Source organism: Helcobacillus massiliensis (genome assembly GCF_033106145.1).
In the GTDB taxonomy this organism is placed as follows: Bacteria; Actinomycetota; Actinomycetes; order Actinomycetales; family Dermabacteraceae; genus Helcobacillus; species Helcobacillus massiliensis.
The window spans coordinates 2,066,328-2,122,345 of the sequence record NZ_CP136959.1; the positions used below are offsets into that span (position 1 = coordinate 2,066,328).

Below are 56,018 nucleotides of genomic sequence, written 5' to 3' on the forward strand. Positions count from 1 at the left end.
CGCATGCACGACCTCGCTCTGGTCTCGCGGTTCTTGTTGAGGTCAGAGGCGATCGCGTCGTCCTTCATCGAAGGCATCGCCCCGAACCCGAAGAACATCGCCCTGGCTGAACTGTCCGAGTCCGACGAGCCCGTCCTGGGCCTGTCGGAAGCCGCGCAGCAGGTGGCCCGGAACATGACGATCGTGCGAACCGCGACCCAGGCGCTCGCTTCGGTCGACCAACTGACACCAGGCGACCTCGAGGAGCTGCAGATCGCGCTTGTCCAGGAGCGGCCCGACCTCCAGGGCGTGCGCATTCAGCAGAACTGGGTGGGTGGTTCGAGCTACCACCCGCTGGAGGCCGCACATGTCCCCCCACCCGCTGCGCTTCTCGACGACCTGATGCGGGACCTCACCGACTATCTTTCGGGGGCGGCACACTCCCCGATCATCCAGGCCGCACTGGCGCACGCCCAGTTCGAGACCATCCATCCCTTCCCTGATGGGAATGGGCGCGTAGGGCGAGCCCTGATCCACACGGTGCTGACCCGGCGTGGACTCACCCCGGATGCGGTTCTGCCCGTCAGTCTGATCCTCGCCACCCGGCGGGACGAGTACGTGGCGGGACTGACGGCGTTCCGCTTCGAGGGCGAGCCCGATTCACCGGAAGGTGTTGCGGGGATCAATCGGTTGGTCACTGTGTTCGCTGATGCTGTCGGCCACGCAGCTGAGCAGGCGCTGGTGCTGGAGCGCGAACTCACCCAGTTGCGCAACGAGTGGCAGAGCATGCTCGAAGAGGGGCGACGCCGCGCGGGCCGGGTCCGGGCACCGAGGCGCACATCAGCGGTGCTGATGGTGCTCGAGGGCCTCCCCGGGACCCCAATCCTGACGCCCGCGACTGTGGTCCGCATGCACGGCACGTCCCTGTCGGGCGCCGCGAGCGCCCTGAGCGAGCTCGCTGAGTACGGCATCCTGTCCACCGTCTCCATTGGGCGGGGGAACCGGGCCTACATGTCGCCTGATGTCCTGAACCTGATCACCGTGCGCGAGCGCGCCCTTGCCAGCCCCGCGTTCGATACCGCGGTCTCGCCCCCGAGCTGGAAGGTGCCTGCCCTGCCGCCCGAGGGGCGGTGAGCGCCGCCGCCTGTTGCGCATTCAGCTAGGCGCTTCGACGCGCCGCCCAAGGGGAGTTGACGGGGATCGCCGGCACCCGGATCTCCAGACGATCATTCATACCAAAAATATACGAGGCCTTTCGAGGATGTAGACGCGATCCTACGTTTCCGCAGGTAGAGGCACTGAAGAAGGGCCGCACCAGAGGCCGACATTGGTAGAGGGCCGCAGGCGGAGGTGTACGAACACCGCGCTGGCGCCTACTGCGCCATGTCCTTGAACCGCGAATAGTGCCCCTCGAACGCCACCGGGATCGTCGCGGTGGCGCCGTTGCGGTGCTTCGCCACGATCAGGTCCGCCTCGCCGGCGCGCGGCGACTCCTTCTCGTAGTAGTCCTCGCGGTGGATCAGCACGATCAGGTCCGCGTCCTGCTCGATCGACCCGGACTCGCGCAGGTCGCTCATCATCGGGGTCTTGTCCGTGCGCTGTTCGCTGCCGCGGTTCAGCTGCGAGATCGCGATCACCGGCACCTCGATCTCCTTCGCGAGGAGCTTGAGGGCACGGGAGAACTCCGACACCTCCTGCTGACGGGACTCCACCCGCTTGCCGGAGCTCATCAGCTGCAGGTAGTCGATCACCACGAGCTGCAGATCGTGCTTCTGCTTCAGTCGGCGGCACTTCGCGCGGATCTCCATCAGCGTCATGTTCGCCGAATCGTCCATGAACAGGGGCGCGTCCGAGATGCGGCCCATGGCGCGGGCGAGGTTCTGCCAGTCCCGGTCATCCATCGTGCCGTCGCGCATGCGGCTCATCGGCACCTGCGCCTCCGCACTCAGCAGACGCATCGTGATCTCCGTGCGGTCCATCTCCAGGGAGAAGATGACGGAGGTCTTCCCGTTGTGGATGGACGCGGAGCGCAGCACATCCATGCCGAGCGTGGTCTTACCCATCGCGGGTCGGCCGGCGAAGATGATCATCTGGCCGCCGTGCAGCCCCTGGGTGAGCTCATCGAACTGCTGAAACCCCGTGGGGATGCCGGACACTTCGCCGCCGCGGCCCTGCACCGCCTCGATCGTGTCCACCGTTTCCTCAATGGTCTCCGCCAGCGGTACGAAGTCCTCGGAGGCGCCGCGCTCGGTCACGGCGTAGATCTGCGCCTGCGCTTCGTTGACGACCGCGTCGACCTCGCCGCCTTCGGTGGCGTAGCCGAGCTGCACGATGCGGGTCCCGGCCTCCACGAGCTTCCGCAGGGTGGAGCGCTCCGCGACGATGTCGGCGTAGTAGCCGGCGTTGGCGGCGGTGGGCACCATGTCGATGAGGTCCGCAAGGTACGCGGAGCCGCCGATGCGCTGCAGTTCGCCGCGCTTGGAGAGCTCATCGGACACGGTGAGGAGGTCCGCCGGTTCGCCGCGGCCGTACAGGTCGATGATCGCTTCGTAGATGAGCTCGTGCGCGGGGCGGTAGAAGTCGCCCGAGCGCACCCGCTCCACCACGTCCGCGATCGCGTCCTTGGACAGCATCATGCCGCCGAGGACACCGCGCTCCGCTTCGAGGTCCTGCGGCGGCAGGCGGTCCATGCCCGGGTCGCTGCCGGGCTCGTACACCTGGTTCGTGCTCATTGATGCATCCTCCCCCGCCGGTGCGCCGTCGCGGCGCGTCAGTCCATTGTCGTGTTCAGCAGCTCAAGAACGCGCCCCGGGTCCGTATCCGGATTGGTGAACACGAGCCGAAGGAGTGTCTCACCTTCGTGCTTCGTGGGCACACACAGCATCAGCCCGTCGTGAGCAAGTCGCTCCGACCAGGCGGTGTACTGCTCCGGGCCCCAGCCGACGCGGCGGAACACCACCACGGACAGCTGCGGCTCCACCACCACCTCGAGGTGGTCGGCGGCGCGGATCCCGTCGGTCACCTCGCGGCAGATCTCCAGCGTCCGCTCGATCGCGGCCGTGTACTTCGCGGTGCCGTGCGTGGCGAGGGAATACCAGAGCGGCAGCCCGCGGGTGCGGCGCGACAGATGCGCCGCGAGGTCCGACGGGTTGACGTCCGTCCGCACGATCTGGTCGAGGTACTCGGCGTGCTGGGCGTGTGCCTGGTACGCGAACGTGGGGTCGCGGTACAGCAGCGCGCAGCAGTCGTAGGGCGCGAACAGCCACTTGTGGGGGTCCACGATGAAGGAGTCGACCTCCTCGATCCCCTCGAAGCGGTGACGCACCGACGGGGCCGCGAGCGCCGCTGCGCCGTACGCCCCGTCCATGTGCACCCAGAGGCCGCGCTCGTGCGCGACCCTCACGATGGATGCGAGGTCATCGACGATGCCGGCGTTGGTGGTGCCGCCGGAGGCGACGACGGCGAACACGTTCGGGTGCTCATCGAGCACAGGGGCGAGTTTGTCGCCGGACAGCCGGCCCTGCTCGTTGAGCTCCACGGTGACGACTTCGCAGTCGAGCAGGGACGCGTTGGAGCGGATGGAGGAGTGGGCGCTGGTGGCGCAGGCGATGGCGAAGCCCTCCGGCGGCCGGCCGTTCGGGTAGCGCCCGTCGGCCTCCCACCTGGTCTTCGCACGCTGCCGGGCGGTGGCGAGCGCGGACAGGTTGCCGGCGGTGCCGCCCGCGACGAAGCAGCCGGCGCCGCCGTCGGGCCAGCCGGCGAGGTCCATCAGCCAGTCGAGGACCTGGTTCTCGGCGAAGATAGCGCCGGCGCCGCCTTCCCAGATGCCGCCGAAGACGTTCGCGGCGGAGACCACGAAGTCGAACGCGACGGAGGCGCGGGTGGGAGCGCCGGGGATGTAGGCGAGGTTCATCGGGTCGTCGGCGGAGCGGGTGGCGGGGTGGAGCACTTCGTCGAAGATGCGCATCGCTTCGGCGTGGCCGATGCCGTCCTCGGTGATGGTGGCGCCGACGTCGGCGGCGAGGGATTCGGCCTGCCTGGCGGTGGACTTCGGGTCGTTCGCCAGCGCGGTGTGGCGGCGCGCCCAGTTCTGGGCGGCGTCGACAGCGGCGGTCTCATCGCCCCACACGGAGGACACCGGGCGCGGGTACTTGTCAGTGTTCGAGTTGCTCACGGTTGCCGATTGTCTCACGGACCGGAACAGTGCGGCACGGTTTTCAGCGGGTGTGGATCAGTGCCGGGGCGGCGGTCAGTCGGTGGAGGCGGCGCGGAAGGCGCGCAGGCGCAGACTGTTCGTCACCACGAGCACGCTCGACAGTGCCATCGCCGCGCCAGCCAGCATCGGGTTCAGCAGCCCCAGCGCGGCCACCGGGATCGCGAGCACGTTGTAGAAGAACGCCCAGAAGAGGTTCGTCCTGATCGTGCCGAGGGTGCGGCGGGACAGGCGGATCGCGTCGGCCGCGGCGCGCAGGTCCCCGCGCACCAGCGTGATGTCCGAGGCTTCGATCGCGACATCGGTGCCGGTGCCCATGGCCAGGCCCAGATCGGCCTGCGCGAGTGCGGGGGCGTCGTTGACGCCGTCGCCGACCATCGCCACGACCCGTCCCTCGCCCTGCAGGCGGGAGACCACATCGACCTTGTCCTGCGGGAGGACCTCGGCGATGACCTCGTCGATGCCGACCTCGGCAGCGACCTGCTCGGCGACGCTGCGGTTGTCACCGGTGAGCAGCACGGGCTGCAGGCCGAGACTGCGGAACTGGGCGATCGCGTCGGCGCTGGTGTCCTTGACCTCGTCGGACACCACGAGGACGCCGCGGGCGGAGCCGTCCCAGCCGACCACGACGGCGGTGCGGCCCTCCGCTTCCGCCGCCTGCTTCGCGTCGGCGACCTCGGCGGGGATCCGCATGCCCTCGTCGGTCAGGAAGGCATCCCGGCCGACGGCGACGGCGCGCCCGTCGATCACTCCGCGCACACCCCTGCCCTCCACGTTCTCGAAGTCGCTCGGGGTGGGGAGGGTGCCGAGCTGGTCGGCGGCCCCGTCGGCGATGGCGCGGGCGATGGGGTGCTCACTGTAGGCCTCGAGGCCGCCGGCGGCGGCGAGGACCTCGTCGCGGGAGGTTCCGTCGGCCGCGGCGACCTGGTGGAGGGTCATGGTGCCGGTGGTGACGGTGCCGGTCTTGTCGAGCACGACCGTGTCGACCTGCCGGGTGGATTCGAGGATTTCGGGGCCCTTGATGAGGATGCCGAGCTGGGCGCCGCGGCCGGTGCCGACCAGCAGCGCCGTGGGGGTGGCGAGGCCGAGGGCGCACGGGCAGGCGATGATGAGAACGGCGACTGCGGCGGTGAATCCGGCGGCGAGGGGGAAGCCCGCGCCGATCCAGAAGCCGAGGACGCCGACGGCGATCGCGATCACCACGGGCACGAACACGCCGGAGACGCGGTCGGCGAGGCGCTGGATCTCGGCCTTGCCGGACTGGGCTTCCTCCACCATGCGCGCCATCTGGGCGAGCTGCGTGTCGGAGCCGACGCGGGTCGCGCGCACCACGAGTCGGCCGCCCGCGTTCACCGTGGCACCGGTGACGGTGTCGCCCTCGCCGACCCCCACGGGCACGGATTCGCCGGTGAGCATGGAGGCGTCGATCGCGGAGGTGCCGGAGGTGACGACGCCGTCGGTTGCGACCTTCTCACCGGGGCGAACGATGAACTCCTCCCCCACGGTGAGCTGCTCGATCGGGATGGTGTGCTCGCGGCCGTCGCGCAGAACGGTGACGTCCTTCGCGCCGAGTTCCATGAGGGCGCGCATCGCGTCACCGGCGCGGCGCTTGGACCGCTTCTCGAAGTAGCGGCCGAGCTGCAGGAAGAAGACGACGCCGGCGGCGACCTCCAGGTAGATGGAGTCCAGGCCGCTGCCGTGCGACAGGGTGATCGCGAATTCGTGGCGGGTGCCGCGGTCACCGGCGGTGCCGAAGAACAGCGCCACGATCGACCAGAGGAGGGCGGCGCTGGTGCCCACGGAGATGAGGGTGTCCATGGTGGCGGCGCCCTGTTTGAGGTTCGCCCAGGTGGCGCGGTGGAACGGCCAGCCGGCCCACACCACGACAGGTGCGGCGAGGGCGAGGGACGCGAACCCCCAGAAGTCGAACTGGAGCGCCGGGATCATCGCCATGAGGATCACGGGAATGCCGAGGATCGCGGAGCCGATCAGGCGCTGCTTGAGGGAGGCGAGCTCTGCTTCCTCCCGCGCCTCGACGGGGTCGGAGGCGGCGGCGCCGACGGATGCCTGGGGGCCGTCGGCCCCCTCCCCCGCGCTGGCGGGGGCGGCCTTCGGCTGCGGGAGGGTCGCGGAGTAGCCAGTCTTCTCGACCACGGCGATGAGGTCCTGCGGGTCCATGTCCTCCGGGACTTCGATCCGCGCCTTCTCGGTGGCGTAGTTGACGGTGGCGCTGGCGCCCTCGACCTTGTTGAGCTTCTTCTCGATGCGGTTGGCGCAGGACGCGCAGGTCATGCCGCCGACTGCGAGCTCAACGAACTTCGTGCCGCTGCTGAGGGGAGTGTCAACGGACATGGTGGGCTCCTTCCGCTGCGCTGGGGGTGGTGAGGCCGACGGGTGCTGCGGCGACTGGGGCGGAGGCAGCGGCGCTGTGCGTCCAGTCGTCCACCACGGAGTCGGGGATGAGCCAGGAGCCGAGGAGGGCGGAGAGTGCGAACACGGCGGCGAGGATCAGCGCGTAGATCCCGAGTCGCGCTGGGGTGCTCATGGGCTTCTCCTTCCGGCGCGCTTGGGCGCCACGAGTCGGTGACACCATCGACACTATACCCCTCAGGGGTATCAAACAAGGGCGAAGGTCACATTCCATGGCGTCGTGCACACGCGTGTTCCGCTGAGATGCCGAGGAGTCCGGCCGGGTGCTACGGTGCTTCTACTCGGGGCTATAGCTCAGCTGGTAGAGCGCGTCGTTCGCATCGACGAGGTCAGGGGTTCGACTCCCCTTAGCTCCACAGAGGATTCAGCAGCGCCCGTTCCGCATCTGCGGGGCGGGCGCTGCTGTGTTCCGCGCACCGCGCGGCTCAGGCCGGCTCGCGCGGGTACTCACCGCGGTAGCCGAGGAAGTCCACCCGCAGGCCGTTCTCGCCGCGGCGCACCCGCACCATGCGGGTGATCGAGTAGATCGCGCCGACCACTCCGAGGTATTCGAGCATCTCCTCGATCTGGATGGCCAGCATGAGATGCCAGGTGACCTGGCCGAAGTGCTGCTCGATGTGGCCGCCCACGGTCTCTATCACCACGGCACCCAGCAGGAACACCGCACCGGAGAGCACGAGGCCCACCACCACGGAGCGGGGCAGGCGCCACAGCAGCGGCAGCATCACGAGCGCCACGAACAGCACCACGATGATCCCGGCCGCCACCCAGCTGTAGGACAGCAGCCCCTCCGGCATGTGCAGCTTGAGCTTCCCACCGACCCGGTACAGCTCCTCGTGCAGCATGCTGGCCTCATCCGCGGACGCATACAGCGCGATCGCCGCCAGGATGTACCAGAGGAAGGATCGGCGGTCAGCGGCGAGCCCTACCACGACCGCGGTGACGGCGAACAGCATCCAGAGCGACGCCGCCCACCAGGCCGCAACGTTCGCCTCGCCGGCCACATCGAACCGCTGGAACAGCCACAGCCACACCGTGTCCGCCCACTGCGTCTGCACCATCCGCACATACAGCAGCCCTGACGCGGTCACCACGAGCGCGGAGATGACCGCGAGGACAGCGGCCAGGCGGGTGCTGCCGAGGCGGCGCGGCCGGGCGGGGCGGCGCGCTTCGCCGGCGACCCCCGCGGCCTGGGGACCGACGGGGCCTGAGGTGGGAGGCGCCGCCACCGAAGATGAACGCGACATGACCATCAGCCTTGCAAGAAGTGAAGAACAGCCTGAGGTTAGCCAAGTGGTCGGCAGATTGCCCACAAAGGCGGTCGGAGCCACACGCACCTCACGCACCAGGCACTCCCCCGGGAGGAGAAGGACGGCTCGGCCGCGTCACTCACCGATCGTCAGCTGCTCCGAGGCGGGCAGGCCGACGGGGTCATCCCCGAACGGTGCAACCTCCAGATACGACGGCACACCGCCATCGATGAACAGCAGGACGAGAGCGGAACCGTCCGCGAGATCGGCGGACAGCACGATCCTCTCGCCGCCGCTCGGGTGATCGGGCGCCGGCTCCGGTTCCAGCTCGATCGACGGGCACAGCCCGCAGCCGCACTCCCCCGACACCACGAACGCATCCAGCATCCCCAGCCACCGGTCACGGTCGGCACCCGTCGGCACCGCTTCACCACCGCCCGGAACAGCACGGAGGATCATCGCCTCCAGCAGGGCGCGCTCGGGGCCAGTGAGCTGACGGGGCGCACTCTCCCGTGACTGCGCGCGCGAGTCGGCCGACTGCGACGCGCTCATCACCGGCCGGTGTCCGAGATCAGGCGGGGCCGAACCGACGCATCGGTCTGCAGCCAGTCCGCGATCACCCGCGGGCGCACATCGAACTCGTGCAGGCGCTCGATCGGCAGCCACGCCGCCCCCGTCTGGCGCTCCGAGTCCGGCAGCTCCCCGAGGCCGGGCTTCTCCCCCTGCTCCAGGCCGCACCAGAGCATCAGGTTGATCTGGTGGAAGCGCGACCCCGTCGGCTTCCCATCCTGGCGGCCGAGCTGCTCCGAAATGACCTCACAGACCACAGCGAGATCATGGACCCGCACCTGTACGCCGATCTCCTCGAGGCACTCGCGCCTCACGCCGTCCTGCACGGTCTCCCCGTGCTCGAGACCGCCGCCGGGGACGGCGAAGAAGCGCCCGCCCGTCACCGGGTCGGAGAACTCCTCCAACAGGATGTGCCCATCGGCCTGGATGAGCGCGCGCACGCCCGTGCGAACATTCGAATACCCCGGATCCAGCTCCATGCCGGTCACGCTACCACCGCCCCGCCGGCCCCACAGGACAGTGTCCGAACAGTCAGGGAAGGGAGGCTCCCATGGCCGCAGAGCAGGGCGAACAGACTTCGCAGCCTGCCCCGCACCGCCCCGACGCCCCACCCGTCTGGGCGCTCGCCACCGCGTTCGCCGGAGGCGTCGTCGGCGCCGCCCAGTCCCGCATCAACGCCGAACTCGGGACCGCACTGGCCGACGGGTTCGCGGCCGGACTCACCTCCTTCGGCGTCGGCCTGATCGTCGTCACCGCCGTCATCGCCGCGCGCCCCGCACTGCGCCGCCGCACCGCCGATCTCCTCACCGACCTCGCCCGCGGCCGCGTCCCCTGGCTGTACGCCTTCGGCGCGATCGGCGGCGTCGCCTACGTCCTCGGCCAGTCCCTCGTGGTGGCACTGACGGGTGTAGCGCTGTTCCTGGTGTGCGTCGTGGCGGGGCAGACGATCAGCGGAATGGTGCTGGACCGGGTCGGCTTCGGGCCGTCCGGGCCGCGCACCGTCAGTCTCAACCGTCTCGGCGGCGCCGCCCTCATGCTGGTCGCCGCCGCGATCTCCGTCTCCGGCGGCTTCACCGGAGGCATCCACGTGCTGCCGCTTCTCGCCCCCATCGCCGCGGGCCTGCTCATGGGCTACCAGGCCGCTGCGAACGGCCAGGTCACCGCCCACGCCGGTCATTTCCTCGTCGCCACCCACTGGAACTTCCTGCTCGGCACCGTTCTGCTCGCCGCCGCCGCCATCGTCAACATCGTGGTCAACGGGCCGCCGACGGTGCCGCCCGCCGATCCGCTCCTGTTCACCGGCGGAGTCCTCGGCATCGCCGTGGTCGGCGTCAGTGCCGCCCTGGTGCAGCACCTCGGCGTCCTCACCTTCTCCATGACGCTCGTGGCCGGCCAGATCATCGGGTCGCTGCTGCTGGATGCTGCGCTGCACCCGTCGGCCCTCACCCTCCCGACCGTGCTGGGTGCCGCCCTCACCCTCGTGGCCGCTGTGCTGACCGCCGGGATGCGGCCGCGGCGGCGGCCCTCGCCCCGTTCCGTGCGTTTCAGCGCGCTTGATCGGGATTGAGCGCGCTGAAACGCATGCAACCGTCGGCCGCGGCGACGGAGTAGGCTGAAGTCCCGCCGACCCCGGCCAGCAACCACGGCCATTCCCGGCCAGCGACCGACCCGAAGGAGCCGACGTGCCCGCACCGCGCGACACCGCCCTGCTGGTCCGCGCCGCGCGCCTCTACTACGAAGAGGACTTCTCGCAGGCCGACGTCGCCCGCACCCTCGGCATCTCCCGCTCCAACGTGTCCCGCATCCTCGCGCGCGCCCGCGACCAGGGCATCGTCACGATCCGCATCTCCGACCCGGAGGCCGCCCCCGCACGCGTCGGCGACCTGGAGCGCATCCTCATCGAACGCTTCCACCTCGACGACGCCATCGTCGCCTCCGACTCCGGCGAACCCGCGATCGACGCCGTCGGCCGCTCCTGCGCCGAACTCGTGGAGCACCTCGACGCCCAGTCCTTCGGCCTGTCCTGGGGGCACACCCTGCAGACCCTCGTGTCCCACATGGAGCCGCGCGGCACCCGGCAGAACATCGACGTGCTCCCCCTCGTCGGCGGGGTGTCCGGCCTCGACACCCTCGACTCCGGCGACACCCTGCTGCGCGTGTTCGCCTCCCGCCTCGGCGCGAAGCCAACGCCGCTGTACGCGCCGGCGCTTCTGGAGTCCGCGACGGCGTACTCCGCGTTCATGGGCGAGTCGTCGATCGCGTCCGTGCTGGAGCGCGCCGGCGGGGTCGACGTGGCGCTCATCGGAATCGGCTCCAAGGGCAAGCACTCCTCCACCCAGATCCTGCGCGCCATGAAGCTCACCGACGACGAAATCGCCGCGTTCGAAGCGCAGCAGCCCGTCGGCGACCTCTGCGGCCGCTACTTCACGGCCGACGGGGCCGAGATCGGTCCACCCACCAGCGAACGCGTCATCTCCGTGACGTTCGACCAGCTCAGGCGCATCCCCACCACCGTCGGCCTCGCTGCGGGCGCGGAGAAGGCGCCCGGTGTGCTCGGGGCGCTGAATACGGGCCTGCTGAACGTGGTGGTGCTGGACGTGGCGCTCGCGCAGGCCGTGCTCGGGATGGTCTGAGGCGGGCGGGGCCGGCAGCCGGGGCACTCCGGCCGGGGCACTCCTGCCGGGGCACTCCGGCCGGGGCGCGCCAGTGCAGAATTCGACGGATGTTCGTTATTCCGCCTGAATTCCGACCATCCGACGAATTCTGTGATCGGTGATCGCGCCGCAGCGTCCGTCCCGCGGTGGGCTTGGCCGGCCGGGACAACGAAAGCGACTTCTTTGCGGATCGACCGGGGTCTTACTGCAAAAAAGTCGCTTTCGATTGTCGGCGTCCACGGCAGTCAGCGGTAACGGCGCGAGCGGCGACTCTTGGGGGAAATGCCGCCGCGCCGCCGTCAGCACTCAGTCCTTGAGGCGGACCTTCCGGGCACGCATGGCGATGCCCAGACCGATGGCGCCGCCGGCAGCGGCGATCAGGCCACCCACCTCAGCGCCCGTCCGTGCCAGGACACCGCGCGGCGAATCCTGCGCAGGCTGCTGTGCCGAGCCGGTCGAGCCGGCTCCCGCAGTCCCCGGGGCGTCGGCGCCGCCCTTGCCAGGTGCGCTGCCCGAGGCGCCGCCCGGCCGCTCCGGCTCACCAGGCTGCTCAGGCTTCTCCGGCTCACCAGGCTGGCCCGGCGCGGGCGCCTCGTTGCCAGCACCGAACGCGTCGCAGTCCGCCATCACGGTGGTCAGGGCCCCCGTCGGCACCCCGTCCTCGAAGAACCAGACGGCGCGCTGATCGCCGTCGCACACGTCCGAGATCGCCATGCCCTCGTGGTTGCTGTTCGGCAGGCCGGCCGGGCGGGCCAGATGCGTGATCTCCGGCTCGCCGCCGGTGAGGGCGAGGCGGGTGGTGACGCCGTCGAAGCCGTCGTCCGCGTGGACCACCAGGGTGCGGGCGCCTTCGCGGTAGTCGAGCGCCATCGCGCCGTCGATGCCGGTAGCGAGATCCGCGACCAGGGTGGCGGTGCCGTCCGGGTGGAGCACGAACGCGTACACGTGCCCGTTGGCCTCCAGCGCGGTGAAGAACACGCCGCCGGACACGGCGTCCGGGTAGGCGCCGATGGTGAACGGCTTGCCGGTCGCCTGGTCCACGAACGCGCCCTCAAGGCCGGCGCCGTCAGCGAACTCGACCGCTTCGATGCCGGTGTTCGCGGACACCTGCGGCAGTAGCTCGGTCAGGTCCCATTCGGCGGAGGCGACCACGTCGGGCCCGGCCGCATTCGGATCGACCTGAAGAATCGTGTTCTGGTTGACTCCCTTGTCGCCGTTGTCGCGCTCGGACGCGGCGTAGAGGAGCCCGTCGGAGGCGGCGGTGATGCCCTCGGTGTCGGGGCCGGCGGCCGACGGGTTCTCGGCGTCGCGCTGGAACCGGACCCGTTTGCCGTCAGCCCAGCCGTCGGCGAAGGACACGGTGCCGTCGGCGGCGGCGTTCAGCTTCCAGATGGTGCCGGTGCCGTTGTCGATGGCCCACAGGACTCCGTCGCGGTAGTCGAGGCCGGAGGAGTCCTCCAGGAACATGCCCTGCTCATCGAGGACGGTCGGGTCCTGGGCGCCGGGCCAGTCCTCAGTGTCGGGACCCGTCGGCTGCTCCCCCGTGTCGCCGTCGCAGGCGTTCGGCGCGCCCTTGGTGCCAGCGGCGGTGTCGACGACGTCGCCGGTGCCGTCAGGGCAGCGGCCGAGCGTGGTGGCGGAGTGGTCGCCCCACTCGATGATGTCGACCCGGGCGTCGAGGCGGTTGCGCAGCTCCACGTGGTCGTTCTTGCCGAGGCCGAACCCGAAGTGGGTGCCGGTATCGAACACGTACATCTCGCCGGGCTGGAGCACCGTGCCCTCGGGCACGGGAATGACGTCGGCGGCGTGGCCGACGGGGTCGTTGTCCATCACGGTCCAGCCGGAGATGTCCACGGGGGTGCTGGAGGTGTTGGTGATCTCCACCCAGTCGGTGGCGTCGCCGTTGGATTCGATCTCGTTGATGGTCACGAGCGGACGGGACAGGATGTTCGCTTCGCCGGGGGTCGCTTCGGTGAGGGCGAAGGTGCCGACGCCGTCGGGGCTGCGGCCGAACGTGGCGGCGGCTTCGTCGCCGTCGATGGCGGCGTGGCCCTGCCAGGAGAAGGAGTCGATCTCCTTCCCGGTGGTGTCGAACAGGCGGATGGAGTCGCCGGAGCCGATGCCGATGGCGGTTTCAAACGTGCCGGGCTCGTATGCGCCGGTCTGGTCGTTGAACACGAGGCCGTCGGTCTTGGCGTCCACCACGAGGTGCTGCCCGGGCTCGATGACGGTGCCGTCGGGGAAGCGCCACCGGTGGTCGTCGGAGTTGTCGCGGATTTCGTACCCGGAGATGTCGAGCGGTTCGTCGCCGGGGTTGACGAACTCGACCCAGTCGGCGGGCGCGGAGTCGATCTCGTTGATGGCGACTGACCCGCTGCTGGGCTCGGGGGTGTCGGCGGTGCAGTCGTTGGCGCCGCCGAGGGTGACGCGGGTGGCGTGGGCCCAGTCGCCGATGCCGTCGCCGCAGCGGGCCCAGGCACCGAGCGGGGCGGTGGCGTCGTACATGTAGGAGTCGACGACGGCGCCGTCGGCATCGCGGATCTCGACGCGGTCGCCCTTGCCGAGGCCGAAGTCGAAGTCGCCGTTGCCGGCGTCGTCGACCTGCGTGAGGACGAGGTATTCGCCGGGCTGAAGGGTCCCGTGGAGGTCACCGAGGCCGGGCCGGTCCTTGTCATCATGGAGGGACCAGCCAGTGAGATCCACCGGTTCGGTGCCGACGTTGAGGATTTCAACGGCGTCGGATTCGGGGCCGTTGTAGACGATCTCGCTGATGATGATGCTCGGCGAGTCGGCCGACGGGGTCGCGGCTGCCTCGATGCTGGCCGGTGAGGAGGGGGCGGCCGTGGCGGCCAGGGAGAGCCCGAAGGCTGACAGTGCGAGGCAGCTGGCGAACGCTGCCGTACGGGTGGGGATCCGCATGGGGAACCTTTCGCGTCACGAAGCGGGGGATGGGGACAGAACCGTCGGCCAGTGTGCGTGAGCAAGGCGACCCGAACGTGTCGCGGAGGTGAACGGCGAGGGCGCGGTCGCCGACGGCACCGCTGGGGGGCGGCCGACGGTTCCGGCGAGGGCGCGCGAAACGAAAGCGACTTTTTTTGCGAAATGACCGCAGTCAAAGCGCAAAAAAGTCGCCCTCGATCAGATGAGCTGGGCGCGGAGAACCGCGCCGGCCTCAGCCCTTGACGATCGTCGCCTGCTGGCCGTCCTCGCTGAACTGGACGCGGGCGTCGAGGTCCTCCACGGTGTTCAGCACGTTCACGGTCGACACGGTGTGGCTGAGCAGGTGCATCTTCACCCGCTCACCGGAGTCCGAGCCGACCGCTGCGATCGCGTTGCCCACGGTCTCGAGATAGGCGGGCAGAGAGGTCCCGAGCAGGTGCAGGCCGAGCTCCTCGTCGATGTACCAGACGCCGCCGGCGTTGCCGTTGTCCGCGATGGTCACGATGATCGCTTCGTCGGCGGTCTCGAACAGGGGGTAGTACTCGTCGGTGTCGCCGAGCAGGGTGTACGGACCGAGGTCGGTGCGCTCATCGATGACGAGGTTGACCTCGAAGTCGTCGTCCAGATGGATCCCGGCGAACTCGTCCACCAGGGGCTGCAGGACGGGCGGGATCTGAGCGGCGGTCTCGTTCGGGTCGATCAGCTGAGGGCCGGCGCCGGGCACGGTGCCGGCAGCGGACGCGGAGTCGGTGGCGGCGGAGGAATCGGTGGAGGCATTCTCTGCGGCGCCAGCGGCCTTCACGAACGCGGTGAGGCGCTCGAAGGCGGGGCGGGCGGCGGAGAGGTCAAGCATCTGGGCGGGCTCGGTGTACGTCATGGGAAGTCCCTCTCTCGCGGGAGTGACCGGGCGGCGTGCCGGCACCGCTCACGATACCGGCAGGGGTCTGCGGCATCTCAGCGGCGCGGCCGACGGGTGCCGAATTTCCGAGAAATTCACGCCCCGGGGTCGGCGGGCTCGGTCGGCACGGTCGGCTCCGAGGGCTCCGTCGGCGCGGCCGGCTCAGCAGGCGCGGCGGGCCCGGTCGCAGTGGCGCGGATCGTCAGACCGAGGTCGGTGCCGCACACGAGCGAGCGGCCGCCGCTGGTGGCGCGGACGTACTCGCGCAGGGCGTCGTGCTCGGGGCCGATGATGAGGCAGACGTCGGTGACGCCGGCGTCGGCGAGTGCGGAGATGACGTAGTCGAGCAACGGCCGCCCCACATCGATGAGCGCTGTGACACCGCTGCCGGCGGTCGCGGCCTGGCCGGCTGTGAGGGCGGCCGACGGGTCCTCGCGGCGCATGCGGGTGCCGAGGCCGCGCGCCAGAATCACTGCATGTGTCGTGGCCATGACTTCCACGCTCATGCGGGGACCGGCCGCACGCGGCTCACGCGGCGGGTTCGCCCCGATCCGACAAGCCGATCACCGGTTGCGTCCCTCACATTCCGGGTGGTGCTGGAGGCCGTTCTCCCAAGCTGGCGTCCAGGTTCGCGGGGGTCTGTTCAGGTTCGACGGGCGCGCTGTCAGGAACCGCCGCGAATCCCAGCAGATTGGGAGCCTAGTATCAGCGCCGCCCAAGGTCCATGGGTTTTCATGGTTTCAACGCGTTACGAGCGGACAGTCGTTTGAGGAGAGGACTGATCCAGAAAAGCCGTGACGCGGGGGAAAGGGATATGGCCCGGGCTCGTGGGGACGAGCCCGGGCCCTTCTTTAACCGCCCGGTCCCGGCCCGGGCGCAGCCCCCGGAACCGGCCGTGGCGGCGAGGGCTGTGCACATTCCGACCAAAAACGGCATCATTGCTCTGGCGGGGCCCTCAACGGGCCGTTTTGCTCCAGATTTTGTCCGGCCGCGCCGCGCACCGCCCCCGCAGCGGCTATCGCGCCCCGCCCCCGACCCAGCAGCCGGCTCACCCGCGGATTTCGGCCGACCCACCGGCGGCTTTCCGCCGGTTCAGCCGCGGATGTCGATGCCGAAAACGCGCTTGACCTGCGCGGTCACCATCTGCGGGTGCCGCCGGTCAGACGGCGTCGACGCCCACGGCGTGAACAGTCCCGGGAAGTCCGGGTGCGTCACCTTCCCGTGCGTCGGGCCGGAGGTGCTGACCCGGAACCCGTGCGCCTTCAGCCGCAGCCGCAGTTCCCGCAGGTCAGCGGGATGCCGTGTCCCCTTCTTCCGACGGTTCGACGGTCCGCTCACGTCGATCGGCGCTTCCGCTTCGAACTCATCCGGCCGCACGCTCAGCGCGTATCGGCTCGGCAGCACCGCGATCACGTGGTTGTCCGCACGGCGCACCTGCACGGTCCACTGGCCGCGCAGGAAATGATCGCTCGCGCCGTTGTCCGCGGTCCACACTTCCTCCGGATCGGCCACGGTCATCACCACCGTGTCGTGCGTGATCACAGCGAGCGACGTCCCGGACAGCAGCCGGATCTCCCGCTCGATCACGCGCAGCGGCCGCGTGTAGGGCCGCGGGTCGGAGGGATTGAGGGTGACGACGGCATCGTCGGGTGCGGCCGACGGGTTCGGCACTAGCTCGAAGCGCTGCGGCTTGCGCGGGCCCGGCTTCGGGGCGGCCGACGGGTTCTGCTCGCCCGCCTCGAGCTGCTCCCGGGCCCGCTGCTGCGCCTCTCGGCTGGGAATCTGCGTGTAGTCGACCGGCCGCACTTCAGCGGCCTGCCTCCGTCGGCCCGCGAGCTGGGCGGGAGAGGGCGCGCCGGGACTGCCGGGATGCTGGCGCGGCTGGCGGGGTCGGGAGGTCATGGCTCCACGGTACCGGTGCGCTACCCTGATCGGTGCACTGGCGCCGTCACACCACTGCCCGTCACCCCGATCTGCCCGCTGGAGGCCCCATGTCCGACCGCTCCTCCGCCCCCACCCTGGCACGCCGCCCCCGCCCTCTGCGCGCCGTGGCGGCCGCTGCTCTCGCCGCGGGTGTGCTCGTGACCGGTGCGGCCTGCTCGTCGGACGCCAACGGCGGCGGCAACCCGGGTGCTGAGGTGCGGATGAAGGAGTCCCAGTCGTCCGAGCTGAAGGACGGCGCCGCCTCGGACGCCGGCGGTGCCGAGAACACGGCCGGCAGCGGGGTGCCCCGGATCGATTCCTCCGCCCGAGCCTCCGAGGGCCTGACCGACGCCTGCACCGGCGAAGGCGCCGTCACGATCGCGCAGGGCAAGGAGCCCGAGCCCGCGATGAAGGACGGCGAGGACACGGTGAAGTTCGCGTTCGAGGGCGCGGTGGACGGCGAGCATGTGAAGGCCGCGCAGTTCACGATCGACCTCGGCGACGGGCCGCAGAAGATGGAGCCGGCGAACATCGGCGACCAGTTCGAGATCGGCGAGCACCGCTACTCGGTGACGTCCGTGTGCGACGACAGTGCCGCGCTCGATGTTGTGCAGTGACTCGGGCGTCGCGCCAGCCCGCCCCCTCCCCGGCCCGGCGCCGCGCCGCCGCTGATCCGCCATGACGCTCTGCGCCCACTTCGACCGCGGTGAATGCCGCTCCTGCACCCTCCTCCCCCAGCCGTACCCCGCGCAGCTGCAGGACAGGGACTCCCAGGTCAGGGGCCTGCTGGAGCCGTTCGGCGCGGGGACCGACGGGTGCTGGCTGCCGCCGATCGCCTCGGCGCCGGCCGGTTTCCGGACGAAGGCGAAGATGGTGGTCGCCGGCACCGCCGCGGACCCGATCCTGACTCTGCCGGGGGCTGAGGAGCCCGTCGGCCACTCCCCCGCCCCCTCGGTCTCCGCCGCTCCCGCGCCCGCCGGCGCAGCCGCTCCCGTGGACCTCGCGGACTGCCCGCTGTACCCGCCGATCATCCACGACGTCCTCGCCTCCGCCCGCGAGGTGATCCGCCGCGCCCAGATCCCGCCCTACTCGGTGGCGCGCCGGCGCGGCGAGGTGAAGTTCGTTCTCGTCACCGCCGCGGAGGATCAGGCGCTCGTCCGCTTCGTCCTGCGCAGCGATTCCGCTCTCGGCCGGCTGCGCGAGCACCTCGACAAGCTCGATCCGCGCGCCGTCGTGGTCAGCGCGAACATCCACCCGGAGCATGTGGCCCGCCTCGAAGGCGACGAGGAGATCCCACTGACCGAGCAGCGCGCCATCACGATGCCGGTGGGGGATGTGCCGCTGCGGGTGCTGCCGCAGTCGTTCACGCAGACGAACACGGACGTTGCCGCGCAGCTGTACCGCCAGGTCGGCGACTGGGCCGCCGAGCTCGTCGACGAGAACAGCGGCCCGAACGGAGGGGCGGGCCTGCGGGCGTGGGACCTGTACTGCGGCGTCGGCGGGTTCGCCCTCCATCTGGCGCAGCGCGGCGCCGTCGTCACCGGCGTGGAGATCTCCGCCGACGCGATCGACTCCGCCCGCGCCACCGCCGAGGCCCTCGGCCTCACCGACAGCACCGGCTTCCATGTCGCGGACGCGACGGCGTGGGCGCGCGAGCAGGACCCGTCGGCCCTCCCCGACCTCGCGGTGGTGAACCCGCCGCGCCGCGGGCTCGGCCCCGACCTCACCGCCTACCTGGAGTCCGCGCCGATCCCCCACGTCATCTATTCGTCCTGCAGCCCGGCGAGCCTCGCCCGCGATCTCGCCGCGATGCCGTCGCTGCGTCTGGTGCGCGGTAGGGTCGTCGACATGTTCCCCCACACGCCGCACGCCGAAGTCGTCGTGCAGCTGACACGGAAGGAGAAGCGCGCATGACAGCGCAGCGCCGCGTCACGATCATCGCCCTCGGCGGCACCATCGCCATGGAGCAGGCAGCGCCCGGCGAGCACGCCGCCCCCGGCACGCCCGCACCCGTCGGCCCCGCCGGCTCCCCCGCCGCCGACTCCCCGGTGCCGGGCGTGGAGGTCACCCGCGTGCAGGTCGCGAACGTGGGCTCGCCGTCGCTGCGGTTCGAGCACGTGCGCGCCGCCCTCATCGCCGCTGAGGACGCCGTGGGCGCGGGGGCCGACGGGGTCGTCCTCACCCACGGAACCGACACCCTCGAGGAGACCGCGTTCCTCCTGTCACGCCTGTGGACGCACGAGGAGCCCCTGGTCATCACCGGTGCGATGCGGCCGGCGAACGCCGCCGGTGCCGACGGGCCCGCCAACCTCCGTGACGCGGTCCTGACCGCCACCGCGGCCTCCGCACGCGGCCTCGGCGTCCTCACCGTGTTCGACTCCCACCTGCACCTCGGCGACCGCGTCACCAAGACCAGTTCCCGCAGCGTCACCGCCTTCGACTCGGTCCCCTCCGGTCCCATCGGCGTGGTCCACGCGGACGATGTGCGGCTGGTGTACCGGCCGACGGATGCCCCGCTGCGCCTGCTCGCCGGCACGGCGGCGCGGGACCTGCCGGAGGCGCTGCCGAGTGTGCCGATCATCGGAACGGGCCTCGGTGACGACACGACGATGCTCGACCTGATCGCGGCGAGCGTCGGCGCCGGCCCCATGGGCGCCGACGACGGCCCCGGGGCAGGGTCCGCGCAGCCGATGGCAGGGGCGGCGCAACCGCTGGCGGGGCCCGCGCGGCCGCTGGCCGGGGTCGTCATCAACGCCGCCGGGATGGGGCACGTCCCCGCCGGCCACATGGACCCGATCCGGTCGCTGATCAGCGCAGGCGTGCCCGTGGTGGTGTCCACGCGCATCCCGGAGGGCGGCACCTCCACCTACCACTACGCCTACCCCGGCAGCGAGGTCGATCTGATGGATGCCGGTGCCGTCATGGCGGGAGCGCTGAGCGCCCACAAGGCGCGCCTGCTGCTGCAGATGCTCCTCGCCGACGCCGCACAGGGCCCGTCGGCGCCGGCAGCACCCGCGGGCCCGTCGGCGCCGGCAGCACCCGCGGGCCCGCCGGCGCCGGCAGCACCGGCTGGCCTGCCCACCCTCGCCGATCTGCGCGCAGCGTTCGACGTCTTCAGCTACGAGTAACCCCCGGGGCCCCGTCGGCCCACGCCGCCCGGCCACCGCGCCCCGCGGTGCCCCGCCGCGCCCCGCCGCCGGCGCTCGTACCTCCCGGCCGACGGGTGCCGGCGACCGCGAGCATTGGCGCATAGCGGCACACCGTTCCGTCTATGGAGCTGGTGCGCCGCTATGCGCCCACCGATGCGCGCGGTGACGTGAGTGGGTGGGCACACCGACCCAGCCGCGTCAGAGGAGGCCGCGCTGCCGCAGGTAGGTGCTGATGCCGCCGCGGTGCCGCGGGAAGCCAGCGCCGAGGATGAGCGCGAGGTCGATGTCCTCGATCCGCTGCACCACGCCCTCGTCGACCATGCGGGTGATCTCGTCCGCGAGGCCCTTCTCGACCTCCTCGAGGAGCCGGTCACCGGTCTTCGGCCGCGGCTGGTCCGGCTCGCCCTCATTGGCGCGGGCGAAGACCTCGTCCACCTCGGCGCGCACGGGTGCGGGCGGGCGGTGACCCTCCTCCGTGAACCGCTCCCCCGCCTCCGCCATGGCGTGCAGGCCGCGCGAGGCGTGGAACCGTTCGGGGCCCTCCTTGTCCACCATCACCTGGCCAACGTGGTCGGCCACGGCGAGGCCCACCATGTCCAGCAGGGTGAGGGGACGCATCGGCAGGCCGAGTGCGTCGAGGGACTCATCGACCTTCTGGGCGGGGGCGCCCGCGTCGATCGCGGACAGCACCGTGCCGAGCATGCGGAACAGGAGGCGGTTGACGATGAATCCGGGGGCGTCGGCGGAGTCCACGGCGAACTTCCGCATCCGTCGGACCACTTCGCGGCCGGTGGCGAGGGTGGTCTCGTCGGTGGCGTCGGTGTGGATGACCTCCACGAGCGGCATCTTCGCAACGGGGTTGAAGAAGTGCAGGCCCACCACGCGCTCGGGGTGGTCGAGCTTCGAGGACATCTCGGTGACGGAGAGGCTCGAGGTGTTGGTGACGAGCAGGGCATCGGCCTCCAGGACGTCCTCGAGTTCCGCGAAGACGGACTGCTTGATGCCCATGACTTCGGGGACGGCTTCGAGGACGAGGTCGGCGCCGCGCAGGTCCTCGAGATCCGTGGTGGCGGAGAGGAGCTCGGCGGCGTCCGCATCGCCGGCGTCGGTGAGGATGCGCTGGGCGTTCGCGAGGCCCTTCGCGGCGATGGCGTCGTCGAGATCGCGCATGATGACGGGGACGCGCAGGCCGCGGGCGAGCTGCGCGGCGATCTGGGAGGCCATCAGGCCTGCGCCGGCCACGCCCACCTTCGTGATGTCCTTCGCGCCCTCGATCGGGGTGCGGGACGGCTTGCCGCGGCGGAGCAGTTCAGCGGCATGGAGGGCGCCTTCGGCTGCGGGGGTCTGCGCGAGCTCCACGATCGCGTCGGCTTCGCGGGCGAGGGCGTCCTCGAGGGTGGAGTCGAGCAGCTGGGTGACGAGGGTGAGCACGCGCAGGGTGGCGGGCGCGCCCTGGGCGTCGCGGACGCGGGCGAGCCTCTCCCGCTTCTTCAGCGCCTCCACCAGGGCCTTCGCGCGGTCCGAGTCGGCGGCGGGGAGTGGTTCGGCGCGGTCGGCGGCGGCACCGGCCGCGGCGGCGCTGTCGCCGGCATCTGCGGCGCGGTCGGCGCCGTCGGCGGAGTCTGCGGCGCTGCTGCGGCTGTCCGGGCCGACGGCGCCGGACACACCAGGGTTCTCGGCGACGTAGTCGAGAGCGGCGTCGAGGTCATCGACGAGGGCGTGGACCACGCCGCGCTCCAGGGCGGTCTGCGCGTCCATCGTGCGGTCCTTCGCGGGCTCGTCCACGATGATCGTGAGGGCGTCCTCGGGGTCGATGAGGGCGGGCAGAAGGGTGGTGCCGCCCCAGCCGGGGAGGATGCCGAGGCTGGTTTCGGGCAGTCCGATGCCCTTCACCTGGGGGCCGGCTGTGCGGATCGAGGCCATCAGGGCGGTTTCGAGGCCGCCGCCGAGAGCGGCGCCGTTGATGTGGGCGAGGACGGGGACGTCCACGGTGCGCAGGAGCACCTGCAGCCCGTGCATCTTCCGCGTCATATCGCGGATGACCTCGGGGGCGGTGCCGGCGGCGAACATGGCGAGGTCAGCGCCGGCGAGGAAGATGCGGTCCTCGCCGGTGATGGCGATGGCGCGGATGTCGCCGTTTCCGGCGGCGGCGACGGCCTGGGCGACGGCTTCGACGAGGTTGTCCACCGACTGCCGGCCGAGCGTGGCGGGTTTGGGGCCGCCGGCGCGGGCGGTGATCACGCCGACGGGGCCGAGCGTCGCGTGGTCGCGGACCTCGTAGTCGAAGGCGGTGACCTGTTCGGTGTAGTTCGTCATTGTCGGCGTCCTCCTCGGCGCTCACAGGTATCCGGTACTCCCGGTTGCAGGTACCAGTGTGGCGCATGAGGCTGGACCGCCGCTACCCCGTGCCGCCCTCCCCTGCGCCGCGCTCGCCGCTGCCCCTCGACGACGCGCTCCCCTGCTGGCCCTCGCCGCGCTCCCCCGCTGCCCGCAGGAGCTCCTCGAAGCGGGAGCGGCTGAGCGTCACGGAATCCTCCGCGTCGTCTGCCCGATCGGTGCCGACGAAGTCCTCCACGAACGGCGTCTGCGCCGACGCCAGTACGGCATCCGTCGGCCCCTCCGCGACCAGACGGCCGCCTTCGATGACGGCCACGCGGTCCGCGAGCGCGAGCACGTCCAGCACATCGTGGGTGACGAGCAGCGCTGTGGTGCCGGCGAGGCGGGCCCGCAGCAGGCGGCGCATCGCCGGGGCGAGGGCGGCGTCGAGCGCGGCGAGGGGCTCGTCGAGCAGGACGAGGTCGGGGTCAGTGGCCAGCGCTCGGGCCAGGGCGATGCGCTGCGCCTGGCCGCCGGAGACCTGGTGCGGCCGGCGGCCGGCGAGGTCACCGCAGCCGACGGCCTCCAGCTCCTCGCGGGCCCGGGCGCGCGGCCGGCGCACGCCGTGGGCCCGCATGCCGAACTCCACGTTCGCCAGCACGCTCATGTGGGGGAAGAGCAGGGCGCGCTGTTCGAGGCAGCCGAGGCGCCGGCGGTGGGCCGGCAGGTCGGTGAGGTCGCGGTCGCCGAGGGTGACAGTAGAGCCGTGGCCGGTGAGGGTTCCGGCGAGGACATCGATCGTGGTGGTCTTGCCGGCTCCGTTCGGGCCGATCAGCGCGAGCGTGGTGCCGAGGGGCCAGGCGAGGTCGAGGTCCACGGCGCGGTCGGGGACGCGGGCGCGGACGTGGACGGCGGGGCCGACGGGGGCCGCGGCGCCGTCGGGGCGGGCGGGATCCACGGCGCCGACGGAGTCAGTCATGGCTGCTCCTCACCTGCAGCCGCATGGAGATGCCGACCACGACCGCGGCGACGCCGAGGAGGATCACGGCGAGCGCCATGGAGAGTTCGGAGTCGGATTCGCGCAGCAGGTAGATCTCCAGCGGCACGGTCCGCGTCACGCCCTGCAGGGAGCCCGCGAAGGTGATGGTGGCACCGAATTCGCCGAGCGACCGCGCGAATGCGAGGGCGGTGCCGGAGGCGATGGCGGGCAGCACGGTCGGCAGCGTGACCTGGAGGAATGTGCGGGTGGGGCCGGCGCCGAGCAGGGCGGCGGCCCGCTCGAGCCGGCGGTCCGAGGCGCGGATCGCCCCTTCCAGCGCCACGATCAGGAACGGCAGGGACACGAACACCTGCGCGATCACGACGGCGATGGTGGTGAAGCCGATCTGCAGTCCGAAGGCGTCGAGCTTCTCGCCGATGAGGCCGCGCCGGCCCAGGGTCACAAGCAGCGCCATACCGGCCACCACGGGCGGCAGCACCATCGGCACGGTCACCAGGGTGCGCGCCCAGGGCGTCCACCAGGCGCGGGAGCGGGCGAGGATGTGCGCGGCGGGGATGCCGAGCAGCATCACCACGACGGTGGAGGCCAGGCAGGTGCGGATGCTGAGTCCGAGGGCGTCACGGGCGGTGGGCCGGGCGAGCAGTTCCGGGATCTGCGACCACGACACGGTGGCGAGCAGACCCGCCAGGGGGATCACGAGGATGCCGAGGGCGAGGGCGAACGGCGCCCACGCCCACGCCGGCGGCCGGGTCACTGGACGCCGAACCCGTAGGAGCGCAGGAGGTTCTGCCCCTTCTCACCGGTGAGGTCCGAGATGAACGCACGGGCGGCCGACGGGTTCTTCGCCTCCGCCGTCACCGCGACCCAATAGGTGGTGGGGTGCTCGCTCGCGGCGGGGATCGGGAAGGTCTTCACCGTGTCTCCGGCGTTCTTGGCGTCGGTGCGGTACACCAGGCCGGCGTCGGCTTCGCCGCTGGTGACGGCGCCGAGCACGTTCGTCACGGCGGTCTCCTCGGACACGGGCTTGAGGTCGAGGCCGGCGGTGTCCGCGACCTTCAGGGAGGTGGCTCCGCACGGCACGGACTTCTCGCACACCACGAGGCGGGTGCCGTTCAGGGAGTCATCGAAGCCGGTGATGCCGGCGGGGTTGTCCGCGGGGGTGACGAGCACGAGCTCGTTCGTGGCGATCTGCTGCGGCTCCCCATCGAGGAGGCCGGCCTTCTCGGCGGCGCGCATGGTGCGCTCGTCCGCGGTGACGAGGACGTCCGCGGGGGCGCCCTGCTTGATCTGCTCGACGAGCCCGGAGGAGCCGTCGAACGAGAAGGACTCCTGCACGGCGGTGGAGTCGGCGAACTCCTCGAACGGGGCGGTCAGGGATGCGGCGGCGAACACGGTGACGGGCTGGGCGCCGTCGGACGCACCGGAGCCGTCGGCGCTGGACCCGCCGGCGGATCCGCAGGCGGTGAGGGCGAGGGCGGCGGTGGCGGCGAGGGCAGCAGCTGCGCGGATGGGGAGGGCGGGATGAGCGGGGCGGAGAGTCACAGGAGGGCCTTTTCGATCTGAACATCGGTGGACTTCACCAGGGCGGAGGCGACGGAGCCGACGTCGAGGCCGAGCTGGTCAACAGCGTCCGTGGTGATGACGGAGACGACGTGGAACGGCCCGGCCTGCAGCTCCACCTGGCTGAGCACGTCGCCGCGGCGCAGCGCCACGACGAGGCCGGTGAAGCGATTCCGGGCCGATCGGGTGCCGGCGCGGTCGTCGAGCGCGCCTGCGCTGGCGGCGGCGGACTCCGCGGTGTCACTGGCGAGGCGTGCGAGGTCAGCGCCGTCCACGACCTTCACCCCGGCGCTGTCCTTGGCAGCGCTGAGGCGGCCCTGGTCGATCCAGCGGCGCACGGTGTCGTCGCTGACGCCGAGCAGAGCGGCTGCACGGGATATCCGAATCTGCGTCATAACTCCGCAGTCTACACCGCATCTGCGGAGTCAACGTGGGGCCGGAGTCCGCGTTGGCGGATACGCCACCGCGTCAGGCCTCCGCGAAGACGGTTCGCACGAGACCAGCCGAGAGGACAACCCGGTCCGCCGTCACGAGCTGGGCTCGATGCCGTATCGCATGGGAGACGATCATGCGGTCAAAGGGGTCCCGGTGATCCCACGAAAGGGCTCCCGCGAGGATCATGTCCTCGCCCGTCAGAGGAATCTCGAGGATCCGAGCCTCCTGGAGGAGCTGACTCCACGACTGCAGGACCGGTTCACCGGCGAGTTTTCCCACTCGCGTTTTTTGGGCGATCTCGAACGCGGAGGCCGCGGACACCACAAGCCGGTTCTCCGCCTTCTGGAGCTCCTCGCGGAGCTCAGCCTTCACACGCCCCGGGGAACCGAGCAGCCAGAGAAGCATATGGGTGTCGAGAAGATACGTCACTCCCACAGAGCAGCCTCGGACTCATCCATGGGTGCGTCGAAATCGTCGCTCACGGAAATGAGCCCCTCAAGCTGACCAAAGCTTCGCGTGTCGCCGCTCGCCACCGGGACAAGGACGGCTCGGGGTCGATGCGCTCGTGCGATCACAACCGACTCACCGGCCTCCGCTCGAGCCACGAGCGCTGACAGCTGCGCTTTGGCTTCCGCAATGTTGTACACAGTCATGCCACCATGATTCCTTGACCAACTGAGTTGGTCAAGGTTCAGGTCAGGGCTGTTCGCAGTGAAGGGCACGACACATGGAGCCCCTCCCGGAGCCACGCGAACGCCCTGGGCCACGCGAGCACGCTGGCCTACGCGAACGCGCTCACTCCGGCGATCTCACGGCCCACGAGCAGCGACTGGATCGTGTCGGTGCCCTCATAGGTGTGAAGCGCTTCGATGTCGGCCATGTGCCGGATCACGTGGTTCTCCAGCAGGATCCCCACCCCGCCGAGCAGGTCGCGCGCCTCCGCGGCGACGGACCGGGCGGCGCGGGTGCAGTGCACCTTCGCCATGGACGCCTGCACCGGTGTCAGCGTGCCCGCCTCATCGAGCTGAGCCACGCGGAAGCAGTGCAGCTGCGCCCCCACGAGGGTCTGCAGCATGTCCGCGAGCCGCACCTGCACATGCTGGGACTTCGCGAGCGGCCTGCCGAACTGGGTGCGGTCCTTCGCATATTGGGCGGCGATCTCGAAGCAGGCGATGGCGTGCCCGAGCGCGCCCCAGGCCACACCCGCGCGGGTCGCGGCAAGGACGCGGCCGGTGTCCTTGAAGGAGCGGGCCTCCGGCAGACGCGCATCGAGGGGGACTCGCACACCGTCCATGCGGATGTGAGCCTGGTGGATGGCGCGCAGGGACAGCTTCCCGTCGATGACGTCGGCGCTGTACCCGTCGAGGTGCTGCTCCACGATGAAGCCGGACACCTGCCCGTGCAGCTTCTCATCGGTCTCATCGTCCACGCGGGCCCACACCACGGAGACGTCGCAGTTCGCGCCGTTGCCGATCCACTTCTTCTCCCCGGTGATGACCCAGTCGTTGCCCTCGCGGCGCGCCACGGTCTCGAGGGCGACGGAGTCGGAGCCGTGGTCCGGTTCGGTGAGGGCGAATGCGCCGAGCTTCTCGGCGGAGGCGAGCGCGGGCAGCCACTGCTCCTTCTGCTGCTGGGACCCGAGCAGGGCGATGGAGCGGGCGCAGAGCCCTGCCTGCACGCCGACGACCGTGCCCATGGAGCCGTCGATGCGGGACATCTCCATCGTCACGAGGCCCGCACCCAGGGGGGAGAGCCGCCGGTGGCCGGGGATGTCGAGGCCGTCGGTGAGGAGGTCGGAGTCGGCGAGGAGCCGCACCAGGTCCATCGGGTATTCGGCGGCCTCCCACGCCTCGTTGATGCGCGCGAGGATCGGCTCGGTCAGGGCGTGCGCGGCCTGCCACGCTTCGAGGTCCTCCCCCTGCACGCCGGCGAACAGGCCGTAGTAGTCGGTGACGGGGCTGAGGGGGTACCCGTCGGCCGCGGGGAGGGGGCGGCCAGCGGAACCCGTCGGAGGGGTGGTGGCGGCTGGGCCGGCGGGGGCGCTGTCGCGGCCGACGGGGCCTGGGGTGGCGGGGGCAGGGGTCATGTCAGCGGATCCTTTCGATGATGACGGCCATGCCCTGGCCGCCGCCCACGCAGAGAGTGGCGAGGCCGTAGCGGCCGTCCCTCTCCTCGAGGCCGTTGATGAGGGTGGTGATGAGGCGGGCGCCGGTCATGCCCCAGGGGTGGCCGAGGGCGATGGCGCCGCCGTGGACGTTGAGCTTGTCGTCCGGGATGCCGAGTTCGCGCTGGGAGGCGAGGACCTGCGCGGCGAACGCTTCGTTGAGCTCCACCAGGTCGATGTCCTCCATGGTGAGGCCGGCCTGGGTGAGGGCGCGGCGGGTGGAGTCGATGGGGCCGAGTCCCATGATCTCGGGGCTGAGGCCGGTGACGGCGCTGGTGACGATGCGCGCGAGCGGGGTCAGGCCGAGCTCGCGCGCCTTCTCCTCGCTCATGAGGATGAGGGCGGCGGCGCCGTCGTTGATGGGGCAGGCGTTGCCGGCGGTGACGGTGCCGCCGGGGCGGAACACGGGGTCGAGCGCGCCGGTCGCCTCCAGGGTGGCGCCGTGGCGGGGGCTGTCGTCCGTGTCGATGACGGTGCCGTCGGGCAGCGTGACGGGGGTGATCTCGCGGGCGAAGAACCCGGACTTCTGCGCCTGTTCGGCGCGGTTCTGCGACATGACCGCCCACGCGTCCTGGTCCTCGCGGGAGATGCCGCAGTGCTCGGCGACGTTCTCCGCGGTCAGCCCCATCGCGATGTACGGGTCGGGCAGGTCGCCGGTCTCGCGCGGGTCCCGCCACGGCATCTGGCCGGGGGCGCTCTGGGCGCGCTTCTCGGTGCGCTCCCACGCGTCGCGGAAGATCGGGTTGCGGACGTCGTCGTCGATGATGCGGGCCCCGGCGCCGATGGAGAGGGATTCGACGCCGGCGGCGATGACGACCTCGGCCTGGCCTGCGGTTATGGCGTTGGCGGCGTTGCGGGTGGCCTCGAGGCTGGAGGCGCAGAAGCGGGTGACGGTGGCGCCGGGGACGTGGTCGAGGCCAGCAAGGATGGCGACGGTGCGGGCGAGGTTGCCGCCCTGATGGCCTTCGGGGATGGCGCAGCCGAGCTGCAGGTCCTCGATGTCGGCGACATCGAGCGCGGGGACCTTCTCGAGGGCCGCGGTGATGATGTGCGCGGCGAGGTCGTCGGGGCGCAGGTCCTTCAGGGAGCCCTTGCGGGCGCGGCCGATGGGGGTGCGCGTGGCGGCGACGATGACGGGGGTGGGCACCTGTGCCTCCTGCCTTCTCATGTATGTGGTACTCACGGTTCTATGTACCGGGGTCCATTGTGGCGCACCCGCCGCGAGCGCGCCACCGGAACAGCCGAATCCGCGGTCCGACGGGTGCACCCGCCCGATGTTTCCTGGACAATGAACCAGCCCACCACCGATCAGCCCGACCCGACCGGAGACCCGCACCCATGGAGGAGCCCATGCCGAACCGCCGCCTGCTGCTGCGCTCCGTCGGCACCGGCGCCGCCGCCGCGCTCGGTCTGCTCGGCCTCGCCGGCGCGACCCGCCAATCCCGCTGGGCCCGCTCCGACCTCCTCTCCGAAGCCGTCGTGTTCGACGGCACCGGCCGCCGCCTCCTGCACCGCCGCGACATGGACGACCTCATCCCCTCCACCCGCGTCATGCGCACCGCCGAGCGGGCCGACGACCTCGTCGCCGCCACGGAGGGGTTCCTCGCGCAGACCCAGCTGCCGGTGCTGCGGACCCCGTCGGCCCTCCCCCGTGACCTCGACACCCAGGCCCTCCTCGACATCCACTCGCTCACGTGGGAGCTGCCGTCACCGGTGGCGGCGTGGACGCCGGCCTGGCGGTACACGTGGCCGCGCGACACCGCGCACGTCATCGCCGCACTCACCGGGCGGGGGCAGTGGCCGTGGGCGCTCGCCCTGCTGGAGACCCTCGCGGCCCAGCAGCGGCCCGACGGCCGGTTCGAAGCCCGCTGCATCCCCGGCACGAACCGCGCCCCCGATGCCCGGCCGCTGCAGCTCGACGGCTGCGGCTGGTTCCTGTGGGCCGCCGCCGACCTCCTCGCCGATGAGCCCGCGCTCGCCGGGCCCGCCGCCGAGAAGCCCCGCGGCCGGGTGGATGCGCCGCGGGAGCTGCGAGCGGCGCTGGCGCGGTCGGCTGCCGCTCTGATGCGCGCCACTGGCCGACGGAGCCTGCTGCCGCCCCCGAGCCCGGACTACTGGGAGGTGTCCGAGCGTCGCCTCACCCTCGCCACGGGGGCGATGACCGCGGCTGGTCTGCATGCGGCATCGCGCCTGGTCAGTGCCGGTGTCCTCACCGCCGACGACCTCGCCGGCGCAGGGACAGTGCCGGTGCTGACCCGCGGCTCGGTGACATCCTCCGCGCCTCTGACTGCGGACATGCTGGCCCAGCGTCGTGATGGGACGACGGCGGCTCTCCTCGCCCGGTTCCGTCGGCGCGGATACCAGCGGTACGCCCTCGGGGGCGGCGTGGACGCCGGTGTGCTCATGCTGCTGCCGCCGTACCTGCCGCGCGACGTGGCGGACAGCAACCCGCAGGTGATCGACGCGGCGCTCGCGGCGTACGAGAAGATGCGCCGCCCCGCAGGCGGTGTTGCGCCCGGCGCCGGGTGGAAGAAGGACGGCATCTCGTGGACCCCGCAGACGGCGATGTTCGCGCAGGCGTACGCACACCTCGGGATGGAGAAGGAGTCGCGCGCCGTGCTGCGGTGGCTTGCGGAGCACCGCACCGCGGCGGGCGCGATCCCGGAGAAGGTGCTGTCCGACGGCACCCCCGCGGCAGTGGCACCGCTGGCGTGGAGCGCCTCGCTGATCGTCGCGACGCTGACGCAGCTGGACGCCGCGCGGCGCTCGGAGCCCGCACGCGCTGCGGACGCGTAGGACAGCCGCCCGCGACGGGTCAGTGCGTGCGTCAGCGCAGGCGGCGCAGCACGGTGAGGGTGTCGTCGATGGTGCCGGTCTGACCGTCGGGTCCGGTCACCTCCCGCACCACCACCTCGGAGCGCTCGATGCTGTAGTCGCCGGTAGCGATGAGATCCGCGAAGAGCGCGCGTTCGTGTTCGGGGCGGATCTCGTGGAAGGACCGCGGCTCACCCTCAGCATGCTCGTGCCCCGCCTTGTGCTCGCTCTCCTTCCACGACGGGTGCGAGCCGTGGGACAGCATCACCAGCGCACCGCCCGGCGCCAGCCACGTCGCGGCGCGGCGCAGCACGCTCTCACGGTCGAGTCCGGCGAAGGACTGGAAGAAGCTCGCGGTGATCAGGCCGTAGCCGCCGGCATCGGCGCGGCCGCCGTCGGCCCGGAACCCGTCGACCCCGAACCCGTCGGTCCCTTCCCCTGCGGGACCCTCCCAGGCCTCGAGGTCGCGGGCGAGGAAGCGGGCGCTGCCACCGGGGTGTGCCCCGTCGGCTCCCGCCGTCAGGCCCTCCTGCTCGGCGCGGGCGGTGGCGCGGTCCACGGCGACGGTCGAGATGTCCACGCCGGTGACTCTCCACCCGGCGCGGGCGAGCCAGAGGGCGTCGCCGCCCTCCCCGCAGCCGAGGTCGAGGGCGCGGCCCGGCTGCATGCCGATCGCGGTGACCGCCGCGCCCAGGGTGGGGTTGACGTTTCCGGTCCACAGGGCGTCGCGTTCGCTGTAGCGGGCATTCCATTCCTCGGCGGCGCTCATCATGAGTGCAGGCTAGCGGGAACGGCGGGATAATGGCCGTGAACAGCCGCTGCGACGAAGGAGCACCACCATGACCGGATCCGCCCCCGACCTCCGACGCGAACGCATCGACTACCACGAAGGCACCCTCACCGAAGCGGACGCCGGCCGCGACCCGCACGCCCTGTTCGACCGCTGGATGCAGGACGCCATCACCCGCCGCGACGAGAAGGACGACCTGCCCGAACCCAACGCCATGGTGGTCGCCACCGCGGACCGCACCACCGGCCAGCCGCACTCGCGCACCGTGCTGCTGAAGGGCCACGAGGACGGCCGGTTCCTGTTCTTCACCAACTACGAGTCCGCCAAGGGCCGCGAAATCGCGGAGAACGACCGCGTCGCCATCAACTTCACCTGGTTCCCACTGCAGCGCCAGATCCGCATCGAAGGCACCGCCGCGAAGCTGCCCGGCGCCGAATCCGACGCCTACCACGACGTGCGGCCCCGCGGAGCCCAGATCGGCGCCTGGGCGTCACCACAGTCGCAGACGATCACCGACCGCGAGGAGCTGAACCGCCGCAACGAGGAGGCCGCCGCCCGCTTCGACGGCGAGGACACCGTGCCCCGCCCGCCGCATTGGGGCGGGTACGCCGTCACGGCGCACCGCTTCGAGTTCTGGCAGGGCGGCGGCGACCGCCTCCATGACCGCCTCGTGTTCGAACCCGTCGGCCCTGACACCGACGGCGCCAGCCCGGCCAGCCCCTCCGCCCGCAGCGAATGGACCGTGACGCGCCTCGCGCCCTGAGCTCAGGCCGCCCCCGGGTCCCGAGTCAGCCGACGATCATCAGCCAGCCCGCGAGCGCCGCGAGGGTGACGGCGAGGACGGGCAGGGTCAACACGATGCCGGTGGTGAAGTAGCGGCCCCAGCCGATGTGGATCCCCTTCTTGTCCAGCACGTGCAGCCACAGCAGCGTGGCGAGCGATCCGATCGGGGTGATCTTCGGACCGAGGTCCGAGCCGATCACGTTGGCGTACACCATCGCTTCGTGCGTGAGCCCGGTGGCGCCCGCACCGGCGATGGCGAGCGCGGCGATCAGCACCGTGGGCATGTTGTTCATCGCCGAGGCGAGGAACGCGACCACGATCCCCACGCCGAGAGCGGTGACGAGCACACCATGGTCGCCGAAGAACGAGAACAGACGCGCGAGCTGGTCGGTGAGCCCCTGGTTCTTCAGGCCGAAGACCACCAGGTACATGCCGATGGAGAACAGCACGATCTGCCACGGCGCACCTTTGATCGACTCCCACACCGGCACCACCTTGTTCTTCGACGCCACCGCAATAAGGACCAGCGTGCCGATCCCAGCGATCACGGACAGCGGGATGCCGAGGGGATCCGCGGCGAAGTAGCCGACGAGCAGCAGAGCGAGAACACCCCAGCCGGCTCTGAAGGTCAGGGGGTCCTTCACGGCGGCCGACGGGTTCGGCAGCGCCTCGACGCTGTACGTCTTCGGGATGGAACGACCGAAGTAAAGCAGCAGGACCGCGAGCGAGGCGAGCACGGACACTATGCCGATGGGCACCATCACGGTGGCGTAGCGAGCGAAGGAGATGCCGAAGAAATCGGCCGAGACGATGTTCACGAGGTTCGAGACGACCAGCGGCAGTGACCCGGTGTCGGCGATGAACCCCGTCGCCATGACGTAGCCGAGGGCAGCACGCCCGTCGATCCTCAGGGCGCGGAGAATGCCGATGACGATCGGTGTGAGGATGAGCGCGGCGCCATCATTTGCGAACACCGCCGCTACAACGGCTCCGAGAGCGATGATCAGAACGAACAGCAGGCGCCCGCTGCCCCGGCCCCAGCGGGCCACGTGCAGCGCGGCCCATTCGAAGAACCCGGCTTCGTCCAGCAGCAGGGAGATGAGGACGATCGCGACGAACGCGAGGGTGGCGTTCCAGACGATCCCGACGACTTCGGGGACGTCCGACAGACCCACGACGGTGGTGGCGAGAGCAAGAACCGCGCCGATGAGGGCGGAATAGCCGATGGGGAATCCCTTCGGCTGCCAGATGACGAGGGTGAGGGTGGCGGCGAAGATCCCGAGGGCGACAAGCGTCATCAGCGGACGGTCCTTGTCTTCTCGCTCTTCAGCCCGTCGAGGAGCTCGCGGACCCGTCCGTCGATGTCATCGCGCACCAGGCGCATCCGCTCCATCCCCTCGATGCCGCGTGCGCTGGGCTCATCGGTGATCCAGGTGTCGATCTCGGCACGCATGCCGTCCACGGGCTCCACCTGTGCTTCACTGCCGAGCACGATGACGCGGTCGGCGCGGCACAGCAGGTCGGGGTCGATGGCGGTGGGGGTCCCCTGGGACATGTCGGCGCCGACTTCAGCGATCGCAGCGGCCGATTCCTCATTGATCGAGGTGCCCGGGTTCGTGCCGGCGGAGTGGACCTCGACGGTGTCACCGCCGTGCTTGGCCGCGAGGGCCGCTGCCATCTGGGACTTGCCTCCGTTGCGGGTGCAGATGAACAGGAGAGTGGGGGTGCTGGCGGGGCTGCTGGGAGTATTCGTCATCGAGGGGCCTTTCGGAGATGGCGGCAGTTCACGCAGTCGGTTCGGCGCTGCTGCGCATGTCTGTACCGATGGGGTCAGACGGCGTGAGACAGCACGCCTCAGTCGCCTCAGGGATGAGGGATGCCAGGTGCGCCAGCGAATGCACGGGCGTGGCGAGCTGTTCGCAGCAGATCGAGTACACGTTGGAGCGCCCCTGGGCGCTGACGGTGATCATGCCGGCGTCACGCAGCGCTGCTATGTGGTGGCTGACCAGCGCCTGGCTGAGTCCGGTGGAGTCCTGCAGATCTTTGTTGGACGCAGGTCCGTCCGCGAGGGTCAGCAGGAGCGTGAGTCGATTCTCGTCCGCCAGAGCCCGCATCACCGGGAGCAGCTGCTGCGCCTGCTCGCGCGGCGCGTTCCCAGCGTCCTGCAACTGTGGCACGGGTGAGTCAACCATGCCACTATTATCCATAAGCAGGCATTGATGTGACAAATCTGCGCTGATGCAAGAAGCGCAGGTGCGCGGAGCAACTCACCTCGGAGCCCAGTCCTCCGCTAACGCGCTCCGCGCACCCTCCAGATCCCTGCAGATCAACTGCGGGTGAGGTCCGCTTCGTCCATGCGGTAGTCGTATACGCGCTTGTACTTGCCCTGCGAACGCGGCAGCGTGCCCGGCTCCACCGTCTCCACATCCACCGTGGAGCCGATGCGGTTCTTGATCAGGCGCCGCAGCAGCTGCGCCGCACCCGTGATGTCCTCCTGGGGAACGCCGGGCACGGACTCGATCTTCACGGTCAGGGAGTCCATGCGGCCCTTGCGGTGCAGCTCGAGGATGAAGTGCGGGGTGAGGTGCTCGATCTCCACCGCGATCTCCTCGATCTGGGTGGGGAACAGGTTCACGCCCCGCAGGATGATCATGTCGTCCGTGCGGCCGGTGATCTTCTGCATCCGTCGGAACGCAGGCCGGGCGTCGCCCGGAAGCAGAACGGACAGGTCCTTGGTGCGGTACCGGATGATCGGCAGCGCTTCCTTCTGCAGGGTGGTGAACACCAGCTCGCCCTGCTCCCCGTCGGGCATGGTGCGGGAGAGGTCATCGGGGTCGACGATCTCGGGGTAGAAGTAGTCCTCCCACACGGTGGAGCCCTGCTGGTGGTCGACGGATTCACCGGACACGCCGGGCCCGGTCACCTCCGACAGGCCGTAGATGTCGGTGGCCTTCAGTCCGAGGCCCTTCTCGATCTCCTGGCGCATCGGCTCGGTCCACGGCTCCGCACCGAGGATGGCGATCTCCAGGGAGGAATCGGCCGGGTCGAGGCCCATGTCCCGCATCGCATCCATCACGGTCAGCAGGTAGCTGGGGGTGCAGCAGATGACGCGGGGCTTGAAGTCGCGGATCACCTGGACCTGGCGGTCGGTCTGGCCGCCGGACATGGGGATGACGGTGCAGCCGAGCTTCTCGGCACCGGCGTGGGCACCGAGTCCGCCGGTGAACAGGCCGTACCCGTAGGCGTTGTGGACCATATCGCCGGGGCGGACACCGGACAGGCGCATGGAGCGCGCCACCACGGTCGCCCACGCGTCGAGGTCGTTGTGGGTGTAGCCGACGACCGTCGGCCGGCCGGTGGTGCCGGAGGAGGCGTGGATGCGGGGGATCTCGCTGAGCGGCTTGGCGAACATGCCGAACGGGTAGGCGCGGCGGAGGTCCTCCTTGGTGGTGAAGGGGAACTTCGCGAGGTCACTCATCTCGCGGATGTCGTCCGGGTGGACGCCGGCGTCATCGAACTTCTCCCGGTACATCGGGGCGTTCTCGTAGGCGTGGCGGACGCTCCACTTCAGCTTCTCCAGCTGGAACTCCTCGAGCCTGTCGCGGCTCCAGGTTTCGCGTTCGTCGAGGCCGTCGTTGGTGGTGGTGACGAGGGGTTCGGCGGCGGTGTGCACGTTGGTCATGGTGTGCCTTTCATCGTTGAAGGGCCGGCGGTGTCCGTCGGTGCTTCGGCTGCGGGTGGGCGGTGGATCGGATCATTCGGTCGGAGGGCCAGCGGGGGCCGGAGTGTCAGGGCTCAGCGTCGGGGGACGGTGCGTGAGCGACCCCGGAACAGCGCCACAACGGTGCTGGGGCCGCTGCCGGACCCGTCGGCCCCGGGGTCCTGGGCGGTGACGGTGACGTCGTAGATGCCGGAGCGGCCCTCGTGCTGGGCGACGGCGTGGGCGGTGAGGACCTGCCCGTCGGTGGCGGGGCGCAGGAAGTTGATGTCCACGCCGGAGGCGACGGTGACGCTGTCGAGGTCGGCGGCGTCATTGCAGGCGATGGCGAAGGCGGTGTCGGCGAAGGCGAAGATCATGCCGCCGTGCGCGGTGCCGTGGCCGTTGAGCATCTCGCGGCGCAGGCGCATCCGCACGAGCGCATCGCCGTAGTCGGCGCGCACCACCTCGACCCCCATCCATTGGGAGGCGAAGTCGTTCTCCAGCATGGGGTGGTGGCCCGCGAGCGCCTGCGGGTCCGACGGGTTCGTCATCCGGGCGACCCCTTCCATTTACTGAATGAGTGTTCAGGTAATGCACGAGCACTGTTTCATGTGCTCACGGTCACACGGGGCGGTTTCGGGGCGCGTGCGCGCAGATGCAGACCCCGTGCACGCATCGTCAATCACCCCCTATGACGCGGCACGAACCCTTCCTGTGACGCGGCGCGAACCCTCCCTGTGACCCAGTTGACACCCGTCCGCGAATCCGCCAATACTGAACGACAGGTCAGGAATTCGGCGCCGATGCCGACCCACCCAGGAGGACACCATGACCACCACCCACGACCCCCGCGCAGCCAGCAGCGCCGACGAGCTCACCGCCGAGCAGCTGCAGGAGCGGTTCGACGCGCTCATCGCCGCCGATCAGCGCATCGAACCCACCGACTGGATGCCGGAGGACTACCGCCGCACCCTCGTGCGACAGATGTCCCAGCACGCCCACTCGGAGATCATCGGCATGCAGCCGGAGGGCAACTGGATCACGCGGGCGCCCTCGTTGAAGCGCAAGGCGATCCTGATGGCGAAGGTGCAGGACGAAGCCGGTCACGGGCTCTATCTGTACTCCGCTGCGGAGACCCTCGGCACCCCACGCGATGAGATGTTCGAGCAGCTGATGAGCGGCCGCGCGAAGTACTCCTCGATCTTCAACTACCCGGCCAGGTCCTGGGCGGACATGGGCGCGATCGGCTGGCTGGTGGACGGCGCCGCGATCTGCAACCAGGTGCCGCTGTGCCGCGCGTCGTACGGCCCGTACGGCCGGTCGATGGTGCGCATCTGCAAGGAGGAATCGTTCCACCAGCGGCAGGGATGGGAGATCCTCTACACCCTCAGCCACGGCACCCCGAAGCAGAAGCAGATGGCGCAGGACGCCGTGAACCGGTTCTACGGCCCAGCGCTGCAGATGTTCGGCCCACCCGATGACCAGTCGCCGAACTCGCAGCAGTCGATGGACTGGAAGATCAAGCGCTTCTCCAACGACGAACTGCGCCAGCGCTTCGTGGACATGATCGTGCCGCAGGCCGAAGCGCTCGGCCTCACCCTGCCGGACCCTGACCTGGCGTGGAATGAGGAGCGCGGCCACTACGACTACGGCGAGCTCGACTGGGACGAGTTCTTCGGCGTCATCAAAGGCCACGGGCCGTGCAATCAGCAGCGCCTGCAGCACCGCATCGACGCCCACGAGAACGGCGAATGGGTGCGGGAGGCCGCTGCCGAGTACGCCCGGAAGATGCAGGAGCGCGCCGCCCGCGCCGACACCGACACCGCACCAGCAGGAAGCGAGCAGCGATGACCAGCGAGAACACACCAGCGCAGGCACCCGTCGGCCAGCAGTCCGAGAGCGCGACCGGCGGCGCCCCCGCGGGCCGGCACCAGTGGCCGATGTGGGAGGTGTTCGTGCGCCCCTCGCGCGGCCTCTCGCACGTGCACGCCGGGTCGCTGCACGCCCCCGATGCGCAGATGGCGCTGCGCAACGGCCGCGACCTGTACACCCGCCGCAACGAGGGCGTGTCCGTGTGGGTGGTGCCCACAGCGGAGGTGTCCGCCTCGGACCCGGACCGTCGGGATGCGTTCTTCGAATCCGCCAAGGGCAAGGAGTACCGCCACGCCACCTATTACACGAAGAGCGAAGGGGTGAAGCACCTGTGAGCATGGGCAGCGTGGGCCAGGACTCCGCCACCATCATCAGCGCCGGCAGCGCCCTCACCGCCGAGAAGCTGCTGGACTCCGGCGTCACCGCACCGGAGCGGACCGCTGAGTACGCGCTGCGCCTGGGCGACGACGCTCTGATCCTTGCGCAGCGCCTCTCCTGGTGGATCTCCCGCGCCCCCGAGATCGAAGAGGACATTGCGCTGGGCAACATCGCCCTGGACACCCTCGGTCATGCCCGCATGCTCCTCACCTACGCCGGCACCGCGTGGGACAGGTCCGAGGACGACCTCGCGTACTTCCGCACCGAGGAGGAGTTCCGGTGCGCGCAGATCGTCGAAGTGGACAACGGCGACTTCGGCCGCACGGTCGCGAAGAACCTCATCATGTCCGCCTACTTCTACGAGCTGTACTCACGCCTCGTGGACTCGGCCGATGAGACCCTCGCCGCGATCGCCGCAAAGGCGGTGAAGGAGGTCGACTACCACCTCGACCATGCGGTGCAGTGGACTCTGCGCCTCGGCATCGGCACCGAGGAATCGGCCGGACGGATGCGCGCCGGCCTGCGGGACGTGTGGCCGTACCTGGACGAACTGTTCGAGGACGAGCCGCTGCATGACGATCTCGAGGGCATCGCCGTGCGCCCCTCCACACTGCGCGCTCCCGTGATGGAGCGCCTGGAAGTGGTGCTGGCGGAAGCGGAACTGGAGGTGCCGGAGGTGAAGCAGGCCCGCACGGGCGGCCGACGCGGCGAACACCGCGAGGCGCTCGGCTTCCTGCTCGCCGAGATGCAGTCCCTCGCCCGCCAGCACCCCGGCGCCACCTGGTGAGGAGCCGTGATGGGTGAGGAGAGCATGCGCACCGACGGAGCCCAGCGCAGCGACGGCGCCCCACACGCTGACGGAGCTCAGCGCGCCGACGGGCGCCGCCCCGCCGATGCGCGCGACGCCGCCGTCTGGGACGCCGCTGCCACCGTCATGGATCCCGAAGTCCCCGTTCTCAGCATCGCGGACCTGGGGGTGCTGCGCCGCGCTGAACTCCTGGCCGACGGCACCGCCCTCGTCACCATCACCCCCACCTATTCCGGGTGCCCGGCTATGGGCGCCATCACCGCCGACGTCCACCGCGCCCTCACCACGGCCGGGTTCGAGAGGACCCGCGTGGAGCTCACCCTCTCCCCCGCCTGGACCACCGACTGGATGAGCGACGAGGGGAAGGAGAAGCTCCGCGAGTACGGGATCGCCCCGCCGACGGGGTCGGCACCCGTCGGCCCCAAAGGCCCCATCCCGGTGAGCCTCAGCGTGCCGTGCCCGCGCTGCCGGTCCCTGCGGACCCGGGAGCTGAGCCGCTTCGCATCCACGGCGTGCAAAGCGCTGTACCAATGCTCCGACTGCCACGAACCGTTCGACTACTTCAAGGTGCACTGATGACCGCTCCCAGCCCCGACAGCCCCGCACCCGTCGGCCCCGCCTCGACCGGCACTGACGCCGCCCCCGTGCGCGCCGCCCGCCGCCGCGCACAGTTCCACACGCTGACCATTGCGGAGGTCCGCCCCCTCACCGACCAGTCGATCGAGGTGACGTTCGCCGTCCCCGATGAGCTCGCCGGGCAGTTCGACTACGCGCCCGGACAGTACGTGGCGCTGCGGATGGACATGGACGGCGAGGAGGTGCGCCGCTCCTACTCGATCTGCCGGCCGCCCACCCCCGGGTCGCTGTCCATCGCGATCAAACGCGACCAGGGCGGCCTCTTCTCCAATTGGGCGAACGACAACCTCCGAAGCGGTGACCAGATGCAGGTGATGAGCCCGCAGGGCGCGTTCATCGCGCAGCACCGCCTCACCTCCCTCAACGACCCCGAGGAGATCCGCGCCGAGGTGGAGCGAACCGGCGGCGCCCGCTTCGTGTGCGCCGCCGCCGGATCCGGCATCACCCCGATGATCGCGATCATCACCTCCCTGCTGCAGATCGACGGCACATTCGTGGACCTCATCTACGCCAACCGCTCCGCCGGCGACGTGATGTTCGTGGACGAGCTCGCGGACCTCAAGGACCGCTGCCCGCAGCGGCTCGCGATCCACCATGTGCTGTCGCGGGAGCAGCGGGTCTCCCCCATGCACTCCGGCCGGATCGACGCTGACAAGATGCGCCTCCTGCTCGACACGATTGTGGAACCGTCGATAGTGGACGAATGGTTCCTGTGCGGGCCGATGGAGCTCGTCCAACTGATCCGCGACGAGCTCGACGCCCGCGGCGTGAACAGCGACGATGTCCGCTTCGAGCTGTTCACCACCGGTGAGAACTCCGGCGGGCAGCGCGGCGCCCCACCCGTTGTGGTGGACGAATCCGGCGACAACATCCAGATCCGCTTCCAGCTGGACGGCCTGTCCAGTGAGGTGAAGACCCCGCGCGGCTCCCGCGAAACCGTGCTCAACGCGGCGCTGCGGGCCCGCTCCGAAGTGCCGTTCGCGTGCGCCGGCGGCGTCTGCGGCACGTGCCGCGCGAAGGTCGTGGAGGGAACCGTGGACATGGCGGAGAACTTCGCGCTCGAAGCGGACGACGTCGAGGCCGGGTACGTCCTCACCTGCCAGTCGCGCCCCACATCCGATTCGCTCATCGTCGACTACGACGCCTGACCGGCCCCACCGCGCGCCCACCCCACGCCCGCTCCACCGATCCGCACCGCCCCGCGCCCGCGCTCTGACCCGAAAGGCCTGCCGATGATCCACTCCACCTGCACTGACGGCCTCGCCGAGATCGTCCTGGACGCCCCGCAGAGGCTCAACGCCGTCGACGCCGAGGCCCTGCACGAGTTGGTGGAATCCGTCGGCCGGGCGGAGGCCGACGGGGCCCGCGCGCTCCTCCTGCGCGGAGAAGGCAAGGGATTCTGCGCCGGCCGCGACATCGCGGGCGTGGACCCCAGGGAGGATGACGTGATCGGCTTCCTCGGCGGCCCCGTCACCGACGCGATGCGCGCCCTCGCCGACCTCCCCATCCCCACGTTCGCGGCGGTGCACGGCGCCTGCCTCGGGGTGGGGCTCGGCCTCGCGCTCGCCTGCGACGTCGTCTACACGGCGAAGGATGCGAAGCTCGGCTCACCGTTCAAGAACCTCGGCGCCACCCTCGATTCCGGCGGCCACTGGCTGCTCGCCGAACGCCTCGGCACGCACCGCGCCATGGACCTCATCATCACCGGCGACCTCATCACCGGCGCCGACGCCGTGCAGGCGGGCCTGTTCTCACGCGCGGTCCCGTCGGCCGACCTCCTCGACTTCACGCGGGAACGGGCACGGGCGGCGGCGAGCGGGCCGACGGGGGCCTTCCTCGCCTCGAAGCGCCTCCTCGCGCGGATCCGCGATGAGCGCCTCGGATTCTGGGACGTGCTCGAGCTGGAGAACCGCGCCCAGGCGGACCTCTGCGACACCGACGACTACCGGGAGGGCTTCGCCGCGTTCCAGCAGAAGCGGCAGCCCCGCTTCACCGGTGGTCGGTGACGGCCTGCTCGACCGGGTCGCCGGCGCACCCCGCGCCGCCCCTCGTGCGCACGCCGACCGGCCGTGATGTGCGCGCTCGTGCAATAGGCCCGTGCACGCAGACGCACCCCGCCGCCACGTGACCTCTGTCACCATAGTGGGCACCCGTTCAATGACGAAATGAGGAGAACCCCATGGAGACCTTCGAGTCCCTTCTCGCCACCCCGGCCACGACTGGCCGCCGAGCCCGGCAGCGTCGTCCGATTGGATGGCTCACTGCAGCCCTTCTCTTCGCCACACTTCTGACCCCTTCACCTTCGGCGGCATTTGCGAGCGAAGCACGGAGCCCCGAACAGGTCACGAGCGCATCCAACACCGTGATCCAGACAGCATGGCTGCCCTATGATTACGCGAAGATCACCACTGCACAGAAATGCGAGAATCGAAGGAACTGGCTCATCAAGAACGTGGCCTGGATCAATTCCGGCAACTCCATGTGCCAGCGCTTTGTTCGGTCTCAATGCCCGACCACCTACTACTGGATGGTCATGGTCCAGGACAAAGGTGCATTCAGAAGCACCGGGGAACGCTCCAGCAGGAACTCAGCCCAACCGGCCGCGCTATCCGAAGGACACACGTCGACGCTCTCCTGCTGATCGGCCCACCAACTACCCCGGAGGAGACGTCCAATGTTTATGACGGGCATCGCGCTTTTGGCAGACTTCACCGCTCTCGCCCCAGGTGAAGGCGGGGTGGGCGGTTTCAGGATGTCGCTGCGCAGCCAGTCGACCGCGCCTACTCGAGACACAAGCACCCCACCCGTCATCACTCTGGTCCACATATGCGACACCGACAAGGTCGAACAGTGGGAGCAGACCGTCTCAGCCCTGGACGGCAGTGCAACGATCCACTACGCAGGCATGGCCGAGCTCGTCGGAGATCCACACCATGACCGGTCGGTGATCGAGGTCGTCGCCGCTCAGGTCTCGCTGGACATCAGCGATGCTCTCCGGCTCGCACGATGATCAGCCGTGATGTGCGCGCTCGTGCAATAGGCCCGTGCACGCAGACGCACCCCGCCACCACGTGACCTCTGTCACCATGGTGGGCACCCGTTCAATGACGAAATGAGGAGAACCCCATGGAGACCTTCGAGTCCCTTCTCGCCGCCGTCGCCGCCGATTCCGGCCGCGAAGTCCTGAACCCCGCCACCGGTGAACTGATCGGGCACGTCGCCCAGCACACCGAGAAGGATCTCGACGCCGCTGTCGAGAAGGCCGCCGCCGCGCAGAAGGAATGGGCGAAGAAGTCCGATGAGGAGCGCGTCGCCGCCCTGATGAAGGCCGCCGACGAGGTCGAGCAGAACGCCGGCGCCCTCGCCGAGATCATCTGCCGCGAGCAGGGCAAGCCCCTGTCCGGCCCGGGAGCGAACTTCGAAGCGGGCGCCGTGGTGGGCTGGATGCGCGCCACCTGCGCCACCGAGCTGAAGCCCGAGGAGATCGACCTCGGCGACGGCAAGAAGGCCACCGTCCACCACCGCCCCGTCGGCGTTGTGGGCGGCGTCAACCCGTGGAACTGGCCCGCGATGATCGCCACCTGGCAGTTCGCTCCCGCGCTGCGCATGGGCAACTCCATCGTGATGAAGCCGGCCAGTGACACGCCGCTGTCCGTGCTCGCCACCGCCTACCTCGTCAACAAGCACCTGCCGGAGGGCCTGCTGACCGTGCTGACCGGTCCCGGTTCTCTCGGCGGTGCGATCTCCGCCCACCCCGGTTTCGCGAAGATCACCTTCACCGGTTCCACCGAGACCGGCAAGAAGATCGCCGAGGCCGCGTCGCAGAACCTCGCCCGTCTCACCCTGGAGCTCGGCGGCAATGACGCCGGCATCGTGCTCCCGGACGTAGACGGCAAGGAGATCGCCGAAGGCCTGTTCTGGGGCGCGTTCATCAACACCGGCCAGACCTGCGCCTGCCTGAAGCGCCTGTACGTCCACGAGGACGTGTACGACGACGTCGTCGGCGCTCTCGTCGAGGTCGCGAAGCAGATGCCGATGGGTGACGGCATGGACGAGAAGAACGTGCTGGGCCCGCTCACCAACGAGTCGCAGCAGAAGATCGTGGCGGACCTCGTGAATGACGCGAAGAACCGCGGCGGCAACGTGCTGTTCGAAGGCGAGGTCGCCGGAGGCGATAAGGGCTTCTTCCACCCGCTCACCCTCATCGACTCCCTGCCTGCCGACGCGCGCCTCATCACCGAGGAGCAGTTCGGCCCGGCCCTGCCGATCATCAAGTACAGCGACGTGGACGATGCGATTGAGCAGGCGAACAGTGTGGAGGTCGGCCTCGGCGCATCCGTGTGGTCGAAGGACCCCGCGAAGGCCGCTGAGGTGGCGGCCCGCATCGAGGCGGGCACCGTGTGGATCAACTCCCACGGCACGATCAACCCGATGGCGCCGTTCGGCGGCATCAAGCAGTCCGGTTACGGCGTGGAGTTCGGCGTGGAGGGCCTGAAGGCGTTCACCGTTCCGCAGGTGATCCACAGCTGACCCCAGCGGCCGCCGGGCCGCCCGGCACCGGGCATCGTGGCCGCCTCTCATCGACGGAAGCGTCTTCTCCGCGGGTCTCAGGGATCACCCGCCGAGGAGGCGCTTTCGTTCTGCCCGCGCGGCGAGGCGGCGGCATCGGGCGCGCGACGAGGCGACATCGAAAGCGACTTTTTTGCAGTATGACCGCGGTCGATACGCAAAAAAGTCACCCTCGATTCAGCCGCCGGGCCTCTGCCTCCGGACGGCCCCGGGACAACGGCCGCTTGCGTCCGACCGACAGCCACCTGGCCCCTCCTCCAGCCACCTGGCCCCTTCTCCAGCCGCCTGGCCCCTCCTCCAGCCGCCAGGCGGCGGCCGCCACAACAGAGTTCGACGGATGTTCGCTATTCGCTGGGAATAACGAGCATCCGTCGAATTCTGTGGCGGGCAGGGTCGGGCTGAGACCGCCGCGGACGGGCCGAGACCGCCGGGGCCAGTGCCCGGGCGCCGGTCAGCGGCTCACTTGCCCCATTCGGTCGGCGGGCCGGCCTGCAGCAGCACGGCGAACAGACCGGAGATGAACACGAGCAGCACGATGGCGGCGAGCACCGGGTGGCGCAGGATCACGGCGAGCAGCTTCTCGGCCGGGCCAGAGGCACGCTCCTGCGCGGCCGCCGGCTCCTCCCCGTGCCGCGCAACGCGCCACTGATCCGCGAGCAGGCCCTTCGCGTCCACGTGCTTCTCGAACGGCAGGGTCGCGAACGGGACGATGGCGAGGACGAGGCCGAGGATGCCCTTGGCGGCGGGCCAGCGCTGGTCCGTCCACACGAGCACTGTGGAGACGCAGTAGGCGAGGAACACGAAGCCGTGGATGCTGCCGCCGATGCGGACGGGCAGGTCGCCCATGTGCAGGGCGTACTTCGCGATCATGCCGAGGATCAGCAGCGCCCACGTCACCATCTCGAGGGTGGCGACGACGCGGTACAGCGACCGGGGGCTGATGCCGCGGCTCACGGGGGTCGACTGTGCGGGGCGGCTGGACGAGGTGCTCATGGTTCTCCTGACGAAAGACGGCGGGCAACCATTCCATCATCACGGCCCGACCTGCGTTCGGCATCGACCGAACGATTGATGGGGCACGTCTCACGCGTCACGTCGACGGGCCGGCGGCCGGGCCGGGCAGGTTCGACTGGTGTCGGATCAGCGCTAGCCTGGTGGGCAACCGCGTGGCCCACCCAGGCCCGCCGCTGAGCTGCGCCACCACGCGCACGAAGCGCAGACACCAGTGAGCCGCCCGTGCTCGCGCATGAACGAAGCCTCCCGCCCGCCCCGATGAAGGGGAGGGCCGGGAGGCTTCGTTGATAGGGGGCGCGGGCCGACGGGTGCCGGCCAAGTGACCGACGGGTGCCGGAGGCGCCGAGCCGGGCGCCCCAGCGCCGGTGCGCCCGTCCGTCAGTCCACGGGCGGTTCGTCCAGCTCCACGGCGGCGCGGCGGAACACCTCCGGCCGCACCCGCTTCAGGTACTCCCCGCGGATCAGACCGATGATGCCCGCAGCGATGATGATGCCGGGCATCACCGTGATGAGCACGGGCGAGCCCGTGCCGATCAGCAGATCGAAGTTGATCAGGATCAGCACGAACACCACCACCAGGCCGATGCCGGCCACCAGCGGCGCCACCAGGCGGGTGAACACGCCCGGCACCGCGGTGCCGCGGAGCGCCTCGGTGTCGCGGGGCGCCCCGTCATGATCCGCGGCCGTGTGCACACCCTCGCCGCGCCCGCGCTTCACGAAGAACCCGATGACGGCGAAACTGGTGATCGCCATCAGGAACACGAGGCCGAACGCGGCTGCGTTGCAGAACCACGTGAACAGGGTGACCACCGGGAACAGCGGCCCCTCCGGGGCGTTCGCCCCCACCACCCCGAACACCAGGATCACGATGAGCGCGAGCACGCTCTGCGCTGCGGACCCCGCGATCGGCGCACCCGTGCGGTGCGAGGTGTTCTCGAAGAACCGCGGCAGAACACCGGTGCGGCCCAGCGAGAAGAAGTACCGCGCCGCGGCATTGTGGAACGCCAGCAGTGCCGCGAGCAGGCTCGTGATGAACAGAACGTTCGCGATGTCGGTGAAGACCGCCGGCATCTGCTCCCCGAGGAACACGAACACGAGATCGGGCCCGAGCTCCTCTGACCGCGGGACGATCTGGGACGGCCCGATGCCCACCGCGAGCGCCCACGAGGAGAACGCGTAGAACAGCGCGATGATCGACACCGCGATGAACGTCGCCTTCGCAACGGACCGCTGCGGTTCCCGCACCTCCTCGGAGTACACGGCCCCGGATTCGAACCCCATGAAGGCGGCAATGCCGAAGGAGAGGACCGCGCCGATGCCGGGGATGAACAGCTGATCCGGTGAGATCGGGGCCGCGCTCACCCCTTCGGGCGCCACCGTGAAGGACACGATGTCCACCAGCAGCACCACGATGAACTCCAGCACCACCAGCACCGCGATGATCTTCGCGGACAGGTCGATGCGGTTGATGCCGAGCAGACCCACCAGCGCCCACACTGCGAGGGCGCACGCCCACCACGGCAGCGCCGCCCCGACCATCGCCCCGAGGAAGCTCGAGACCACGAACCCGGTGATGCCGTACAGCCCGATCTGCATCAGGTTGTAGGACACGAGCGCCAGCACGGACGCGCCGATGCCCTGCCGCACTCCGAGCCCCGCCGCGATGTAGGCGTAGAACGCGCCGGCGTTGCGGATCTGGGCGCTCATCGCGCCGTAGCCGACGGCGAACAGTGCCAGGATCGCGCCGAGCAGCACGTACCCGAGGGGCACGCCGAGGATTCCGGCGACGGCGAAGCTGGTGGGGACACCGCCGGCCAGCACCGTCAGCGGTGCGGACGCGGCGATGATGAGGAACACCAGGGACGCCACCCCGAGACGGCCCGCACCGGGCACGCCGAGGGTGTCGTCGTCATGGGTGCGGCGCCCGTCGGCGTCCCGGCCGACGGATGCGCGCCCGACGGGTGCGCTGCCGTGCGACCCGGTGCCGGCACCGCCCTGGCGGGCGGTCGCCTGGGACATCACGCCCCGCTCTCAGAGGTGGAGCAGCCGCACTGGCAGGAACCGTCGGCACCGCCCTCCGACGGCTTCCCGTCCGTGCGGGACACGTTCGTGTCGCAGCAGGAGGGGGCGTCCGAGGAGCCGCCGGGGAGGTTGAGCGTGGGGTTGCGGTCGAGGAAGCCGGAGGGCTTCAGCCACATGCTCGAGTAGTCCACCGGCATGATCGGCCAGTCCTCCGGACGCGGCAGGTGCGTGAGGCCGAAGGAGTGCCACACCACGATGTCGCCGCTGTCCACGGGCCCGGAATCCTTCACGAACTCGGGCAGGCCGCCGCCGGTGTGCTGGTTGGGGTACATGCCGGCGGGGAACAGTTCGCCGTCCTTGTACTCCGTCACCCACAGGTGCTTCGTTGCGAACGATGCGCGGGCGGCGACCGTGGACTCGTCCGCGTTCAGCAGCGTGGTGCGGGCCTCCGGGATCAGGTGGTACTTGGTGGGCTTGCCGACGGCGTTCTTCCGCTGATTGGAGCCGATCTTCCAGGAGCGGCCCACGGTGTTGTCGCCGAGGTAGCCGCCGGCTTCGGTGATGCGGTTCTCGGTCCAGGTGAAGGCGTTGCCCCATACGTTGCCCTCGCCCATCGGCATGCGCTTGATGTCGACCTCTTCGACGAAGTTGTCGGTGCCGTCGAGGTCGAAGTCGAGGCGGGCGCAGAAGATGTGCTGATGCACGGGCGCGTACAGCCCGGGCGCCATCTCGGTGGCGTGCGGCAGATCCAGGCCCGGTTCGTTCGCACCGGCGAACACCAGGCCGGTCGCCTTGGTCTCCAGCTGGATGGTGCCGTCGAGGTACAGGTACCAGAAGAAGCCGTAGTCGTAGTTGCCCACGGTCGCGAAGTAGGAGATGACCAGCCGACGGGACCGCCGCGAATGCTGGGTCTCACCGTCCAGTTCGCGGTGCTTCCACAGCACCCCGTAGTCCTCCTCATGCATGCAGATCACGCGCGGGATGGACATCGGCTCGCCGGTGTCGGCGGCGACATGGCCGTCGAAGTAGTGGATGACTCCGAGGCAGTCGCAGCCGATCTCCAGCGAGTTCGCGTTCTTGCCGAGGTGGTACTCGCCGGCGTCGAAGTAGGAGATCCAGCGGCGGCACTCGGACGTGTCGCCGTAGGGCACCACCATCTCGGGCACGGAGGCGCGGTGCAGAACGGGACGGACCTCGCCGCCGTTGTCATCATCGCGCCAGGTCAGCTGGTTGAGCACGAGGCCTTCGCGCATGGAGAAGCCCACGCGGAAGTCCCAGTTCTCCCACCGCACGTGGGAGCCCTCCACAGCGAAGCTGGGGCCTTCAGGCTGGGTGATCTCCAGCGGCTTCAGGGTGGTGCGGCGCTCACCGGAGGCCTCATGGTCGTAGTCGCCGTCCACGTCCGGGAGGGGTTTGATGCCCTCGTCCCAGAACTTCACGACTTTGCGCTCGGTGACGTTCAGCAGCACCACAAGGCCCTCGACCGGGTAGGACCACGGGTTCCGTCGGCCCTCCGGTGGGCAGAAGGTGAGGGAGCGCATCATGCGCTTGCCGACCTCGTCGGGCTCACCGAACTGGCCGGGGGCGAGCGGGACCACGAGGGCGCGCTCCATGTCGGCCTCATCGAAGCCGCGCTTGGTCATCGCATCCCGCCAGCGCTCGTCGGCCTTGACGATCTGGTCGACGTCCTCGTACTCCTCGAACAGGTACTGCGGCTGGCCGTAGGGCGCCTGGTCGGTGGGGAGGGTGTCGACGGAGACGACCTCATCGGAGTCGAGGTCCACGACGGCTTCGCGGACGCGGCCGGTGTCGCGGTCCAGCAGGGTGGAGACGACGCGGCGCATCAGCGGCTCGCCCGCCTTCCATTCGAGCATCTTCGCCTTCGGCGGCTCCACCTGGATCTGCTGTGCGAAGCGCGTGTCCTCCTGGAGGTGGCCGGCCTGATCGAGGAGGTCGCGCACGCGCGTGATCTCGTCGGGAGTGAGGCGGTCCAGGGGATGGGTGGGGGTCTCGGTGCCGTGGCTGTCGCGGGCTCCGTGCGTGTGGGTTGCATCTGGCTTCATTGCCATCTCCTCCTTGAGCACTATGGGCCCCGTCACATTATCTGAACGCCCGTTCAGTCTCTTGCGTTTGCGTGAACTGTGGTTGCGGTCACACGCTGACCTCGTCGGCGCGCTGCGCGGAGGCGCGGTAGGCCGACGGGGTCACGCCGAACTCGGCGCGGAACATGCGGGAGAAGTGCGCGGCGTTCAGCAGGCCGTGCCGGGCCGCGAGCCGCGCCACCGGCGTCGAGGTGTGCAGCGGGTCGGCGAGGTCGCGGCGGATCCGCTCCAGGCGCCGGTGCCGCATCCATCCGGCCACGGTGATGCCGCGTTCGGAGAAGAGGGCGTGCAGGTGGCGGGTGGAGATGAAGTGCTCCTCCGCCACGGCCGACGGGGACAGCTCCGGATCGGACAGGCGTCGCTCGATCGTCTCCAGCACCTCGTGCAGCAGCTGCCGGCGCGGGTCATCGCCCAGGCTGCGGCGCAGCTCCGCGGACAGCACGGTGACGAGCAGGTCGATGGCGGTCTGGGCGAGGCGTTCGATGTCGTCATCGGCCATCTGCACCATGGAGCGGGCGAGGCCCGCGAGGAACGGATTGACCACGGCGCCGAGCGGGGAGTCGAACGGGAACACGACCGCGGTGACGCGGGAGAGTTCGTCGCGGGGGATGCCGAGCCGCTGGTACGGGAAGGCGAGGACGATGGTGTGCATCCCGGTTTCGGAGCGCAGGGCGTAGGGGCGGGAGGCGTCGTAGATCGCGATGTCGCCGGGGCGCAGTTCGGCGGTGCGGCCGCCCTGTTCCACGGTGCAGTCGCCGTCGACCTGCAGGGACACTTTGATGAGGTCGCTGCCGCGCACGGCGATCATCTCGGGGGTGCGCAGCACGTCGGCGGGGCTCTGTTCGATCCGGACGATGTGGACGGTGCCGGCGCTCTTGGCGATGCTGCGGGCCTCGAAGTCCGGGGCAGGCTCGACGCTGGCGGGCCCGGTGGTGGCGCGGTCTGCGTCGGCCCCGTCCCGGGTGCGGTCTCCGTCGGCCCGCGTGCGGGGGCGGATCTCGAGCGGGGCGAACAGGTCCGCGCAGCCCGCTTCCCACTGCTCGCGGGTCATGGCGGGCCCGCCGATGGCGGGGAAGTCGAACGGCTGCACCTCTTCACCCACCTTTCGCGACGCTGCTGGTTGCCCCAGGTCTACCACAGCGGTGCACAGCAGGCGGGGCAGTGTTGCGAAGTCGCAACCTCCGCTCCCGCGCGCCCCTGCCCGGCCGCTCACGCCCGGCCACACCATCCCGCCGGGGCGAAGCGCCGACCTCGGGGCCGACGGATTCCAGCGTTTCCGTTGCGGCGCCCCCGATCTCATGCCACTCTGGCTGAACGATCGTTCAGGAATCCGTTCGACCCCTGCACTGGCGCAACCGGCCGGCCCCGATGCCCGGCCAGAAGGCGAGGAGAAGTGACCGACGCATTCATCGTGGGCGGCGCCCGCACCCCCGTGGGCCGCTACGGCGGCGCCCTGTCCGGCGTCCGCCCGGACGACCTCGCCGCCCTCGCGATCCGCGCCGCCGTGGAGCGCACCGGCATCGACCCTGCCGCAGTGGACGAGGTGATCCTCGGCAACGCCAACGGCGCCGGGGAGGAGAACCGGAACGTAGCGCGCATGGCGTGGCTGCTGAACGACTATCCGATCTCCACGCCCGCCTCGACCGTGAACCGCCTGTGCGCCTCCGGGATGACCGCGATCGAGCAGGCCGCGCGCATGGTCCGCTGCGGGGATGCGGACATCGTCATCGCCGGCGGGGTGGAGTCGATGAGCCGCGCCCCGTGGGTGATGGCGAAGCCGACCGCAGCGTTCGCCAAGCCCGGCGAGGTGGTCGACACCGCCATCGGGTGGCGCTTCGTGAACCCGCGCTTCGCGCCCGGCGGGGACCTCTCTCGCGAGGACCGGATGACGTTCTCGATGCCGCAGACGGCGGAGGAGGTCGCTGAGCGCGAGGGCATCAGCCGCGAGGACGCCGACGCGTTCGCTGCCCGCTCCCATGAGCGCGCGCTCGCCGCCATCAGGGGCGGGTCGTTCCGCGACGAGATCGTTCCCGTGGAGGTGACGGGCCGCAAGGGCGCGGTCACCACCGTGAGCGATGACGAGGGCCCCCGTGAGGGCTCCACACCGGAGGTCCTTGCTGGTCTGCGGCCCGTGGTGAAGCCGGGCGGCGTGGTGACCGCGGGGAACTCGTCGTCGCTGAACGACGGGGCGAGCGCCGTGATCGTCGCCTCCGCTGCCGCGATCCGGGAGCACGGCCTGACGGCGCGGGCGCGGATCGCAGGGTCGGCCGCCGTCGGCCTCGAACCCGAAGTGATGGGGCTGGGCCCGGTGCCCGCCACCCGGAAGGCGCTCGACCGCGCGGGGTGGCGGATCGGCGACCTGGGGGCGGTGGAGCTCAACGAAGCGTTCGCGACCCAGGCGCTGGCCTGCATCCGTCGGCTCGGCCTGGACGAGTCCATCGTGAACACCCGCGGCGGCGCGATCGCGCTGGGGCATCCGCTGGGGTCGTCCGGGTCGCGGATCGTGCTGACCCTGCTGCACCGGATGGAGGCCGACGGGGCCCGCTGCGGCCTCGCGACCATGTGCGTGGGTGTGGGTCAGGGAACGGCGATGCTGCTGGAGCTGCCCGAGGAGGCGCGCGCATGAGCACCTTCGCCGGTTTCGAACGCCTCCGCATCGACGAGCGCGACGACCGCCTCACCGCCACGCTCTCCCACCCCGCGACCCGCAACGCGATCGACCAGCAGATGGTCAGTGAGCTGCACGCCGTCTGCGCCTACCTGGAGGCTCAGCCGAAGGTGCTGATCCTCACCGGCGACGGCGGTGTGTTCGCCTCCGGGGCGGACATCGCGCAGCTGCGAGAACGCCGCCGGGACGATGCCCTCGCCGGCATCAACTCCACGATCTTCGACCGGATCGCGCGTCTGCCGCTGCCGGTGATCGCCGCGCTCGACGGCTACGCCCTCGGCGGCGGCGCCGAACTCGCATTCGCCGCCGATCTCCGCATCGGCACCCCCTCCCTCGTGATGGGGAACCCGGAGACCGGGCTCGGCATCATGGCCGCCGCCGGCGCCACCTGGCGCCTGAAGGAGCTCGTGGGGGAACCGCTCGCGAAGGAGATCCTGCTGGCCGGGCGGAAGCTCACGGCCGACGAATGCCTCGCCGTCCGCCTCGTCTCCTCTCTGCACGAACCGGATGACCTGATGGCGGCGGCGCACGACCTCGCCGACCGGATCCTCCGCAGCGACCCGCTCGCCCTGCGCCTCACCAAGGCCGTGTTCCATGCGCCGGCCGCGGCGCACCCGCTGGTGGACACGCTCGCGCAGGCGACCCTGTTCGAATCCGATGCGAAGTTCGAGCGGATGGATGCGTTCCTCGCCAAGCGCGAGGCCCGCCGCGCCGAGAAGCAGCGCGCCGCCGAGGCGGACACGACGAAGGAGAAGCCCCATGACTGACCCCGCCCCCGTCGGCCCCACCGACACCGCCGCCCTCCCCCACCGCGTCGGCGTGGTCGGCGGCGGCCGCATGGGCGCCGGCATCGCCCACGCATTCCTCACCTCCGGCTGCGACGTCACCGTCACGGACACCGACCAGGACCGGGCCGACGCCGCCCGCGAGCGCATCCTCGCCTCCGTCCAGAAGTCCATCGACCGCGGCCAGGACGTGGACGCCGCCGACTGCGCGAGGCGGCTCACGGCGGCGGCATCCGTCGGCGCCCTGGAGGACCGCGAGCTCGTGGTGGAGGCGGTGCCGGAGGACTGGGATCTGAAGGTGCGGACCCTGCAGTCCGTGCGGGCCGTGCTGCCGGCGGGCGCGGTCCTCGCCACGAACACCTCGAGCCTCAGCGTGGACCGACTCGCCGAGCATCTGGAGGAGCCGGCCCGTTTCCTCGGGCTGCACTTCTTCAATCCGGTGCCCGCGTCCACTCTGATCGAGGTGGTGCTCGGGGAGCGGACGGACGAGTCGACGGCCCAGGCGGCGCGCGGCTGGGCGGAGGCGCTCGGCAAGACGCCCGTGGTGGTCCGCGATGCGCCTGGTTTCGCGTCCTCCCGTCTCGGTGTGGCGATCGCGCTGGAGGCGATGCGGATGGTGGAGGAGGGGGTTGCGTCGGCGGAGGACGTTGACCTCGCGATGGAGCTGGGGTATCGGCATCCGACGGGTCCGCTGCGCACCACGGACATCGTGGGGTTGGATGTGCGCCTCGGCATCGCGGCGTACCTGCACCGGGAGCTCGGTGAGCGGTTCGCGCCGCCGCAGATCCTGCGCGACAAGGTTGCCCGCGGTGAGCTCGGCCGGAAGACTGGGAAGGGATTCTTCGACTGGCCGCAGTGACGGCCGCCGATGACCGCGCCGCCCAGGAGATCGTCGACCGCAATGAGCGCGAACGCGCCGCGCAGCACCTCGGCGACGCCTGAACCCGTCGGCCCGCCTGCGCAAGCATGGGCGCATACGGGCACACCACCGCCGTCAACGCAACGGCTCGCCCGTATACGCCCGTCGATGCCGAGTCGTCGTCGCTATTGTGGACGCATGCCCTCCCAGCCGCGTCCGCCCGCCCAGCCCGTCTCGCACCGCGGTCGACGCGCCGGCCACAGCGGCACCCGTGAAGCCCTCCTCGATGCCGCGCGCGACCAGTTCGCTGACCACGGCTACGACGGCGCCTCCCTGCGCGCGATTGCGTCGCAGGCCCAGGTGGATCCGGGCCTGATCAGGCACTTCTTCGGCTCGAAGCAGGACCTGTTCAACGCCGCCATGGAGGACCGCGCCCTCATCACGGACCGCCTCATGGCCGCGATCGCCGGCCCGCAGGACGGCATCGGCGCGCGAGCGGTCGACGCCTACCTGCGACTGTGGGAGGACGAGGACACGTCCCCGATCCTGATGAGCATGGTGCGCTCAGCGATGACCACCGATCACGGTGCGGACCTCATCAACGAGGTGATCGTGGCGCGGCTCGCTCCGCACACGGAGATCGGGATCGATTCGGAGCCCGCGCGGCAGATCACGCTCGCGGGAGCGCACCTGCTCGGTGTGGCGGTGTCGCGCAGCATCCTCAAGGCGCCGCCGCTGGTGGAGATGAGCCATGAGGAGCTGGTGGAGGCGCTCGCGCCGATGGTGCAGGAGACCGCCGACCGCGTCATCGAGGCCCTCAGTGGGCGGGACTCCGGCGTTTAGTCGTCCTGCCCGCAGGCGCTGTCGGGGATGGGGCGGCCGAGCACGGCGTTGGTGATCCGCACGCTCGCCACGAGCTTCCCGGTTTCCTCATGCACCACGTCGACGCTGTGGGTGGTGAGGGTGCGGCCGAGCCGGATCGGCGTGGCGGTGACGATGAGGGTGCCGTCGGCGAACGCGCGGTGGTGACTGGCGGAGACTTCGATGCCGACCGCGCTGCGGCCCATCGTGGAGGCGTAGATGTTCGCGGCCCAGGACCCGGCGGCTTCGGCGACGGCGATGCTGGCGCCGCCGTGCAGCGACCCGAACGACTGCCGGTTCCCTTCCACCGGCATCGTCAGCACGACCTTCTCGGCGGACTGTTCGCGCACCTGCACCCCCATGGCGCGGTCGAGTTCGCCGAGGGTGATGCGCCACGGCTGGTGGGTGGGGGCGTCGGGCTCGGTCATGCGGAGTCTCCTTGGGGGCGGGCGGGGCTGGCTGGCTTGCGGGTGAGCGGGACCGACGGCTGCCGGGCAGCGCCGACGGGCGCGGGGCGCCCGCCGGAACCCCTCGTGCGCTGGGTCACTTTCCGTTAGAGTACACAATACTGACCGAGCGTTCAGGATTGCGCCCGGTTCGCGCCGCCATGGAAAGGACCACTGCCGATGACCGCCACCGCTGACGCCCCCGGCCGCCCGGACACCGCACCGATCGTCCCCTCCTACGTGCAGGGCCGCTGGTGGACGCCCTCCGATGCCGGCGTGCAGGATCCGTCGGCCGCTGACGTCCACGACGCCTCCACCGGGCACCTGATCCGCCGGGTCTCGACCGACGGCCTCGACCTCGCCGCCGTGGTCGAGTACGCGCGCACCACGGGCCGCGCCGGCATCCAGGCGATGACGTTCCATGAGCGGGCGCTCGCGCTGAAGCACCTCGCGCTGTTCCTCACCGACCGCAAACAGGGCCTGTACGAGCTGGCCGCCGCCACAGGCGCAACGAAGCGGGACAACTTCGTGGACATCGACGGCGGCATCGGCGTGCTGTTCACCTACGGTTCGAAGGGGCGGCGGGAGATGCCGAACTCGACCGTGATGATCGACGGCCCGTTCGAGCCGATCGCGAAGGACGGCTCCTTCGGCGGCGAGCACGTGTTCACGTCCATCCCCGGGGTGGCTGCGCAGATCAACGCATTCAACTTCCCGGTATGGGGCATGCTGGAGAAGTTCGCGCCGGCGTTCCTCGCGGGCCTGCCGTCGATCGTGAAGCCGGCGACGCCGACGGCCTACGTCACCGAGGCGTGCGTGCGGCTGATGGTGGAGTCAGGGATCCTGCCGGAGGGGTCGATCCAGCTGATCTCCGGGTCGGCGCGCACCCTGCAGGACCACCTGGACTACCGTGACGCGCTCGCGTTCACCGGCTCCGCGAGCACCGCGGACCTGCTGCGCTCGCACCCGTCAGTCCAGCACGGCGGGCTGCGGTTCACCGCGGAGGCGGACTCCCTGAACGCCGCGATCCTCGGCCCGGACGCCGCACCCGACACCCCGGAGTTCGAGGCGTTCGTGAAGTCGGTGTTCGCGGAGATGACGGCGAAGGCCGGCCAGAAGTGCACTGCGATCCGCCGCATCATCGTGCCTGCGGCGTTGGCGGAGGACTTCACGGCGGCGCTGCGGGACCGGCTCTCCTCCCGCGTGGTGGTGGGGGATCCGCGCGAGGAGGCCACCACGATGGGGCCTCTGGCGTCGCTCGAGCAGTTGGCGGATGTGCGCGGCGCCATCGCGTCGATGGTAACGGCGGGCGGCCGCGCCGTCATCGGCAATGCGGAGGCGGCCGACGGGGCTCGCGCCGGGGAGGCCGACGGAGGCGCCGCGCAGACCGGCGCGTTCATGGAGCCCGTGCTGCTCGCCTGGGACGATCC

At 70.4% G+C, this 56,018-nt stretch carries 53 protein-coding genes and 1 tRNA gene (2 of these 54 cut by a window edge); 23 read left to right on the forward strand and 31 right to left on the reverse strand.

All coding sequences use genetic code 11. The features are described 5' to 3' along the window. A protein-coding gene (locus R3I40_RS09450) for a Fic family protein (RefSeq protein ID WP_285261827.1) crosses the window boundary here: on the forward strand, window positions 1-1,113 show its 3' portion. 141 nt of this gene lie to the left of the window's left edge; only the last 1,113 of its 1,254 coding nucleotides appear in the window; its start codon lies off the left edge, out of view; the stop codon is at window positions 1,111-1,113. A gap of 239 nt (window positions 1,114-1,352) precedes the next feature. Here R3I40_RS09450 and dnaB read toward each other — a convergent pair whose 3' ends face one another. The 4 genes from dnaB to R3I40_RS09470 form a co-directional block, all read right to left on the reverse strand. Beyond that, window positions 1,353-2,711, reverse strand: a complete 1,359-nt coding sequence (gene dnaB / locus R3I40_RS09455; protein WP_183377219.1) for a replicative DNA helicase — start codon at window positions 2,709-2,711, stop codon at window positions 1,353-1,355. Window positions 2,712-2,749: 38 nt separating this feature from the next. Then, complete coding sequence (locus tag R3I40_RS09460) at window positions 2,750-4,153, reverse strand: pyridoxal phosphate-dependent decarboxylase family protein (protein ID WP_285261828.1); 1,404 nt, start codon at window positions 4,151-4,153, stop codon at window positions 2,750-2,752. Between the two features lie 75 nt (window positions 4,154-4,228). Beyond that, window positions 4,229-6,544, reverse strand: coding sequence for a heavy metal translocating P-type ATPase (locus R3I40_RS09465; RefSeq protein ID WP_285261829.1), 2,316 nt, complete (start codon window positions 6,542-6,544; stop codon window positions 4,229-4,231). Continuing rightward, a complete protein-coding gene (locus tag R3I40_RS09470; protein WP_183377222.1) occupies window positions 6,534-6,737 on the reverse strand; it encodes a hypothetical protein in 204 nt (67 codons plus the stop codon). Before R3I40_RS09470 ends, R3I40_RS09465 begins: the two co-directional genes overlap by 11 nt. Before the next feature lie 168 nt (window positions 6,738-6,905). Between R3I40_RS09470 and R3I40_RS09475 the strand changes: the two genes are divergently transcribed. Then, window positions 6,906-6,978, forward strand: a tRNA-Ala gene (locus R3I40_RS09475). Window positions 6,979-7,047: 69 nt separating this feature from the next. Here the strand turns inward: R3I40_RS09475 and R3I40_RS09480 are convergent. The 3 genes from R3I40_RS09480 to R3I40_RS09490 form a co-directional block, all read right to left on the reverse strand. Continuing rightward, on the reverse strand, window positions 7,048-7,869 hold the full coding sequence (locus tag R3I40_RS09480; RefSeq protein ID WP_285261830.1) for a DUF8692 domain-containing protein: 822 nt from the start codon (window positions 7,867-7,869) through the stop codon (window positions 7,048-7,050). A 138-nt stretch (window positions 7,870-8,007) separates the two neighbouring features. After that, the gene (locus tag R3I40_RS09485; RefSeq protein WP_259923952.1) at window positions 8,008-8,424 is read right to left on the reverse strand and encodes a hypothetical protein; all 417 of its coding nucleotides are present in this window, start codon (window positions 8,422-8,424) and stop codon (window positions 8,008-8,010) included. Then, window positions 8,424-8,921: an NUDIX domain-containing protein gene (locus R3I40_RS09490; protein WP_285261831.1), complete on the reverse strand. Its 498-nt coding sequence runs from the start codon at window positions 8,919-8,921 to the stop codon at window positions 8,424-8,426. The genes R3I40_RS09485 and R3I40_RS09490 overlap by 1 nt, the downstream gene beginning before the upstream one ends. A gap of 71 nt (window positions 8,922-8,992) precedes the next feature. Between R3I40_RS09490 and R3I40_RS09495 the strand changes: the two genes are divergently transcribed. Beyond that, complete coding sequence (locus tag R3I40_RS09495; RefSeq protein WP_285261832.1) at window positions 8,993-10,009, forward strand: DMT family transporter; 1,017 nt, start codon at window positions 8,993-8,995, stop codon at window positions 10,007-10,009. Between the two features lie 115 nt (window positions 10,010-10,124). Next, window positions 10,125-11,075: a sugar-binding transcriptional regulator gene (locus R3I40_RS09500; RefSeq protein WP_285261833.1), complete on the forward strand. Its 951-nt coding sequence runs from the start codon at window positions 10,125-10,127 to the stop codon at window positions 11,073-11,075. A 327-nt stretch (window positions 11,076-11,402) separates the two neighbouring features. Here R3I40_RS09500 and R3I40_RS09505 read toward each other — a convergent pair whose 3' ends face one another. The 4 genes from R3I40_RS09505 to R3I40_RS09520 form a co-directional block, all read right to left on the reverse strand. Next, window positions 11,403-14,015 carry a lamin tail domain-containing protein gene (locus tag R3I40_RS09505; protein ID WP_285261834.1) on the reverse strand — a complete coding sequence of 871 codons (2,613 nt, stop codon included), beginning with the start codon at window positions 14,013-14,015 and terminating at the stop codon, window positions 11,403-11,405. Window positions 14,016-14,268: 253 nt separating this feature from the next. Then, a complete protein-coding gene (locus R3I40_RS09510; protein WP_285261835.1) occupies window positions 14,269-14,913 on the reverse strand; it encodes a hypothetical protein in 645 nt (214 codons plus the stop codon). A gap of 116 nt (window positions 14,914-15,029) precedes the next feature. Then, a complete protein-coding gene (locus R3I40_RS09515) occupies window positions 15,030-15,425 on the reverse strand; it encodes a glycosyltransferase family protein (RefSeq protein ID WP_285261836.1) in 396 nt (131 codons plus the stop codon). Window positions 15,426-16,026: 601 nt separating this feature from the next. Then, complete coding sequence (locus tag R3I40_RS09520) at window positions 16,027-16,836, reverse strand: hypothetical protein (protein ID WP_285261837.1); 810 nt, start codon at window positions 16,834-16,836, stop codon at window positions 16,027-16,029. Between the two features lie 89 nt (window positions 16,837-16,925). Between R3I40_RS09520 and R3I40_RS09525 the strand changes: the two genes are divergently transcribed. The 3 genes from R3I40_RS09525 to R3I40_RS09535 all read left to right on the forward strand — a co-directional run bounded on the left by R3I40_RS09525 (window position 16,926) and on the right by R3I40_RS09535 (window position 19,985). Then, complete coding sequence (locus R3I40_RS09525; RefSeq protein ID WP_285261838.1) at window positions 16,926-17,474, forward strand: hypothetical protein; 549 nt, start codon at window positions 16,926-16,928, stop codon at window positions 17,472-17,474. A gap of 61 nt (window positions 17,475-17,535) precedes the next feature. Continuing rightward, a complete protein-coding gene (locus R3I40_RS09530; protein ID WP_285261839.1) occupies window positions 17,536-18,771 on the forward strand; it encodes a methyltransferase domain-containing protein in 1,236 nt (411 codons plus the stop codon). After that, entirely contained in the window at window positions 18,768-19,985 is a 1,218-nt protein-coding gene (locus tag R3I40_RS09535) for an asparaginase (protein ID WP_285261840.1), read from the forward strand. The genes R3I40_RS09530 and R3I40_RS09535 overlap by 4 nt, the downstream gene beginning before the upstream one ends. 219 nt (window positions 19,986-20,204) lie before the next feature. On the opposite strand, the gene R3I40_RS09540 is transcribed toward R3I40_RS09535, so the two are convergent. From R3I40_RS09540 to R3I40_RS09580, 9 genes are all read right to left on the reverse strand, one after another. Further along, the gene (locus R3I40_RS09540) at window positions 20,205-22,322 is read right to left on the reverse strand and encodes a 3-hydroxyacyl-CoA dehydrogenase NAD-binding domain-containing protein (RefSeq protein WP_259923966.1); all 2,118 of its coding nucleotides are present in this window, start codon (window positions 22,320-22,322) and stop codon (window positions 20,205-20,207) included. Window positions 22,323-22,404: 82 nt separating this feature from the next. After that, window positions 22,405-23,301 carry an ATP-binding cassette domain-containing protein gene (locus tag R3I40_RS09545; RefSeq protein ID WP_285261841.1) on the reverse strand — a complete coding sequence of 299 codons (897 nt, stop codon included), beginning with the start codon at window positions 23,299-23,301 and terminating at the stop codon, window positions 22,405-22,407. Further along, window positions 23,294-24,076: an ABC transporter permease gene (locus R3I40_RS09550; RefSeq protein ID WP_285261842.1), complete on the reverse strand. Its 783-nt coding sequence runs from the start codon at window positions 24,074-24,076 to the stop codon at window positions 23,294-23,296. Before R3I40_RS09550 ends, R3I40_RS09545 begins: the two co-directional genes overlap by 8 nt. Further along, window positions 24,073-24,864, reverse strand: coding sequence for a molybdate ABC transporter substrate-binding protein (modA, locus tag R3I40_RS09555; RefSeq protein ID WP_259923970.1), 792 nt, complete (start codon window positions 24,862-24,864; stop codon window positions 24,073-24,075). The genes R3I40_RS09550 and modA overlap by 4 nt, the downstream gene beginning before the upstream one ends. Continuing rightward, window positions 24,861-25,277, reverse strand: coding sequence for a TOBE domain-containing protein (locus tag R3I40_RS09560; protein ID WP_183376976.1), 417 nt, complete (start codon window positions 25,275-25,277; stop codon window positions 24,861-24,863). Before R3I40_RS09560 ends, modA begins: the two co-directional genes overlap by 4 nt. Window positions 25,278-25,350: 73 nt before the next feature. After that, window positions 25,351-25,746, reverse strand: a complete 396-nt coding sequence (locus R3I40_RS09565) for a type II toxin-antitoxin system VapC family toxin (RefSeq protein ID WP_317699962.1) — start codon at window positions 25,744-25,746, stop codon at window positions 25,351-25,353. Further along, entirely contained in the window at window positions 25,743-25,970 is a 228-nt protein-coding gene (locus R3I40_RS09570; protein WP_239376895.1) for a type II toxin-antitoxin system Phd/YefM family antitoxin, read from the reverse strand. Before R3I40_RS09570 ends, R3I40_RS09565 begins: the two co-directional genes overlap by 4 nt. A gap of 128 nt (window positions 25,971-26,098) precedes the next feature. Continuing rightward, window positions 26,099-27,403 (reverse strand): acyl-CoA dehydrogenase family protein, encoded by a 1,305-nt coding sequence (locus R3I40_RS09575; protein WP_285261844.1) that lies wholly within the window; start codon window positions 27,401-27,403, stop codon window positions 26,099-26,101. Window position 27,404: 1 nt separating this feature from the next. Further along, window positions 27,405-28,628: an acetyl-CoA C-acetyltransferase gene (locus R3I40_RS09580; RefSeq protein ID WP_285261845.1), complete on the reverse strand. Its 1,224-nt coding sequence runs from the start codon at window positions 28,626-28,628 to the stop codon at window positions 27,405-27,407. A 203-nt stretch (window positions 28,629-28,831) separates the two neighbouring features. On the opposite strand from R3I40_RS09580, the gene R3I40_RS09585 reads away from it, so the two are divergent. Next, window positions 28,832-30,277 (forward strand): glycoside hydrolase family 15 protein, encoded by a 1,446-nt coding sequence (locus R3I40_RS09585; protein ID WP_239376417.1) that lies wholly within the window; start codon window positions 28,832-28,834, stop codon window positions 30,275-30,277. A 31-nt stretch (window positions 30,278-30,308) separates the two neighbouring features. Here R3I40_RS09585 and R3I40_RS09590 read toward each other — a convergent pair whose 3' ends face one another. Beyond that, the gene (locus R3I40_RS09590) at window positions 30,309-31,067 is read right to left on the reverse strand and encodes a class I SAM-dependent methyltransferase (RefSeq protein WP_183376982.1); all 759 of its coding nucleotides are present in this window, start codon (window positions 31,065-31,067) and stop codon (window positions 30,309-30,311) included. Between the two features lie 67 nt (window positions 31,068-31,134). On the opposite strand from R3I40_RS09590, the gene pdxH reads away from it, so the two are divergent. Next, complete coding sequence (pdxH, locus tag R3I40_RS09595) at window positions 31,135-31,848, forward strand: pyridoxamine 5'-phosphate oxidase (RefSeq protein ID WP_239376415.1); 714 nt, start codon at window positions 31,135-31,137, stop codon at window positions 31,846-31,848. Window positions 31,849-31,873: 25 nt separating this feature from the next. Here the strand turns inward: pdxH and R3I40_RS09600 are convergent, their stop codons facing one another. The 5 genes from R3I40_RS09600 to R3I40_RS09620 form a co-directional block, all read right to left on the reverse strand. Continuing rightward, window positions 31,874-33,166, reverse strand: a complete 1,293-nt coding sequence (locus R3I40_RS09600; protein ID WP_183376984.1) for an arsenic transporter — start codon at window positions 33,164-33,166, stop codon at window positions 31,874-31,876. Continuing rightward, window positions 33,166-33,624, reverse strand: coding sequence for an arsenate-mycothiol transferase ArsC (locus R3I40_RS09605; RefSeq protein ID WP_183376985.1), 459 nt, complete (start codon window positions 33,622-33,624; stop codon window positions 33,166-33,168). The genes R3I40_RS09600 and R3I40_RS09605 overlap by 1 nt, the downstream gene beginning before the upstream one ends. A gap of 28 nt (window positions 33,625-33,652) precedes the next feature. Then, the gene (locus tag R3I40_RS09610) at window positions 33,653-34,060 is read right to left on the reverse strand and encodes an ArsR/SmtB family transcription factor (RefSeq protein ID WP_183376986.1); all 408 of its coding nucleotides are present in this window, start codon (window positions 34,058-34,060) and stop codon (window positions 33,653-33,655) included. A 134-nt stretch (window positions 34,061-34,194) separates the two neighbouring features. Then, on the reverse strand, window positions 34,195-35,550 hold the full coding sequence (gene paaK / locus R3I40_RS09615) for a phenylacetate--CoA ligase PaaK (RefSeq protein ID WP_183376987.1): 1,356 nt from the start codon (window positions 35,548-35,550) through the stop codon (window positions 34,195-34,197). Between the two features lie 113 nt (window positions 35,551-35,663). Then, complete coding sequence (locus R3I40_RS09620; protein WP_183376988.1) at window positions 35,664-36,119, reverse strand: hotdog fold thioesterase; 456 nt, start codon at window positions 36,117-36,119, stop codon at window positions 35,664-35,666. A 277-nt stretch (window positions 36,120-36,396) separates the two neighbouring features. Here R3I40_RS09620 and paaA point away from each other — a divergent pair, with 277 nt between their 5' ends. The 9 genes from paaA to R3I40_RS09665 all read left to right on the forward strand — a co-directional run bounded on the left by paaA (window position 36,397) and on the right by R3I40_RS09665 (window position 43,792). Further along, window positions 36,397-37,419, forward strand: a complete 1,023-nt coding sequence (gene paaA, locus R3I40_RS09625) for a 1,2-phenylacetyl-CoA epoxidase subunit PaaA (RefSeq protein WP_183376989.1) — start codon at window positions 36,397-36,399, stop codon at window positions 37,417-37,419. Between the two features lie 89 nt (window positions 37,420-37,508). Continuing rightward, window positions 37,509-37,775: a 1,2-phenylacetyl-CoA epoxidase subunit PaaB gene (paaB, locus tag R3I40_RS09630; protein ID WP_239376425.1), complete on the forward strand. Its 267-nt coding sequence runs from the start codon at window positions 37,509-37,511 to the stop codon at window positions 37,773-37,775. A 2-nt stretch (window positions 37,776-37,777) separates the two neighbouring features. Beyond that, a complete protein-coding gene (paaC, locus tag R3I40_RS09635; RefSeq protein WP_183377008.1) occupies window positions 37,778-38,605 on the forward strand; it encodes a 1,2-phenylacetyl-CoA epoxidase subunit PaaC in 828 nt (275 codons plus the stop codon). 9 nt (window positions 38,606-38,614) lie between these two features. Continuing rightward, the gene (paaD, locus tag R3I40_RS09640) at window positions 38,615-39,202 is read left to right on the forward strand and encodes a 1,2-phenylacetyl-CoA epoxidase subunit PaaD (RefSeq protein WP_285261846.1); all 588 of its coding nucleotides are present in this window, start codon (window positions 38,615-38,617) and stop codon (window positions 39,200-39,202) included. Further along, a complete protein-coding gene (paaE, locus tag R3I40_RS09645) occupies window positions 39,202-40,410 on the forward strand; it encodes a 1,2-phenylacetyl-CoA epoxidase subunit PaaE (RefSeq protein ID WP_285261847.1) in 1,209 nt (402 codons plus the stop codon). The genes paaD and paaE overlap by 1 nt, the downstream gene beginning before the upstream one ends. Window positions 40,411-40,494: 84 nt before the next feature. Then, window positions 40,495-41,268: an enoyl-CoA hydratase/isomerase family protein gene (locus R3I40_RS09650; protein WP_285261848.1), complete on the forward strand. Its 774-nt coding sequence runs from the start codon at window positions 40,495-40,497 to the stop codon at window positions 41,266-41,268. 173 nt (window positions 41,269-41,441) lie between these two features. Then, entirely contained in the window at window positions 41,442-41,903 is a 462-nt protein-coding gene (locus tag R3I40_RS09655; protein WP_183376993.1) for a hypothetical protein, read from the forward strand. Window positions 41,904-41,942: 39 nt separating this feature from the next. After that, entirely contained in the window at window positions 41,943-42,272 is a 330-nt protein-coding gene (locus R3I40_RS09660; protein ID WP_239376405.1) for a hypothetical protein, read from the forward strand. A 116-nt stretch (window positions 42,273-42,388) separates the two neighbouring features. Beyond that, window positions 42,389-43,792, forward strand: coding sequence for an aldehyde dehydrogenase family protein (locus R3I40_RS09665; RefSeq protein ID WP_183376995.1), 1,404 nt, complete (start codon window positions 42,389-42,391; stop codon window positions 43,790-43,792). A gap of 498 nt (window positions 43,793-44,290) precedes the next feature. Here R3I40_RS09665 and R3I40_RS09670 read toward each other — a convergent pair whose 3' ends face one another. From R3I40_RS09670 to R3I40_RS09685, 4 genes are all read right to left on the reverse strand, one after another. After that, the gene (locus R3I40_RS09670) at window positions 44,291-44,824 is read right to left on the reverse strand and encodes a DUF3817 domain-containing protein (protein WP_221187321.1); all 534 of its coding nucleotides are present in this window, start codon (window positions 44,822-44,824) and stop codon (window positions 44,291-44,293) included. 399 nt (window positions 44,825-45,223) lie between these two features. Then, a complete protein-coding gene (locus tag R3I40_RS09675) occupies window positions 45,224-46,864 on the reverse strand; it encodes an APC family permease (protein ID WP_285261849.1) in 1,641 nt (546 codons plus the stop codon). Next, the gene (locus R3I40_RS09680; RefSeq protein WP_285261850.1) at window positions 46,864-48,930 is read right to left on the reverse strand and encodes a primary-amine oxidase; all 2,067 of its coding nucleotides are present in this window, start codon (window positions 48,928-48,930) and stop codon (window positions 46,864-46,866) included. Before R3I40_RS09680 ends, R3I40_RS09675 begins: the two co-directional genes overlap by 1 nt. Before the next feature lie 88 nt (window positions 48,931-49,018). Then, on the reverse strand, window positions 49,019-50,059 hold the full coding sequence (locus tag R3I40_RS09685) for an AraC-like ligand-binding domain-containing protein (protein ID WP_183376998.1): 1,041 nt from the start codon (window positions 50,057-50,059) through the stop codon (window positions 49,019-49,021). A 303-nt stretch (window positions 50,060-50,362) separates the two neighbouring features. Between R3I40_RS09685 and R3I40_RS09690 the strand changes: the two genes are divergently transcribed. From R3I40_RS09690 to R3I40_RS09705, 4 genes are all read left to right on the forward strand, one after another. Then, window positions 50,363-51,595 carry a thiolase family protein gene (locus R3I40_RS09690; protein WP_285261851.1) on the forward strand — a complete coding sequence of 411 codons (1,233 nt, stop codon included), beginning with the start codon at window positions 50,363-50,365 and terminating at the stop codon, window positions 51,593-51,595. Further along, the gene (locus tag R3I40_RS09695) at window positions 51,592-52,404 is read left to right on the forward strand and encodes an enoyl-CoA hydratase/isomerase family protein (RefSeq protein WP_285261852.1); all 813 of its coding nucleotides are present in this window, start codon (window positions 51,592-51,594) and stop codon (window positions 52,402-52,404) included. Before R3I40_RS09690 ends, R3I40_RS09695 begins: the two co-directional genes overlap by 4 nt. Then, window positions 52,397-53,281, forward strand: a complete 885-nt coding sequence (locus R3I40_RS09700; protein ID WP_285261853.1) for a 3-hydroxyacyl-CoA dehydrogenase family protein — start codon at window positions 52,397-52,399, stop codon at window positions 53,279-53,281. The genes R3I40_RS09695 and R3I40_RS09700 overlap by 8 nt, the downstream gene beginning before the upstream one ends. 198 nt (window positions 53,282-53,479) lie before the next feature. Next, complete coding sequence (locus tag R3I40_RS09705; protein ID WP_183377002.1) at window positions 53,480-54,124, forward strand: TetR/AcrR family transcriptional regulator; 645 nt, start codon at window positions 53,480-53,482, stop codon at window positions 54,122-54,124. Here R3I40_RS09705 and R3I40_RS09710 read toward each other — a convergent pair. Continuing rightward, window positions 54,121-54,570 carry a PaaI family thioesterase gene (locus R3I40_RS09710; RefSeq protein ID WP_285261854.1) on the reverse strand — a complete coding sequence of 150 codons (450 nt, stop codon included), beginning with the start codon at window positions 54,568-54,570 and terminating at the stop codon, window positions 54,121-54,123. The two genes, R3I40_RS09705 and R3I40_RS09710, sit on opposite strands and share 4 nt — an antisense overlap. Before the next feature lie 198 nt (window positions 54,571-54,768). Here R3I40_RS09710 and paaZ point away from each other — a divergent pair, with 198 nt between their 5' ends. Then, window positions 54,769-56,018: the 5' portion of a phenylacetic acid degradation bifunctional protein PaaZ gene (gene paaZ, locus R3I40_RS09715; RefSeq protein ID WP_285261855.1), read on the forward strand. Its footprint extends 910 nt past the window's final position; the window shows 1,250 of its 2,160 coding nt (coding positions 1-1,250); the start codon lies at window positions 54,769-54,771; the stop codon falls past the right edge of the window.

Bases quoted from the DNA above. Each gene is read 5' to 3' on its own strand.
- paaD (WP_285261846.1), top strand. From the start codon at position 38,615: ATGGGTGAGGAGAGCATGCGCACCGACGGAGCCCAGCGCAGCGACGGC.
- dnaB (WP_183377219.1), bottom strand. From the start codon at position 2,711: ATGAGCACGAACCAGGTGTACGAGCCCGGCAGCGACCCGGGCATGGAC.
- R3I40_RS09530 (WP_285261839.1), top strand. From the start codon at position 17,536: ATGACGCTCTGCGCCCACTTCGACCGCGGTGAATGCCGCTCCTGCACC.
- paaB (WP_239376425.1), top strand. From the start codon at position 37,509: ATGTGGGAGGTGTTCGTGCGCCCCTCGCGCGGCCTCTCGCACGTGCAC.
- R3I40_RS09560 (WP_183376976.1), bottom strand. From the start codon at position 25,277: ATGACGCAGATTCGGATATCCCGTGCAGCCGCTCTGCTCGGCGTCAGC.
- R3I40_RS09590 (WP_183376982.1), bottom strand. From the start codon at position 31,067: ATGATGAGCGCCGCCGAGGAATGGAATGCCCGCTACAGCGAACGCGAC.
- paaA (WP_183376989.1), top strand. From the start codon at position 36,397: ATGACCACCACCCACGACCCCCGCGCAGCCAGCAGCGCCGACGAGCTC.
- R3I40_RS09660 (WP_239376405.1), top strand. From the start codon at position 41,943: ATGACGGGCATCGCGCTTTTGGCAGACTTCACCGCTCTCGCCCCAGGT.
- R3I40_RS09505 (WP_285261834.1), bottom strand. From the start codon at position 14,015: ATGCGGATCCCCACCCGTACGGCAGCGTTCGCCAGCTGCCTCGCACTG.
- R3I40_RS09540 (WP_259923966.1), bottom strand. From the start codon at position 22,322: ATGACGAACTACACCGAACAGGTCACCGCCTTCGACTACGAGGTCCGC.
- pdxH (WP_239376415.1), top strand. From the start codon at position 31,135: ATGACCGGATCCGCCCCCGACCTCCGACGCGAACGCATCGACTACCAC.
- R3I40_RS09515 (WP_285261836.1), bottom strand. From the start codon at position 15,425: ATGGCCACGACACATGCAGTGATTCTGGCGCGCGGCCTCGGCACCCGC.
- R3I40_RS09670 (WP_221187321.1), bottom strand. From the start codon at position 44,824: ATGAGCACCTCGTCCAGCCGCCCCGCACAGTCGACCCCCGTGAGCCGC.
- R3I40_RS09705 (WP_183377002.1), top strand. From the start codon at position 53,480: ATGCCCTCCCAGCCGCGTCCGCCCGCCCAGCCCGTCTCGCACCGCGGT.
- R3I40_RS09525 (WP_285261838.1), top strand. From the start codon at position 16,926: ATGTCCGACCGCTCCTCCGCCCCCACCCTGGCACGCCGCCCCCGCCCT.
- R3I40_RS09610 (WP_183376986.1), bottom strand. From the start codon at position 34,060: ATGGTTGACTCACCCGTGCCACAGTTGCAGGACGCTGGGAACGCGCCG.
- R3I40_RS09485 (WP_259923952.1), bottom strand. From the start codon at position 8,424: ATGAGCGCGTCGCAGTCGGCCGACTCGCGCGCGCAGTCACGGGAGAGT.
- R3I40_RS09650 (WP_285261848.1), top strand. From the start codon at position 40,495: ATGATCCACTCCACCTGCACTGACGGCCTCGCCGAGATCGTCCTGGAC.
- R3I40_RS09480 (WP_285261830.1), bottom strand. From the start codon at position 7,869: ATGTCGCGTTCATCTTCGGTGGCGGCGCCTCCCACCTCAGGCCCCGTC.
- R3I40_RS09710 (WP_285261854.1), bottom strand. From the start codon at position 54,570: ATGACCGAGCCCGACGCCCCCACCCACCAGCCGTGGCGCATCACCCTC.
- R3I40_RS09675 (WP_285261849.1), bottom strand. From the start codon at position 46,864: ATGTCCCAGGCGACCGCCCGCCAGGGCGGTGCCGGCACCGGGTCGCAC.
- R3I40_RS09605 (WP_183376985.1), bottom strand. From the start codon at position 33,624: ATGACGAATACTCCCAGCAGCCCCGCCAGCACCCCCACTCTCCTGTTC.
- R3I40_RS09695 (WP_285261852.1), top strand. From the start codon at position 51,592: ATGAGCACCTTCGCCGGTTTCGAACGCCTCCGCATCGACGAGCGCGAC.
- R3I40_RS09490 (WP_285261831.1), bottom strand. From the start codon at position 8,921: ATGGAGCTGGATCCGGGGTATTCGAATGTTCGCACGGGCGTGCGCGCG.
- paaK (WP_183376987.1), bottom strand. From the start codon at position 35,550: ATGACCAACGTGCACACCGCCGCCGAACCCCTCGTCACCACCACCAAC.
- R3I40_RS09665 (WP_183376995.1), top strand. From the start codon at position 42,389: ATGGAGACCTTCGAGTCCCTTCTCGCCGCCGTCGCCGCCGATTCCGGC.
- paaE (WP_285261847.1), top strand. From the start codon at position 39,202: ATGACCGCTCCCAGCCCCGACAGCCCCGCACCCGTCGGCCCCGCCTCG.
- R3I40_RS09535 (WP_285261840.1), top strand. From the start codon at position 18,768: ATGACAGCGCAGCGCCGCGTCACGATCATCGCCCTCGGCGGCACCATC.
- R3I40_RS09545 (WP_285261841.1), bottom strand. From the start codon at position 23,301: ATGACTGACTCCGTCGGCGCCGTGGATCCCGCCCGCCCCGACGGCGCC.
- R3I40_RS09620 (WP_183376988.1), bottom strand. From the start codon at position 36,119: ATGACGAACCCGTCGGACCCGCAGGCGCTCGCGGGCCACCACCCCATG.
- R3I40_RS09470 (WP_183377222.1), bottom strand. From the start codon at position 6,737: ATGAGCACCCCAGCGCGACTCGGGATCTACGCGCTGATCCTCGCCGCC.
- R3I40_RS09655 (WP_183376993.1), top strand. From the start codon at position 41,442: ATGGAGACCTTCGAGTCCCTTCTCGCCACCCCGGCCACGACTGGCCGC.
- R3I40_RS09520 (WP_285261837.1), bottom strand. From the start codon at position 16,836: ATGACCTCCCGACCCCGCCAGCCGCGCCAGCATCCCGGCAGTCCCGGC.
- R3I40_RS09600 (WP_183376984.1), bottom strand. From the start codon at position 33,166: ATGACGCTTGTCGCCCTCGGGATCTTCGCCGCCACCCTCACCCTCGTC.
- R3I40_RS09700 (WP_285261853.1), top strand. From the start codon at position 52,397: ATGACTGACCCCGCCCCCGTCGGCCCCACCGACACCGCCGCCCTCCCC.
- R3I40_RS09575 (WP_285261844.1), bottom strand. From the start codon at position 27,403: ATGACCCCTGCCCCCGCCACCCCAGGCCCCGTCGGCCGCGACAGCGCC.
- R3I40_RS09510 (WP_285261835.1), bottom strand. From the start codon at position 14,913: ATGACGTACACCGAGCCCGCCCAGATGCTTGACCTCTCCGCCGCCCGC.
- R3I40_RS09585 (WP_239376417.1), top strand. From the start codon at position 28,832: ATGCCGAACCGCCGCCTGCTGCTGCGCTCCGTCGGCACCGGCGCCGCC.
- R3I40_RS09570 (WP_239376895.1), bottom strand. From the start codon at position 25,970: ATGACTGTGTACAACATTGCGGAAGCCAAAGCGCAGCTGTCAGCGCTC.
- paaC (WP_183377008.1), top strand. From the start codon at position 37,778: ATGGGCAGCGTGGGCCAGGACTCCGCCACCATCATCAGCGCCGGCAGC.
- R3I40_RS09465 (WP_285261829.1), bottom strand. From the start codon at position 6,544: ATGTCCGTTGACACTCCCCTCAGCAGCGGCACGAAGTTCGTTGAGCTC.
- R3I40_RS09680 (WP_285261850.1), bottom strand. From the start codon at position 48,930: ATGAAGCCAGATGCAACCCACACGCACGGAGCCCGCGACAGCCACGGC.
- R3I40_RS09495 (WP_285261832.1), top strand. From the start codon at position 8,993: ATGGCCGCAGAGCAGGGCGAACAGACTTCGCAGCCTGCCCCGCACCGC.